The following is a 57671-nucleotide window of genomic DNA, read 5'->3' as shown; positions in this document are numbered from 1 at the left end:
TGACGGGTAGTTAAGCGAATACTGCCATACATGGTGTGGTCTGCGGCGAACTTATCAATGGCTAACCATTGTTTTGGCTGAATAATGCCACCCGGCATACGAGCCCGTAACATGACATTATGCAGCGGCTCCAATTTTTGTTTAGTACGCTCTGCTCGAATATCGCGGTCATCTTGTTGATACATGCCGTGAAAACGAATTAACTGGAAGTTATCAGCGGTGAATCCACCGGTAATGCGATCACCAAGATCTGCTTCAATAGTGCCACGCAAAAGGTTACTTTCTCGCTTTAGGCGCTCATTATCCGACAACTTGCCTTCAACAATTAGATCCGAACTCATTAGTAAACATCCTTTTGGTAACGCTTAGCACTGCGTAACTGTTTTAAATACTCTTCTGCTTGCTCTGGGCTTTTAGCGCCCTGCTCTGCAATAATCTCTAAGAGGGCTTGGTGAACATCTTTCGCCATGCGATTTGCATCACCACAAATGTAGAGGTGCGCCCCCTCTTCTAGCCATTGATAAACCTCAGCGGCGTTTTCTTTCAAGCGGTCTTGAACGTAGATTTTCTCAGCTTGGTCACGCGAGAACGCCACATCTAACTTGGTTAACAAGCCAGACTTTAAGTAACCCTGCCATTCTGTTTGATACAAGAAGTCTTGAGTAAAGGTTTGGTCACCAAACAACAACCAGTTTTTGCCTTCAGCATCGCTGGCGTCACGTTGTTGTAAAAATGCGCGGAACGGCGCAATACCGGTACCAGGCCCCACCATAATCACTGGGGTATCTGAGTTGCTCGGCAGGCGGAAGTTGTCATTGTGTTCAACAAACACTTTTACCTGTGCGCCTTCTTCCGCACGCGCACCTAAAAAGCCTGATGCTCCGCCTAAGCGCTGCTCATCACCTTTTTGGTAGCTGACAACACCCACCGTTAAATGTACTTCTTCTTCCACTTCGGCTTGGGCAGATGCAATAGAATACAAACGTGGCGTTAGCTTGCGTAGCGCGTCTACAAAATCTTGAGCACTTACCTTGGCTTTTTTCTCAAGCAATACATCAATTACTTGATGACTAGCCGCATACTCACGTAGCTTATCTTTATCAGCAATCACTGTTTGCAATTTCTTGCTAGCAGACCAATTGGCCCATGCTTCTACAAAAGCACCGCTAGTTTGGGTAATTTCTAGTTTCTCGGCTAAGGCCTCAGCCAGTTTGAGTTGCTGGTCATCAAGGCTAACCGTTTCATCCGCCGCTAAGCCAAGGCGAGCAATAATTTGTTCAACTAACAACTTATCATTTTCAAACCATACACCGAGTGCATCACCCGCTTGATATTGGATTCCTGACTCGCCCAAATCAATTTCTACATGGCGAACATCTTTAGCTGAATCTCTGCCAGTAATTTTTTGGCTTAAGCTTAACTCTGCGGCATAAGGATTCTTTTTATTGAACTGGCTGGCTGCAGGTGCATTCACTGGCAAACTAACTACCGAACCACTTGGCTCTGCACTTAAGGTTTGCTTAATTTCATCTAATGCTTTTAAGGTCCAAGCGTCGGCATCTTTGTCGTAATCAACGTCACAATCAACACGCTCAGCGACACGCTCGGCACCTAAGGCGGCTAAACGTTCGTCAAAATCTTTACCGGTTTGGCAGAAAAACTCGTAACTAGAGTCACCTAACGCTAAAACGCTGTATTTTAGGTTATCTAGTTTTGGCGCTTTTTTAGAAGCTAAGAACTCATGAAACTCAATCGCGTCATCAGGTGGCTCGCCTTCGCCGTTGGTGCTGGCAACAATCAATAAGTGAGTTTCATTTTTCAAGCTTTTCGCTTTGTAGTCAGCCACGTTAACTAGCTCAGCATTAATGTCTTTTGCTAGCGCAGCCGCCTTTAACTCTTCAGCAACACCTTTGGCATTACCCGTTTGCGAAGCATACAAAATAGTGAGTTTGCCAGCAGGTTGTGCTGAGGCCAACGGCGCAATTTGCCCGGCTGTTTGTCCAACACCGGCAAGGTAACCACTTACCCATGCCAGCTGAGTTACCGATAGCTCTGCCGTAGCCTGTTGCAGCAGGCTAACCTGTTGCTCAGACAGTGGGCTAGCCAATGACGAAAGTTCCTTTAACAACATTTTTTATCGCACCCTAGAATCACAATTGCAGCTAGTCTACCCAAGCTTGAGTCACCACAATAAAGAATAAAACGGGATTTTTTATAACCGTAGGTAATATACGGCCTTATTCAGCTGCCATTTTCGCTCACAATTTACACTATGTGACTGAACAATCAGCATTATGCTGAAATCTTTTATAAGCTAATGTTATTGAATGAGTGGATTGGCTTGCTATGGAACAGCGTCTGAAAAACGAACTCTCCTTAGGACAAAAGCTAGTATTGTTACTAGGCTGGCTAACCCTTATGCTGCTTGCTGGTGTTGCCGCTCAGTATCAAGCGAAACAGCAACAGCAACGCCAATTACTCGAAGAAAGCCAGCGTTTACAACGCAGTATTCAACACGAACTGGACCGTTTTAGAAACTTCCCTAAAGTACTTGCCATACAACAGCAGCTTATTGAGCCGCTGAGCCTTAATTTGAGTAGCCAACGCCGCCACGCTCTTAACCTTTATTTACAGCAGGTTAATCAGCTGCAAGGCAGTGATGTCACCTACTTATTAGACACCTCCGGTACCACGTTAGCCTCTAGCAACTGGCAAAGTGCCCGTTCTTTTGTGGGCAGTAGTTATAGCTACCGACCCTATTTTCAAACCGCTATTTTAGGCAAGTACGGTCAGTATTTTGCGCTTGGTTCTCGCTCTGGCGTACGTGGGTACTACTTCTCTGCACCGGTCATGCTTAAGCAGCGGGTCATTGGCGTATTGGTTGTGAAGGTCGCCCTCAATATCATTGATAAGAGTTGGCGAGACCCTAATTTCGAATACTTGCTTACCGACAAACACGGCGTGGTGTTTTATGCCTCCCAAACTCATTGGCTATACAACAGCATAAAACCGTTGCCGGAATCACTGCGCCAACAGCTTATTAACTCACGCCAGTACGGTGATAATAAACTGCCAAACATGGCCGAAAGCTTACATGAAAACAGTATTAACTTGCCGGACTACAGCGGCCAACGGATAGACTACAACAGTATAACTCGAGTATTACCCACGGCTGGCTGGCGCTTATATGCCTTGTCGGAAGATAGAGGTTATAGCAGCGACATTGGCGAAGCACTGTTCTTAAGTTCGCTATTCTATTTGGGTTTGGTATTGCTTTATTTATACTGGCGTCAGCTGCAAGCTAGGCGCCAATTACAAACTGAAATAAATCAAGAATTAGAAACCCGCGTTCAGCTGCGTACTGCAGAACTCACCAGCAGTAACCGCCAATTACAACAGGCCATTGACGATTATCAACGCACCGCAAGCACGCTAAAGAAAACCGAAGATGAACTGGTGCAAGCGGCTAAGTTAGCTACCTTGGGAGAGCTTTCGGCGGGTATTAATCATGAATTAAACCAGCCACTCACCGCTATGCAAAGTTACGCCGAAAATGCTTTGCGCTTTCAAGAAAAACAGCAGCATCAGCAAGTCACCCACAATCTACAAGATATTCTTAAGCTCACCTTAATGATGAGCAAAATGATTGCTAAATTTAAGATTTTCTCCCGTAAATCCCAAGGCCAAACCAGCGCAGTGTCTAGTGCAGTATCCATTAATGCGGCCTTATCCATTTTGGCCAATCGAATTGTTTCCAATCAAATAAAAATTGAATTTAGCGGCCAAGACCAACAGTGGGTTAAAGCCGATGCCATTCAATTAGAGCAGGTGCTTATCAACCTCATCAACAATGCCATCGACGCCTTAGAAAATATTCAGCAGGCGCGCTTGGGGATCCGCCAATATCAAGAAGGTGACTGGCAATGCATTGCTATTTGGGACAATGGTCCAATGCTAAGTCATGAGCAACTCAAACGAATTTTTGAGCCTTTTTTCACCACCAAAAAACAAGGCCTGGGTTTAGGCATGGCTATATCAAAACGATTAATTGAATCTTTTGATGGTGAACTTAGCGTACGTAACTTGCCCGGTATAGGTCCCGAATTTGTCATCCGTTTGCGCGTTCAAACGCCACCAGCTACTAATCAATAATAAGAGGTGAGAGTGTATACCCCAGTCATAATTATCGATGATGACCCTGATATTTTGCGCTCGTTAAAGCAAACCTTAGAGCTGGAAGACTACGAATGCTTAAGCTTTGAAAGTGCCGAACAAGCACTAAGGCAAATAAAGCGTACTTGGCCAGGGGTTATTATCTCCGACATAAATATGCCTGGTTTGAGTGGACTAGAGATGATGCAACGGGCTCATCAAATAGATGCCGATTTACCGATCATTTTGCTCACCGGTCATGGCGATATATCAATGGCTATCAAAGCCATTCGTGATGGTGCTTACGACTTTTTAGAAAAACCCTTCTCCACTAGCCACCTATTAGAGGTGCTGCAACGGGCCCTAGAAAAACGCCGACTGACCCTAGAGAACCGCGAACTAAAAGCGGAGCTAGATGCGCAAAGTGGTCCAGGTCCGCGCATTTTAGGATCTACTCCGTCGATAGTTCGGCTGCGTAAAATACTCAGTCATATTAAAGATACGCCCGCAGACGTATTAATTAATGGCGAAACAGGTACTGGCAAAGAGCTAATCGCGCGTTTTTTACATGACCACAGCGTTAGAGCCAAACACCCTTTTGTGGCCATTAACTGTGGGGCGATTCCCGAAACCATGATCGAAAGTGAGCTGTTTGGCCACGAAGCGGGGGCATTTACGGGCGCCCAAAAGAAACGGATAGGTAAGATTGCCTTTGCCAATAACGGCACACTATTTCTCGACGAAATAGAAAGCATGCCAATGGCTTTGCAGATAAAGCTATTGCGGGTGCTAGAAGAACGTAGTGTAGAGCCACTGGGCAGTAATCAAGCCACGCAGCTTAACTTGCGAGTCATTGCCGCCACCAAAAGTGATTTAAAAACCTTAGGTGAGCAAGGTGAATTTCGCAGCGATCTTTACTATCGACTCAATGTAGTAGAAGTGCAGATCCCACCGCTTAGGGAGCGTGGTGAAGATATTCCCTTATTACTAGAGAATTTTCTACGGGTTGCCGCCGCACGCTACCAACTGAATAGCCCTGAAATAAGCCCACAACGGTTGTCTGAGCTAATTCACCATGATTGGCTAGGCAATGTGCGGGAATTAAGAAACCTCGCCGAGAGGTGGGTGCTTATGGGCGAAGATGCAGCATTTAACGAAGCTAATAATGATCAACAAAGTTTAAATCTTGCCGAACAGCTATTCCGTTTTGAACGCACCTTATTGCAAGACGCTTTGCAGCGCCATAAAGGCCAATTAAAAGTGGTTCAAGAAGAGCTACAAATAGGCCGTAAAACCCTGTATGAAAAGATGAAAAAATACCAACTTGAGAAAGGCGATTATAAAGAAGATTAATGGGTCACTTTCCCCCCATTAGCTAAAATGCCTTGGGGGGATATCCCCCCACATTTTTAGCCACAAATACTCAGCCACCCGCTTACCCGCCAGTTAATCATTATATATCAAACACTTAATTACACTCATCATTCTTGGCTTAAGCTTTGCTATGAGCTGTAGCGTTGTAAGCAATTTACCCTACACAAGGATGATAAAAATGAAATTATTGGCAAGCACGCTCACAGCATTAAGTTTAGCTTTGGCTAGCGTAGTAAATGCAGCGCCTATTGAGCTTAAATTTTCACACGTAGTGGCAGAAAACACCCCCAAAGGCCAAATGGCCTTAAAGTTTAAAGAGTTAGTCGACCAACGTTTACCCGGTAAAGTAGAGGTGAAGGTTTACCCTAACTCGCAACTCTACGGTGATGGTAAAGAGCTAGAAGCCTTGTTACTGGGCGATGTTGAACTCATCTCTCCTTCCTTATCAAAATTTAAAAAATACACCAAGAAGCTACAAGTATTTGACCTCCCATTCTTGTTCCAAGACATGGCTGCCGTTGAACGCTTTCAAGCCAGTGCAGAAGGCCAAGAGTTATTGTCATCTTTGGAAAGCAAAGGCCTTGTAGGTTTAGGTTACTTGCACAATGGCATGAAGCAGTTATCGGCTAATGAACCGCTTTACACACCGGCAGATGCTAAGGGCAAAAAATTTAGAATTATGTCCTCAGATGTATTGGCAGCCCAATTTGAAGCAGTAGATGCTGTACCTCTGAAAAAGCCTTTCTCAGAAGTATTTACCCTATTACAAACCCGTGCCATTGATGGTCAAGAGAACACTTGGTCGAATATCTATTCGAAAAAATTCTTTGAAGTGCAAGCCAGCATTACTGAATCTAACCATGGGGTATTGGATTACCTGATCGTTACATCAGCCGAGTTTTGGCTTGAGTTACCTGACGATATTCGCACTGAACTAAAAGCGGCGCTAGACGAAGCGGTGGCTCACGGTAACCAAATTGCGGCGCAAAAAGCGGATAAAGATAAGGCTAACATTATGGCCTCTAAACGCTCTGAAGTTATTTCTTTAAGCCCTGAACAACGCATGCAATGGGTAGAAGCTATGAAACCCGTTTGGCAGCAGTTTGAAGGTGAAATTGGCAAAAACATTATCGATGCTGCAGTAGCGGCTAACCAATAAAACAGCTTGCGCAGAGACCCCTCGCTCTGCGCCCTTCACCGTGTCCCCAAAAGTATTCGGTGTGCTGATAAGGATATCCCATGAAGTTTGTGATTTGGTTTCGACGCTTTGAAGAAAACTTCATTGCTTTTTTGTTAGTGACTATGACCCTGCTGGTATTTGTTGAAGTGATTATGCGCTTTGTTTTCAACGCTGGCATTCACTGGGTACAAGAGGTCACTCTCTATTGCTCGGCTTGGTTAGTGCTGCTTGGGGCTAGCTGGGGTGTGCGTGAAGGCGCCCACATTGGCGTAGACGCCTTTGTAAAGGTATTGCCACCTACCCAACGAAAATGGCTCACCTTAGTCGCCCTAACCCTATGTTTATTTTACTGCTGCTTATTTATGTATGGCTCTTGGGTTTACCTCAGCAAGTTGCAGCGCATAGCCATTGAAATGGAAGATTTGCCCATAGAGAAATGGAAGACCATGAGTGTGTTGTTTATCGGCTTTGTGTTGCTACTGATCCGCTTTTTAGAAGTGGGATGGAAAGTTGTGACGAATCAGCAAGATGGTTTCCACCTCGCCGATGAGGCCAAAGAAAGTATGCAATTGGCCGACGAACTAAAAAAACAATAAGCGCTTGCGGCAAAGGAACTGACCATGACTACCTTCACCTTATTTATCTTACTGTTTGTATGCATGATTATTGGCATGCCCATCGCTATTGCGCTTGGTTTCGCCAGCATGACCACCATACTATTATTTTCTAACGATTCGTTAGCCTCGGTGGCGTTAAAACTATTTGAAGCGACTTCAGAGCACTACACCTTACTTGCTATCCCTTTCTTCATTTTATCTTCAGCATTTTTATCTACAGGCGGGGTAGCTCGTAGGCTGATTAATTTCGCCATGGACAGTGTTGGCCACATTCGCGGCGGCTTAGCCATGGCTTCAGTGCTGGCCTGTATGTTGTTTGCTGCGGTATCTGGCTCAAGCCCAGCAACAGTGGCAGCGATTGGCTCTATTGTTATCGCGGGCATGGTGCGCTCAGGCTACCCTGAATCACTAGCAGCAGGTGTTATCGCCAACGCTGGCACTTTGGGCATTCTAATTCCGCCCTCTATTGTAATGCTGGTTTACGCAGCGGCTACCGAAGTATCGGCCTCGCGCATGTTTATGGCGGGTTTTATACCGGGCCTGATGATGGGCAGCATTTTAATGATAGCCATATACATTGTGGCCAGAATTAAAAACTTACCTGCTCAGGCTTACCCTGGTATTCGCCAATGGGGCATTTCTGCACTTAAAGCGACCGGCGGCTTAATGCTGATTGTTATTGTACTAGGTTCAATTTATGGCGGTGTTGCTAGCCCCACCGAAGCAGCCTCGGTAGCCGCTATTTATGCTTTTTTAGTATCGGTATTTGGCTATAGAGACATTGGGCCAATCAAAGACCAAGCATGGCGAAATCAAGGCGAAAGCATGACGGCAGCCACAAGCCGTAATTTGATGTTGTTTCCTATCAGCATAATCAAGTCTGTGACCGACCCAGAAGTGCGCCAAGTGATCAAAGATGCGGCCAAAGTCAGCATTATGCTGCTATTCATTATTGCCAATGCGATGTTGTTTGCTCACGTGCTTACTACCGAGCGCATCCCGCATATGATTGCCGAATCGATTGTGGCTCATGGCCTACAGCCTTGGGCATTCTTGATAGTAGTGAATATTTTACTGCTGATTGCCGGTAACTTTATGGAGCCGTCGGCGATATTGCTGATTATGGCGCCAATACTGTTTCCCATTGCCACTCAGTTGGGCATCGATCCCATTCACTTAGGGATTATTATGGTGGTGAATATGGAGATTGGAATGTTGACCCCCCCTGTTGGGCTCAATTTATTTGTGACCGCGGGAATTACTGGCAAGAGTATGGGTTGGGTGATTAAGGCTTGTTTACCTTGGCTTAGTTTACTGCTGTTCTTCCTGATATTGATTACCTATATTCCGCAAATTTCCTTGTTCTTGCCTGAATATTTCGACCGAATAAATGGATATTAATTAACATACCAAGCTAAACAAAAAGGCCTGCTAATGCAGGCCTTTTCTTTCTCACTAGTAAAATTAATTACACCTTTTCCATTCGGCGCTGACGCCTGCGCAAGGCATCACTAAAGCGGCGTTTGGCGACTTCGGTTGCGGGCTTTAATGGTGGAACCTCCGCAGAGTTACCTTGGTCGTCTACAGCTACCATGGTAAAGAAACACGAATGTGTATGGCGAACGGTTTGTTCTTTTAGGTTTTTAGCTATGACCTTAATGCCAATTTCCATTGAGGTTCGGCCGGTATAATTCACCGACGCAAGAAACGTTACAAACTCGCCAATTTCAACTGGGTTCTTAAATAGCACTTGGTCTACCGACAGCGTTACAGCGTAATTACCGCAATACTGAATGGCAGTGGTATAGGCCACTTCATCAAGCTTTTTCAACATGGCGCCACCATGCATTTTACCCGAGAAATTGGCCATTTCTGGAGTCACTAATATATTCATTTCTGTTTGCGAATTGTCCATCAGGGGCCCAATTGTTTGTTGCGATAAGGCTGCTTAGCAGCCTTGAGTGTTGATGTTACTTTATGAATTAGTCGGTTTTTAATCCGTACTTTTCTAATAAAGAATACAAGGTAGGTCGAGTTACGCCTAACAAGCCAGAGGTATTAGAAATGTTCCCATTACTTAAGGCTAATGCTTTATTGATAGCTTGTTTCTCGGCAGCCTCACGCACATGACGTAAGTTTAAGGCGAGCTTGATTTGCTCTTCATCACCAATAGGCAAGGCTAAATCTTCTGCGGTGATTTGCTTGTTGTCTGCCATAATCACTGCTGATTTAATTTTGTTTTGCAGCTCTCGAATATTGCCTGGCCAGCGGTGGCTGGTTAAAGCCGTAATGGCATCATCGCTAAAATTATTAATATTACGCTGCATTTGTTTATTGTAGCTCTGCAAAAAAGCCCGCGCCAATAACACCACATCTTCTCCACGTTCTCGCAATGGCGGAATATTGATGGTGATTTCACTGATTCGGTAAAACAAATCTTCGCGGAACTCTTTTTGCTCAACCATGTTCTGCAAGTTTTGGTGGGTTGCACAAACAATTTTCACATCCACCGGGATCTCTTTACGCCCTCCAACTCGCTCTACAATTTTTTCTTGTAGGAAACGTAGAATTTTAGCTTGTAAGGGGTATGGCATATCACCAATTTCATCGAGAAATAAGGTGCCGCCGTTGGCACACTCAATCTTTCCTTCAGTGGTTTTATGTGCCCCAGTAAAGGCCCCTTTCTCAAAACCAAACAATTCACTCTCCAGCAGATTCTCTGGAATAGATGCACAGTTAATGGCAATAAATGGTTGGTCTTTACGAGGGCTTTGCTGATGAATAGCTCTCGCAAGAACTTCTTTACCGGTACCACTTTCGCCTAGCAACAAGGTAGTGACCTCGGTAGGAGCAATACGCTCTACCATACGGCACACTTTTTGAACCTCTGGCGAGTTACCCAAAAAGCCATTGTTATCTAAAGAAGCCCCTTTTAGCGCTTCATTCTCTAGCTCAATATTGGCGACCCAAAAGGCGCGAGCGATAATAACCGAGAGAGTATCGTCATCAATTGGCTTTTGATAAAAGTCATGCGCCCCCATAGCAATAGCGCTAAGCGCATTGTCTTTCTCTTCGTTGCCGGTAATCACAATGACTTTAAGCTTAGGGTTTAGCTCAAGCATTTCTTTGAGAGTTGCTAAACCCTCACTGGCGTTGGCTTCATCGGGCGGTAAACCAAGATCTAAGGTCACCACTTTAGGTTCGTAACGTCTTAATGCGGTGATCGCTTCTTTACGATCACCAGCAATAATTACTTGGTAGTCGCTAAAGCTCCATTTCAACTGTTTTTGAATACCTGGGTCGTCTTCAACAACCAGTAACGTTTCCATGTTTATTTCATCCGTTTACGCAAGCTCGCAGCAACTGCCAGCTAAATTTTATGAATTGGTAGAAACAAGCGGAATAAACTTCCCTCGCCTACATGACTCTTAACTTGTATATGCCCACCCAGCTCTTCAACAAAGCGCTTTGCATCATAGGCGCCTACACCCATGCCAGCATTACCCTTGGTGGTATCAAATGGCTTGAATAAGCGCGTATCAATAAACTCTACGCTCATCCCTTCGCCGTTATCTTCAACCTCTACGATGCAATCTTTGTCCTGAGAGCTCGCTTTAATCATAATCTCGCCAGAGGCTTGAGTAGCGTCTTGAGCATTTTGTACTAAATGAGAAAGCACATTAATAAAACGCTCTTGGTCGCCAACTAACTCAAAGTCGTCTTCTAAAGAAAAACGTAACTGCGGCTTAGGTTGGCCCATTGAACGCGACTCTACGACCTGCTGCAGTGCCTTTTTTAATAAAAAGGGAGCGACCACAGTATCTACCCGTTGCTTTTTACTTAAATGCGCCACTACTTTAGCTAAACGATTTGCCGCCGAATCTACGGTTTCGAATGCATCATCAATAAACTCTGGATTGTGTTTATGTTTAATAGCGTTTTTAGACATTAACTGCAACTGCGCCAACACGTTCTTTAGATCGTGAACCAAATAAGCCGACATGCGATTAAAGGTATCAAACTGCTGACTTTCGGCTAGCGCTAAGTTAGAGCGATGCAAATTTAGGAATACTGCTAACTGGCGGCTAATCGCGCGCATTAAATCTCGGTCTTCCCAGTTAACGCTGTGGATAGCGGTAGGTGATGATAATAGAATTACCCCTTTAAACCCTTCACCAGTGCTAGTGGGAACCAAATAACTAAACTTACTGACTTGTTGCAGCATCTCAGAGGAAACCGTAAACGGTACAACGCTAGAGTCTTCTTTCAATTCGTCTATATCAATGATCCATTGATGTTCAATCGCTTGGAAGGCCAAGTGCTCTAAACACAGTAAAACTTGTGGGTCATCATCTGCGACGTTATAACAAGATTTCACCGTAAAACGACCGTTCTCAATAATTGCCAAGCTAGCAAATTGGCAGTCAAATGGTTGGTTAATGGCTTTTAGTGCAATGTTATAAGGAGATACACCGTCTTCTTCCAGAACGGCGGCAAACTTCATCCACTCTTCGCGGTACTCATATTTATTAGCAAAGAAATGTTTAGTAATTTGCACCTTAAGCTGCTTACGCAAACGCTCAGATAAAAACAAACTCACCAGTATCAGGGCACTTAAAGCAAAGAAACCATTTTGTGCCATGCTTCCCCAATCACCACCCGCATAGCGAATGTAATAGCCCACAAGCGCCATCATGAGTAAGTAACCACCAGCCACTAGCAGTAAGGTACTGTGGTAGATAACATCACGAGAAACGTAAATCTTGGTAGACCAACGCTTAATTCTACGCGCGCTTAATAGCACTAATGGGGCTGCGAGAACGGCAACAAAACCGCGCAAACTCCAAAAATCAAAAGAAATCCCCGATGTGATCAGTGCATTCGCATATAAGGCAAAATCAAAAGCAAACATGCCACCAAGGCCTAAACACATTGGTTTAATGGTTGGGCGCGCGTTGACTTCAATTCTGCGGTAAAGCTGCTCTATTAGCCATAAACCAATAACGGTTTGCGCTAACTGAGTTACCAGCCAAAGCTGATTTAACGGTAGGTTGCTAATCGCCACGAAGAGTTGCAAGCAAGCGGTAATGAGTAGCCCGAGAAGAACACCTTTTCTGCGCCATGGGCCGTTAAGCATATTAGTTAGCTCAAAGCGAGGAGCTATGGTGGCGTAAAGCAGTAGAAACCATAAACCATTACGGATAGTTTCAACCGCATAAAAGTAGCCTAAGGGGAAGGCGAACCGAATTTGACAGGCCCCAACGGCGGCCCAAAGCAGAGTAAAAAATACCACCCAGCTGAGAGCTTTACGTTGAAAACCGCTTTGTACGGTCGTTAACAGCAGCAAACTAAACAGCAAATACACCACTGCAGCTATGCTGTATCCCAATAATCCAACAATAATACTCAAATGAGATCTTCCATGTATTAACTAGGGAGTATTTATAAAAGCGTGCGGCTTTGCCTAATTGTTTTCGCTTAACTCAACGATTTCTTTGCGCTTCTTTTCGATCATTTTATCTAAGTAGCGAATGATTTTTATCTTTCGCAGCACCACTTCTTCAAGGTAACTAGACACGTCCAATAGGTTGGCTTTAATTTGATTGTCACTAAGTACTGCACCGCGAGCCAGATTTTGCCCATCCATGGCGCTTTCATATTGGCGCCCGAGCACTTCGTCAATATCTGAAACACCTTGTTGTTCTGGCGTACCTTGTAGCGATCCAGAAAGCTCGCCCCCCATTTCTTCAATCACTGAAGCAACATCAGCATGTGAAATAGTATGGAGGTCTTCAAGAAAAGCATACAAAAACAAGCGATCAGCAAAAATGTTAATTTTCCGCGGAATCCCTTTGGTAAAGTCTGCAATTTGTTGAAAAATATCGTCATCCAATTTTGGATTTTCGTTCCAGCCGACTTGTTTTAAACGATGCAGAATATAACCTTGAGTTTGCTCCGCATCTAATGGCTGAAGGTGGCAAGAAGCAATAATTCGCTGCCTAAACTGCTCCATTTCAGGTAATTCAATAATCGGCTTAAGCTCTTCTTGCCCTAATAGAAAGCTTTGGAACAAGGGCTTATCATTGAGCTGAAAATTAGACAGCATTCGCAGCTCTTCTACTGTTTCAGCAGGCAGATTTTGAGCTTCATCCACCACCAATAGAGCACGTTTGCCTTGTTTGTTTAGGGTTAATAAATATTGCTCAAAACGTTTAAGAATATCGGCCTTATTGAGCCCTTCTACGTCAATATTAAACTGTGCGGCAACTAAGCGTACTAACTCGTCTGGGTTAAGCTTGGTCGTGGCAATTTGCGCGGCAACAATCGAGTCATCAATTGAGGCCAATAAACTACGGGCGATGGTGGTTTTACCGGTACCAATTGGCCCAGTGACAACAATAAAGCCCTCTCCTTGCGAAAGGCCATAACGTAGATAAGACACTGCGCGGTCATGGTGCGGACTAGCAAAGAAAAATTTAGGGTCTGGGCTAAGCTTAAATGGTTTATCACTTAAGCCAAAAAAAGATTCATACATGCTTAAAACTGCTTAGTCGCGTTAATCGATACTCGGTTTTCGTCATAGTTTCTACCTGCAGTATTTGAGCTACGATGGGTATATTGGTAGCGGTACGTGAGAAAGAAACCCTCGATAAGGTCTTGATTTAAAGATAAATCATAGCGGCTATATTTATCAATTTGGTCAGTGCCGTTAAGGCGGTCAAATGTGTAGTGATCGTAATCAAACCCAAAGGCTATGGTCAAATTACGACTAAGCTTGTGGTCAAGGCCAATACCGCCACCGTAGGTAATGTCTTTAATAAAGTCACTATCACTGCGCAAGCCTTCGCGAGTTTGATGACGCAATTCAACATCGATGCCTGACCGACGTAAATTTAAATCAGTGTTCCAGCGAAATGTTTTATCTAACTTTTGCTCTTCTACGCTATCACCTTCTACAAAGAAACGGCGGTCAAAACTGGTTGGCTCTTCAATGTAGCTAATGTCTGTTGTTACGCGGCGCTTTTTGTGGTTAAAAGTGAACTCATAAGCGTTGCCGTAAAAGCGTTTGCTGTACTCGAAAAACAGCTTAGTTCGACGGTTAGGTTCCAAGTTTAGCGCGGTACCTACATAATCATCGTTTTTATCTTTATCTAAGGAAAAGTTATAGCTGAGTTCTAAGTAACTTAAGCGTGAGCGAAAATAGCGAATAGCTGGGCCCCAGCTTTCAGATTCACCGACTTTTTCAGAAGAACTCACGCCTTCTAGGTAGCTTTCTGCGTAATAACGGATAAATGGGCTGAAGCCAGAACGCTGTTGCAGACCAAACTCACCTTTATACTTTACGTTTTCGGTTTCTTTAGAGTTACCGCGTGCCTCGCGTTTGATATAACTCGAATCCACTAACCAGAAAACAGTATTAACCTTTTGGCCATTCTTAAACAGCAAAGAGCCGTCAAAATCATTATTGTTACCACGGTCATCTTCGTAACGATATAAACTTGCACCCGCTCGAGCGCTTAGATCTATCCATTTACGGCGATTGGACTGGTAACTCAACCCTAAACCTAGCTCACTACCTTGAATTAAATCCCCAGAGATAATATCTGTAATGGCATTACTGCTTACTTCTGCTGGCAAAATATCAATCGATGCAATCGCATCAACACTAAAACCTGATTTACCTAATTTTTTGTCAGCAGCAAAATCCAACTCATGGTAGAGCTGGTTTTTGTTTGAGTCATAGGAATGGTAGGTTTGACGAGCTTGGTAGTCTAAGGATATTTCTCCGTCTTTACCGATAACTTCAGATACGATGCCTGCAGACAAAATACCGATTTCGCCAGCCTCAGGAGACTCCTCACTTAAACCCGCATTGTCGGTATAAACTAACTCGGCACCAATCTCAGGGCGAAACTGCACTTCAGCAGCATAAGCTGAAGTAGACAGTCCTAAAGCGATAGCAAGCGCAAGAACAACACTAGGCGCTGCGTTCTTCCTCATATCCATAGCCGTATCCGTAGCCATAACCGTAAGTCCCTGTTTTTCCGTGCACTGCTTTATTCAATACGTAACCAATCGCCAGCTCTTCACTAAACTGCGATACCGCTGATTTAATTGCCGCCATCTTAGTACTATCTTGCTCTACCACTACCACTGCCTGACCAATAAAGTTAGACAACACAACGGTTTCATTCACGCCTAATATTGGTGGGCTATCAAACAATACAACGCGATCCGAATAACGGCTATTCAGCTCTTGAGTCAGAGAGCGCATTTTTTCACTCGCTAACAATTCGTTGCTCAAGTGATGCGGCATGCCGGCAGGCATAATTCTTAGATTAGGAATATTGGTGTGATAAATCACATCAGCAACATCATTGGTTTGCCCTAGCAAATACTCCATTAAGCCCATGTGCTGGCCAATGCCTAAGGTTTTACTCACCGTCGGTTTAAGCACATCGGAGTCAATTAACAACACCGTTTTATCTTTTTCTAAGGCTAAGCTAAGCGCTAGGTTAATTGAGGTGAAAGTTTTACCTTCACCTGGGTTAGCGCTAGTCACCATTATCAGGTTACTTTTGTTTTGTGGGATTAACCCCGGCTCAAAAGCATTTTTAAGCAGCTTACGTTTAATACCGCGATACTCGTCGCTAAGCATTCTGGTTTCGCGAGAGCGAATGTCAGACAACATACCCAAACGTTTCAGTACTGCTGAATCAATTTGTAGAACCGGTTTATCGACTCTTTTGCTTGTCGTTGTCGCAGCCTCAGTTTCAGGAACTGCAGCTTGCTCTGCTGCAGGGATATCTATTGGTGCTTGATTGGCTTGGGCTTGCTTTGCTAGCTTACCCATTGCTTTTTCTATCGTGCTCATAGCAAACCTACTCCACCTAACCCTGCAATAATCTTATTGTGTAATCCGGGTAGCAAATTAATCACCATAAACCCTACAAAGCCACATAACAAAACGGTATTTGATAAGACAAATAGCCGCATTTTGCGCTTTTCTATTTTCATCAACCCAGAACTTTCAGTCGCCGAAACCACACCCAGCACCGGATAGCCAGTTTGCTGATATAACTGTTGTAGGCTTGATACCACAGGATTTATTTGACTAAACGCAAACGACATACCGCCGCCAACCGCGAGAGCAAAGATTAATACTCCAGCAATTAATAATGGTCGCTTCGGCCCAGAAGGAACAAGAGGTACGCGAGGTGCATCAATCACTCTAAACTTAATGTCATCGGTTGTTTTACCGGCGCTTTGTGAAATTTGCGCGCTCTCTCTACGAGACAAGAGATCTTCATATTTCGATTTAGTGATTTCGTAATTACGGTTTAGGCCAGTTAACTTCGCTTCAACATCAGGCACCTGACGCAGCTGTTCTTGCAAAGTATCTACTTTCTCAGCGTGACGCTCTTCACGCACTTTTAGCGAAGCCACTTCATTCTCTAGCTGGCTCACCGTAATTTTTAAGTCTTGGTAAATGACCGACTCAGACGCGATAGCAGCAGGTGTTTTAGCTGTAGTAATCGCATTGTCTTTTTGCTTCTGCAAAGATTCAATCTGGCGCTGAACCTCTACCACATCAGGGTGGCGCTCTGTATAGCGCAGCAGCAAATCATCTAAGCGCGTTTGCATTGAGATAATACGGTCATCAAACTCAGTACGAACTCTGGCTGTTTGCTGTGACGCTAACAACTCTTCGCTAGCCAATTGAGAACGTGCAGACACCAATTTGGTTTCAGCTTCACTTAGCTCCAAACGGGTTTCTTCAAGCAGCTTTTTAACCCCTTCCAAGTTACTATAATAAGTTGACTCTTTACCAGGTAAGAAAGCAGTGTATTCTTGTTTGAATGACGCCAAGCGCTTTTCAGCTTCAATTAGGCGTGTTTCATATTCTTCAATTTGCTGGTTAATAAACGAATTAGCGGTATCAGTATCTTGTCGCTTTTCTCCAAGAGTATTTTCAACAAATACATCTAGCGCTGCTTGCACAACATCGCGTACATATTGGGGAGAATCGGCCACGAAAGTAATAGTATAAAGATTCTCTCGGCGGGTTTTATCGATGTCGATCTTTTCTTTCAAATTATCTAATAGCTCATCGTACTCAGCGCTATTGTTAACCCGAACGTCAGCATCACTCGCCCGAGCAATCTTCTCTAGGTTGTTACGACTCAGTAAAGTTTTAACAATCATCGCCAGTTCCTGACTAGGATCGGTCTGAATGGCTAAACCTTTCAACAGAGGTTGCAACAACGAACGAGTGTCTGCGTAGACCCTAGCCTCAGCAGTATATTGATTTGGCATCAATGTTACCGCTATCCAACCAATTGGGCAGATGATCCACAAAGCGATTAAAATATAACGGCGTTTTAACCATACCCCTCGCAGGTATTGCAAAAAATCCTCAATTAACTCTTGCATTTAAACGACTACTCCGACTAAAACCAAGCTTCTGGGATAATAATAATATCGCCAGGAAGAACATCTACATTGGCTTCAATCTCACCATCTTGTATTAGTTTGCCTACACGCACGTTATAAGAGCGCTGCTCTCCACTTACTACTCGAACCAAACGAGCATTATCACCGTCGGCGTACTCGGTTAAACCGCCCACCTGAATCATTACATCAAGCAGTGTCATGTCTTCGCGGTAGTTAATGGCTTGCGGTTCAAAGGCTTCACCAATAACCCGAACTTGCTCGCTAAACGGCCCAATAAAACCTTCTACCGTTACCGTTACAATCGGGTCACGAATAAATTCGGCCAATTCAGATTCGATAAGACGGGCTAGTTCAGTCGGCGTTTTACCCGACACTTCTAGGTCTTCCACTAAAGAGGTTGAAACCATACCGTCTGGGCGAACAATAAAAGTGCCTGAAATTTCAGGGTTTCGCCATACAAAGATATTTAGTTCATCACCCGGTCCAATCAAGTATTTATAATCGGCGGGGTTTTCGGTGAGCGAAGGGTTAACCGACGCACTAGGTAAGGTGGGTAAATTGTGTGAACATGCGCTAAGGAAAAGCCCTAACGCCATTACCGAGAGTAGTTTAACTACCGCTTGATTTAGTTTTTTCATAGCACTATCCATTACGCTGAGTGTCCATCAAATAACATTGATTGAGAAAGTCCTTTTTCCCATGATAGTGTGCGGGGACGCATGTTGTAAATCTCTTGAGCTAAATAGTTTTAATATATCGATATTTATCTTCAGGCCGTTGTAAATGTAAAGCTAAGGTAACAATTCTGCTGTTAACTAAAGGCGCACAAGTAGAACCGATTTTTTGTGGCTCTGTGTTTAAATCTCGGTATACTGGTCAATCTTAAAATTTAAATTTAAATTGTTTCAAGGAAGAAGCGTGGCTGGTTCGAAATTTCACAATCTAGATCCTGGTAGTAGAGCAATTATTCTCGCCGAATTTTTATTGCTCATTGGGGTTTTTGTCATCGGCGTTGAGCTTCTTCGCTTCAGCGGTTTTGAAGGTATTCCTGCCTACGGTGAGGGTATCTTATTGATGCACTGCCTAGCATTTACCTTTCCTATTCAACTCTCCATCCTTTCTGTTGGCTTATACAACCAAAAAATACGTGAAACCTTTCGAGGAGTCATTCGTCGACTGTTAGTGAGTATTGCTTTAGGTTACTTTATCTCTTCGGTTGTATATGTATTAACGCCGCTTGATGTATTGCCGGGTAATTTCCGTGAATTACTTTACGCAGCCGTAATGATGGGCCTGACTACAATTCGTTATTTCGCCTTGAAAATGCAATACGAGCATATGGGCAGAAAACGCATTCTAGTTTTAGGTGCAGGTGAGCGCGCGAGCATTATTGAAAAGAGAATGCGCCGCAAGTCTGACCGAGTTAGCTTTGAGATGGCAGGTTTCATTAGTATGCCTGGTGACTCTGAAGACGGCATTAAACGTGAAACCATCCTTGAACTCGACCAACCGCTTGAATCTTATGTTCTCGCAAATGGCATTGAAGAGATAGTGATTGCCGCAGATGAGCGACGCGCTAACTTGCCAGTGGACAGCTTATTTCTATGTAAGCTTCGCGGCGTAGAAATTACCGATATCATTGACTTTATCGAGCGTGAATCAGGGCAAATTGCAGTAAACCTTATTTACCCATCTTGGGTTATTTATAGTAACGGTTTCCACTCTACCAACTACTTACGTAGTTCTTTAGACTGGGTGTGTAATACCTTTTTAGGCTTAATCGTATTGTCTCTAACTTGGCCGCTGATGCTAATTACTGTCATTATGATCAAGCTAGAAGAAGGTATTAAAGCCCCGGTCCTGTATTCGCAAGAGCGAATTGGCCTAAACGGTCAGCCATTTAATATTTTTAAGTTCCGCAGTATGCGTACCGACGCAGAAAAAGACGGCGCTAAATGGGCTCAGAAAGAAGACCCTCGCGTAACAAAAGTAGGCAACTTCATTCGCAAATACCGCATTGATGAATTACCACAAATTTACAATGTATTGATCGGAGACATGGGCTTTGTAGGTCCTCGTCCGGAACGCCCAGCGTTTGTAAAAGAATTAGTGTTATCGATTCCTTATTACAATCAACGTCACAATGTAAAACCTGGTTTAACCGGTTGGGCGCAGCTTAAGTATCCATATGGAAGCACTGAAGCCGATGCCTTAGAAAAGTTAAAGTTTGACCTGTATTACATTAAGCACCGCAGCTTCTTACTGGATTTATTGATTCTAGTAAGAACCGCAGAGATCATCTTGTTTGGTAAAGGGCGCTAATTTTTGGAGCCAGATAATGTAGGGCAAGAGCACGCTAATAGCGGTAATCTTCAAGCTATAATGGTCTTAGTGGTTACCGCATCAGTTGCTTTGCTATTTTGGCCAGTGCTATTGGATGTTTGGCGCTACAGTTTTGATGACGGCACCTACTCACATGCCTTTCTCATTCCTTTAGTAGCACTTTATGTGCTTTATGATTGTCGACAAGAACTACAGTTTCGCCAAGCTCCTAGTCTTTGGCTAATCCCTCTGATTCTTTGCCTAGCTTTAGAGCTGCTGCTGTATTTGAGCCAAATTAGTCTACCGGTGCGCGCCCTACTCCCTTTCGTATTACTGTTTAGCTTATTGAGCGTATTTAAACATCACAAAAGTTTATATGTGTACGCTCTAGTCATGTTATTTGCTACACCAATTTGGGGGATTCTATCCCCACCACTGCAGACACTGTCTACCAATGTTGTAGAAATGGTGATGGCCTATACCCACGTACCGAGCTTTTTTGAAGGCAATGTGGTGTCTATTCCTTCAGGTCGTTTTGAGATAGCGAATGGCTGTAGTGGCTTGCGCTACTTTATTACTTCGTTGTTTTTATGTTTGTTGTATATCTATTTTAATATTCGAGGCGCACGTAAAGCTGCTACCTTTTTTGTTGTGTGTATGGTCGGCGCGTTATTGGTTAACTGGGTACGTATCATCATTATTATTCTGGTTGGTCACGAAACCCAAATGCAAAGTGACTTAATTCACGACCATAATAATCTAGGCTGGTATTTATACATTCCTTACTTGCTGTTTGCTTTTTATGTCGGCGGTAAACTCGCTGAAGATCCTTTACCACGAGCGAAACCTGTTGAAGTAAGCCAGCCTTCACCAAAAGTATTTGCGTACTTCATTCTTGCTCTATTGGTTTTCTCTCCAAGCCTATTGGATTGGCCAGTGGTTGATGCGAATCAGCTAAACAGCCAGCAGACACCATCAGAAGTCCTCTACCATCGCTCTCTCCAAGTGAGCCAATACCAATCGGTAGAGCATCAAACGCTTTCTGTAGATGATATAGAGCTACAGCAATGGGTGTATTTATTTAGTGGCCTTGGCTTAGACAACAAAGCATCATTTTATTTAAATGAAGTGGTGCCTGAGAATATGCGAGTGAAAAAAACTGAGAATACCCTTCGCACTAACTTTGTATACTTTCGCTCAAGAGCTAATCAACCAGCCCTGTTAGCCTATAGTTATGCGGGCGCTAACGGCTTGGTGGCCAATAGAGGCGCACTTAGATCTCAGCGCTTTTCAGAGGTACTAGCAGGCAAGCGTAAGAGTGCTATTGTAGCCGCTTCAGTCTTGTGTGCTGACGCTAGCTGTACTCGCGAAAGAGCGGCGCTAGAACAGCAATTAGGTTTGTTTGAAAACACCGAGTTATTGTTTCAAGATCCAAGTTAACGAACCGTTACTGGCAAACCACCAATTAAATTTTCTTAGTGGTTTTAAGGCCCAAGCCGGTTGGCCAGCAGCGGTTTTACCTTTTTTATTCATCGTTCCATCGCACGTTTTTAGCAGTTCCTGCCCAAGTAAGTCTAATAAAAACTCGTCTTCGCCACGTTCACGCTTCAAATATACAGCCTTATAAACCATGCCCACTACGTCACAAGCATGTTGCCGCTCGGTCCAAGAATTACGGTCTTGAAAAATAGATTTTTTAAAGAACACTAAATAATCTGGGATATAAAGAGTCTTACCTTTGTATTCCACAGTATATAGCCCTTGTTGAAGCAGCATTTCTGCAAAATCTACAATCAATTGAGCCGCTTGCTGATCGTTAGTTAACCAAAAATAACGCCACAACTGTTCTACTACCAAAGCACTCATCCATGGGGAACACACCATCTCTTGACTGTTTTTATTAGAGTGTGCCTTCAAGCTATGCTTTAAACAGCCGCCCTGTCCGGGAGCGGGCACCCATAGATTTTGTTTAATTCCACTCAGTAGTTGCTCAATCCGGCTTAACGATTGCGCAGTGCTATCGAGCTCCCATTGATTTAGTGCCAAACCGAGCGCTACCGACAAGTGCCGCTCGGTCCAAAACCCTAGTTTGGTGCTGTAAGTTGCTGGCCACTTAAGCCCTTTCGGCGTCATATTCTCAATCGCTAGCTTGGTAGACAGCTTAGGGTAAAACAAATAATCAATTAGCAGCCCAGCACTTAGCATGTACTTAAGATCTGCTGAGCCCTTCAAGGAAAAGTCTCCATTAGAATCTAACTGACTGATAAAAAACTGTGCTTTTTGGTGAGCCGTTTTTTTCCAACGAGAGTCGACGGTTTTAAAATACAGTTGATAGAAAGTATACGGCCTATCATATAGCCATGGCGCTGCGCTATTACTGGGGAGCGTCGTTTTCTTCGCTGGGTCTTTGGGTTTACTAAGCTCAGCGATAAGAGCCTCATCACCGCTATAAGCAGCATAACGCCAATACGCGTTATCAAACCAACCCCAATCGATATTGTTTGCGTTGTAGATAAGTGGTGAGTAAAGCGCTGAGTTTAACCATTTTTCAGTAAAATTAGCCTCAACCAATAGGGCTTCTTCTAGTTTTACTCCATCATTTGGTTTTGTGAGATTTTTTGCCCAGCGAATTTCAAGTTCACCAGTATCCAAACCTTCGACCTTAAATAGTACGCCTCTATAAAACTTAGCGCCTCCTACTTGCGGCCAACTAAGATGAGCCGAAGCGCTAAAGTCGAGTGTTTTCCCTGATTGGCTGAGTTCAAAGCCCAGCTGATTTGAAATAGTGAAGTTGGGAATCGGTAACACAAAGTAATGGTAAGGTTTGCTGCTTGGTATCGATGAGATGCTTGCTTGAACTAAACCCTCTTCTGCTGCCGAGACTTTTAGCGTTAACAATAAAAACAGCATCAAGGCTGGAAAGTAGCTTGTCGATTTATTAAGGGATTTGCACATTTCTACCATTCCTGATTATGACTAAACGAGGCCAAGAAAAACGGTCTCTCATCAAGTAAAGTGCAAATCAAGAAAGTCGGCAAGTTAGCCCGCTAACGCGCTAACTTGTCATGCAACGCCATCACTTGAACTTTAAGCGACTCTACGGATTTATTGCCATCAACTGAAATACGTTTTAGTGAGTACGCACTTTGCTCTGTCAGCTTAGTGTTAATCCCGTTCATAAAAGAAAATGCGAGACGATAGCCGCATTGCTTAGCCATCTCTTGGGTCTGCTCAGTAAAGCTATCCGTTCTGCCAACGGGATACGCTAACATACTCACTGAGTTGCTCAACTGGTCTTGAATAAAGATACGTGACTCATGCAATTCTATACGTTGTTGCTGCGGCGTTAAGTGAGCCAAAATGGGATGACTTTGAGTATGCGATCCTATCGTCATCCCAGCATCAGCCATCTCTTTAAGCTGTTGCCAATTAGCAAACAAACTGTTGGAGCCGGGCAAAACGGGCGCTTTGCATAGCACTCTAAGTTGAGCTAACTTTTCATCCATCGAAAACTGCTGATCAGCTTTAAAAGCATACAGCACTTTACGAATATTTTGAGTTTCATTTTTGCCCGTTAAATCAACCGCATCAGGCCAATGTTCTAGTTTTAACTGACTAAGCTGGCAATGCTTAACCAGCCAGGCAACTTCATCCCACCAGGCAAAACTTCCGCCATCGGTATATTCGGTCACCACAAAAAACACAGCGCTTAAATCATGCTTTTTAAGCAAAGGGAAAGCATGCTGGTAACTGTCGATATAGCCATCATCAAAAGTAATCAATGCATAAGGCTTGCTAATCGGTTTATTCGAATCTAATAGGCTGAGTAACTCAGATTCATTTACTACCGTGAACTCTTGTTTGTAGAAACGTAAATGCTGCTCAAACTGTTCTGATGTGCAGCTAAAAACATTGGGATCAAACTCGCTAAAGCGAGCATCGCCAATCCGGTGATAATTAAATACATACACCCCTGGTGAACGCTGCTGCCAGCGCTTATCAGAAACGGTACGTGCACCAAATAAGAACTTCCTTATTTTGGCTTTACTCAGCATCGGCATGCTCTTCTAAGGTTTTATAGTGTGGCGCTTTAACCACATAATCCCTATAAAGGTGCGGGTTGCCTGTTTCACCAGCTTCTGCCGCTTTGGCCATGTTGTACATCTCTCTCGCCGACACATAATGCAATACATAGTTGCTACCGTCATTATACTTGCTCTCTAGGTAGCTACACATGTCATCGAAAGGTTTACCTAATAAGGTTGGCATGTCTGCTTCTTGAGTACCATGAGTATGGATCTTGATGAAACGCCATTCTGGCCGGCCCTCAACATGAATATTGGCATTGACCCATAAATCTACACGGTCTTTGGTCGGCATCATGCTGGTACGGATATCGGAATTTTCAATTTGTGGGAAAATCCCCTTTTTGCGGGCTTTCCAGTTCAAATCTAAGGGGCCGTTAATCAACATCAAATCCCCCCAAGTTTCACCACCTACTTTCACCATTTTGCCGGTATTGTGAGATTTAGGCGCATGTGGGTCATCTTTAGCGTAGTAAATAGCATTAACCGTTGCAGGTTGCGTAACACTCGGTGCAGATGGGAAAGTGTAGTCGACAAAACAACCGGTTTCTCTTAGTACAATTAGCTCATCATTTACCCCACAAAGCTTCCCATCGGGGTGAGAGTTATCCAAGGTCCAGTTTCCATGAATAAAGGCGTACTGTAGCTTCCCAGAGGTTTCACAACGGACAAAAGCCCCATGTTTCTCATGTAACAACTCAGTGAAAACTTCTAGGGTTTTACGCAGATTATCACTGGTATCATCGTCATGATGTAAGTGAATTTCAATCTCACCAAAGCCTCGTGCACATAAATCGGCTACTTTGGCTAAATGTTCAAATCGGTACTCTTCTTCTGGGTAGAAAAAGGAATGCTTAGGAAAGTAACCGTCTGCATCTTTGTGTTTGCCCGCAACTTCTGGGTACTCGTTAAACCACCGGTCAACCCTAGCTCGTTCTTGTTCCAAGCTAATATTCTTGCCCCACTGCGGCTCGTAGTGGTCAACAAAACAGAACAAAACATGCGTAGGCCCTTCAAAATGAGCTTTCGGCCTAAACTTTTGCTTTAAGTAATGAGACAGCCACAAATGCATGTGTTTTTTGCGAATAATAAAGCTTACCAATGCAGCCCCAAGCAGCGCCAGCAAGAAGAAAATAGAAAAGATGATCACCGTGAAGTCCTTTGCCATGTGCCTTGCACATTTTTAAACAAGAATGAGTAAAAGCCTTTTAATAAAGCCATGTTCATTGATACAAAAAAAGTTAAAAAAGCGATGCTACCAGGTAGGCTTTTTCCCTGCTTACTCCGGCTATTTCCCCACGCAGCGACTAAGTAGCCGGCGATTTGAATGGCCAATAGGCCGGTGTACCATGCTTCTGTGACTAAAAGTACATTAGAGACAAGCGCCACTAGCATTAAATGCGGAGTAAACCAGCGCAACACCTTATGGCTAAGGTAAGAAAAGAAACGCGCACCTTGTAAAGGGTTTAGCGCCCACAAACAGCGTGTGAAAGCTTGATAGTTACCAGTACCAATTCGAATACGACGCTTTTCTTCGTCATGAAGTGAAGGAGCCACTTCTTCGTAAGCCACTGCGTTTGGCTCATATAAGACCTTTTTGCCTACTTTAGATACGTTCATAACAATCATAAAGTCATCAACAATCGTGTTGGCTGGCAGGGCTTGATAGAGCGGTTTAGCAATCGCATAAATAGCGCCATTCGCTCCAAGTAACGCGCCAAGACGGGACTCATGAAACTTAAGCATTTGCTCATAACGCCAGTATATACCGTCTTTGTTATCTTTTGATTCAGAGTCGACTAAATGCAACTCACCGCATACCGCTCCAATATCGTCGCTATCGAAATGACGGACCAAATTCTCAATGGCATCGGCTTCAAAATGTGTGTTTGCATCAGACATCACCAAAATCGAATCTTCGGCCAGTTCAACGAGATCATTAAGCACATTTATTTTGCCGCGGTTTTGCTCAAAAATATGGGCCTTAAAGTGGCTAGCGTCCACTGCCGTTAAAATATCGGCGCTAGAATCAGTACTGCCATCAGAACCAATATGAATGGTTAGTTTATCTTTAGGGTAATTAAGCTGCAGTAAGTTATCGATGCGCTGCTGCAGGCATTGCTCTTCGTTGTAGGCGGCAATAATAATTGATACTGAAGGCCAGTTTTCGGGCTCATCAGAACGACGTTCATAACGACGCCACAAATAGCGAGTATCCCGAATAGCTTGTTTAATACCGCTCACAACCAGCAATACTAAGGGGTAAATAACATAACTATAAGCGATGAGCGCAACCGCAATCCAAAAAATTAGCTCCATCACTATTGCTCCGCTTGTTCGGTTGTTCGCTGATACGGACGAGCAGGAATCCCTAGCATGGTCACGCCCTCTTCAGCTGATTTGGTGAGTACTGCATTGGCACCAATTTTCACCTTATCAGCAACGTGTAAATCACCAATTATTTTAGCGCCAGCGCCGACAAAAATATTCGAGCCTAAGCGCGGAGATTTGCCTTTTTCATCACCAATGACCACCCCACTTTCTAAAGTGATGTTCGCTTCACCTTGTACCTTGGAGTTAATCACAATGCCTACCGGATGCATGATCACAAAACCTGGGCCAAACTCAGCTCCACTGCCAATAACACAGCCATTGATATACTTATTCAAGCATTGAAAAAAGTACGCTACTAAACCTAAACGATGAGTGGCAAACCAGCGCATACAGCGGTAAAGGATATTGGCACTTGAACCGTCAGCCATCACTATTCGCAACATGCTCACATCAGCACCGTCTTCCTTAAAGATTTCTTGTTTTCGGCGGAAATCAGCTTTCAATCGTTCCATCATTTCACCAATGTTAATAGTTGTTCAGCGTTGTGGCGCCATTGCCTTTCGCGCTCTATATAAGCGCGCGCTTGTTCGCCCACTAACCGTTGTTGATCTGGCTGCGCAGATAAGGCTAAAACTTTCTCAACACAAGCTTCACGGTCATTGGCTTTAAATAGCCAACTGGTTTCGCCGTCTGCCACTACTTCATCAATAGGGGTAAAGTCTGGTGCTACCATACCTTTACCCATAGCCATAAATTCAAACAACTTCATCGGCGAGCCATAATCATTTGAGTCGGGTAAAATACCAAAATCCATCGCCGACAAATACGTGGGTACTTGGTCATGAGCGACTCGCCCTGGCATAATAATTTGCGATTCGGCCCCAGCACTAGCAATGCGTTGCTTAATACTGTCGTAACAGGCCCCATCACCCACCAGCAACAGCACTATATTGGGATAATCTTTAAGGCGCTCTGCTATCAGGTCAACAAACCAATCAATACCGTGCCAATGCACAAATGCCCCCACATACCCCACAACGACCTTGTCTTCTACCTTAAGCTTTTCACGTAGTTGTTGGGCGGCGGGTTTATCTATTACAAACTGGTCTAAGTCAGCGGCATTCGGCGAAATAACCGAGGGTGCTATATCTGGGTAGGCATCTTGCGCGACTTGCTGGAAACGGCTAGAAATAAATACTAACCCAGTCGCATTGCTAAATATCCAACGTTCTACCGAGCGGGCAAAGCGTTGAAAAAACAGCTCTCGCACACGATGTACCAAACAAGAGTCATTAATCTCCAACACGATAGGAATATTGTGTCTTTTAGCCCACCACACACTAGCAAACATAAACAACGAATAGCGTTCATAAATAAGCTCGATATTTTGCTGCTTAACCGTTTTACGTAAACGCCACCATGCGAGCAAATTAAAAGCCAACTCAAATAATTCGAACACAAACTCGGGGGTATATTTGGTTAACTCTGTTAAACGAGAAAACAAGCCTTTCTTTAAAGGAGGCTTCGCCGCGCTGCTGGGCTGCTGGGCTGCTTCTTTTGGCCCTGGAGTGGTAGGTAGCTCTTCTTCTGGGTCGGCACCGGGTAACGACAGAATACTCACTTTATGGCCTAATTCTCTCAGCCCTTTTACCACCCCGCGAATATGTACGCCTTCGGCACCTCTGCCACGTGTACGATGGTGGAATAAAATATTCATTTTAACTTAGCTCTCCAGTGCTTTAAGTTCAAAACCTTGCGCTTGCCATTGCGGAATAAGCACCGCTAATGCGTCTATGCACAAGTTATTGTCATCATGAAATAAAATTATATCGCCAGCAGTAACCGGCTGGTCGTTAAAACGTTTAATCAATTGCTCGGTAGGTTCTTTTTTATAATCAAGAGAGTCACGGCTCCAATGCACAGCGGTAATACCACGGCGAATCAAATAACGAAGTAAAGAAGAATCCCAACGGCCTTGCGGCGAACGAAATAAGCGACAATCAGTATGAGTTAGCTGCTTAATCGCGCTGTTAGTTTTTTCAATTTGCTGATTACGTTCAGTAATAGAGATATGGTCAAAACGTGGATGATTGTAGGAGTGATTCGCGAGGGCGTGACCCTCTTGAACTATTTGACTAGTTAACGCTGTAAACTTTTCAGCTCTAGCACCCAACACAAAGAACGTCGCTTTTGCTTGATGTTTAGCCAGTAAATCAAGTAACAAGGCCGTAAATTCGGGATATGGGCCGTCATCGAAGGTGAGATATAAAGCCGGCTGTTGCGCGCTTTTTTTTATCAAAAACCATCGGTCTGGTAAAACTTTATCTCGTATAAGATATTTGATCTTACTTAACATCAACTACAAATCCGTTTGAGCCAATCACATCGCGTTAAAACAAGCTGTTCAGTGTAACAAAATACCAGCTTAGCCCCAGCAATTCATTAACTTATCTTTTTAAGCTTCGCCATTTTTCAACATGCTTAAAAACTGCTGCTGATTAACCTGCCAAGAAAAACGACTTGCATGCTGCTTTATGGCTTGTCTGTCCCAGTCACTAGTGAGTATTTTGGTTAATCCCACCGCTACCGCTGCGCTATCTTTAGGAGGGATCAACACCCCGCATTGAGATGCATCCATCACCTCAGGGATCCCACCTACAGTAGTTGCTAAAACTGGGGTACCGCAAGCCATTGCTTCTAATACTACGTTAGGTACTCCCTCAGCATAACTAGGCAGCGCTAACAATTGGGCATGGCTAATCCACGCAGGTAAAAGCGCATGTTGCACGGACCCCAAAAAGTGAACACGTTCTGCCAAACCATCGGCCTTGGCCTGTTGCTCAATAGTGGCTTTCATTGCCCCCGTGCCCGCATAGACTAATTGTAACTCAAGATGTTGAACAGCCACTTCAGCAAAACCCTGATACAGCTCCATCACCCCTTTATCGACTTTTAAGTTACCCACATAAAGTAAGTAATTTTGAGCAAAAGGTCTTTTGGTATCCACACCAAATTTTTGATGGTCAACACCGTTGTAAATCACCGATACCTTGTCTTGGTTAATACCCAAGTTTGCCATTTCTTTGGCTAGCGCTTGAGAGACAGACAATATACCCAAAGCATTTTTACTAGCATGTTTAATCTGTTTGGCTCGAGCGGGGTCTTTGGCCAATTGGTTTATATCACTACCATGAACCTTAAAGAAAAAACGCGCGCCAAACAGCTTAGCCAACCAACTGCTTGCCACCGCCTCAGGAAATGCCCAGCTAGCCATAATAATCTTAGCTTGCTTGCGCTTTAACCAAAAACCACTATGAATTAACAGCGACAAAAACATCATAACGCTATAAAAACGGCGGCCTATTTTAGGTGTATAAAAGTACGGTAGGTAACGTACTGCGTCACTTTGAGTAATCTGCTTGCGGTGTTTAAACCATTCGGGAAACGCTACCGGCACCAAAATGCTTAATGCGTATTCGGATTTAAGCAGTTCAAACTGTTGATGATTAAACTTAGCTCGATTGGGTTCCCATGGCAGTGGGTACAAGTTGGTAATGATCACCATTGCAGGATTAGACTTCACAGATGGTAACCCTATGTTTGCCGCTGGCAGTAAGCGGAATATCGTCCACTAGTTCGAAGTGTAAAGTAAGCTCACCGCGGCTATATTTATTGATCTCTTCAGTAATCATTGCTTTGTCGCTATCACCAAATTGTTCGTTAGCCACAATTTTCATGGTCACTTGATCAATCTGCTGCTGAATGATTTGGAAGCGCGAAATACCCACAAACTCTTTAAACAAATGCGGAAACAATTCCCCGGGAATACTTCCACCCGATGGGGTCTTAATAATATCGAGCTTGCGGCCATCAATACTTGCCATAATAGGTAAAGGGTTGCCACAACCACATGCGTCCTCCACCAGCGTAGCTCTGTCACCGTTGACATAGCGAATCAAAGGCATCCCATAATTGTATAAATCGGTCACCAGTAAATCACCGCTACTACCGGTAATCGCCTGCCCTTCGCTATCAATGGTCTCCACTACCAAGTGGTCCACATTAATATGCAAGTTACGCTGCTCTTGGCAATCGGCCGCCATTAGCATGAACTCGCGACAACCAAAGGTGTTATAAACCGGGGTGTGAAATGCCCGTTCTATTTCTTCGCGCTGAAAATCATGCAATGGTTCTGCGCCGGTTAAAATAGTACTCGGCTTCCACACTTTAATATTGTTGTCGTTAATGTAACGCGCCAACTCAAACAAGGGGTTTACATAAGACACCATCGCAGTAGGTTTGTAGGCGTTAATGTCATCTACATATTGCTGCTTGTTATTGTTATTCATAGCAAATGAATTAAGCATTTTACGGTTATAAAAACCGTGGTATAGCGCATTTTTGATTAACTTAAAGCGTGAAGGTTGACCTAAATCAGCCCCCCAAAGATAGAGCGTTTTTTGGCCCAAACCCGCACCTAACCAACCATAACCACGCCACATCACCGCTTCTCGGCGTGTATTGCTATTCAGGTCTAATTCAAAATGAAACGGTTGACCAGTAGAGCCCCCGGTAGATTTGCGGATGTTGTTAGGATGCTGATCAGATACAAATTCAGCATAATGCTGTTTAATATCATTTTTAGTCACTATAGGCAGCTGCTGAAAATCGCTTAGGCTGGCAATATCCCTGAGATCGTTAATGCCCGCTTCAGCCCACACTTTTGGGTAGTATTGAGTATGCTGATAAGCATGAGCCAACAGCTTTTGTAGCTCTTGCCATTGATGCGCTAACAACTGTTCTTTAGACCATGTTAGCCGTTGTTCATAGCCGTTTAGGTGATTGAGTAATTGTTTACCTTTAATTGCCTCATAGCTGGGCATTAAAATTTTACGTAAAAAAGATGGGTAAATGGCCATCAGTGACTTCCATATCCGTATGTTGAACAATCGCTAAGGTTTAGCACGCGAAAACAAAAAAGGCGCGTATTGTGTCAATAATCAATCGCTTGCTGTTTGGCCACTAGCCTAACATTTAAGCGAAGTACAAGCACCCTATATACAGTGCAGTACTGATGTTCTAACTCTGCACATCGGCGACATTTTGGCGCTAAAGCGCAAAAATTTAAACGCTTCGCTTACTACTAATTTAAACATAGATACGTTAGCCTAAGTCTCAAATAAGGGATTCTCTCGTGTTAAGGAAAACGCTGTATGGACATTAGTCCAGTTTCAATTGCCTCAAAAGAGGGTGCAATTGTTTATCAGGTTAATTTTGACCTACGCGGTCAGGCTCAGCAACTATGGTTCGAAGTTAGTCATTTTGGCAATCTTAGCCTCTCAACTAACGCCGATACAGCCTTAGTCTCATTATTGCTACCTGCAATGTTAGCTAACGAGAATATTCATATTGCAGGCTCTATTTCAGAACAGTTGCTGTTTAATCTGAACGGCGCTTATCAAACTCTAGTGATCCAACAAATCCCCCAATTAAATAGAATTAAAATTAGCGCCGAGAAAACCTCTAGTCAATCAAGCCGAGCCAAGGGTGTGATTACAGGGTTTTCTGCGGGCGTAGATTCATTTTGCACTCTTACCGACTACTTTACTGAATCAACACCCTCCGCTCGTAAAGTGACACATTTGTTGTATAACAATGTTGGTTCTCACGGGAAAGGTAAGGAGCGTTTGTTTAAAGAGCGTTACGCGCAACTAAAGCAATCGGCTGATAATTGGCAACTGCCTTTTATCATGGTGAATTCAAACATGAATGATTTTTATGGTAGGGCACTAGACTTTCAACTTACCCATACCATTCGTAACGCAGCTATTCCAATGTTGTTACAGGAACACATCGGTCATTTTCTCTATTCATCTGCTTATAGTTATAAAGATCTGTTCGTCGGCTCAAGTTACGACATGGCCTACAGTGATGTGTTTAGTCTACCGCTTTTATCTACAGAGTCTTTGCAAAGCCACTCTGTAGGTAGCGAATACACCAGAGTTGAAAAAACTGCAGTGGTGGCTAAAAATCCAGAGTCATACAAAGTGTTAGATGTTTGTGTGAAGGGAGACCAAGCTGAAAACTGCTCCTACTGTGATAAATGCTTACGCACTATGCTGACGTTGGATATGACCAATCAGCTTTCTCTATATAAAGATTGTTTTGACCTAGCGGTATATCAACAGCATAAAGATGCTTTTATCGGTGGCATGCTGGTAAGTGATGACCCATTGTTAAAAGAAATTGTGGTTTGGGCAAAACAGATAAACTACCCGTTCTCTTTTAAACACTATGTATATGTAGCTATATTCACATTAAAGCACTTAAGCAAATTAAGCATTAAAAACGCTAAGAAACCAGTGAAGTATCTGCTGGCTAAGCTAGGTTTATACCAGCCTAAGCAATATCACTAAACCCTGCCAAGCGAGCAATATAAGTAACACGATGACCGACAACTCCAAGCTAAAAAGCCAAGTTTTATCATCCCTAAAGTGGGTTGCTATGGGAAAAATAGTTACCCAGCTATTGCGATGGGCAATGACCTTTTGGGTGATTCGATTACTTAGCCCTGATGACTACGGCCTAGTGGCAATGTCAGATGTGTTATTTGGCTTTTTAAATTTGCTACTTGCATCTTTATTTACCTCTTCAATAATCCAAGAGAAACACTTAAGCAAACAAAGTCTAAAACAACTATTTGGCGCAATAATCCTTAGCCATGTGGGCTTTTTTGTACTGCAGTATTCTTTAGCCGATGTCGCAGGTAGCTATTATCAATCGGAAGTAGTCAGTAAAATTCTCAAAGTGAATGCTTGGTGTTTCATTATTTTAGCCTTAGAGGTAATTCCCGCAGCCTTACTAGCAAAAAATATGGAATTTAAGAAGGTGTCGATTATTGCGGCCATATCCAACATTGCGGCAGCTATTTCCACCTTGGTAATGGCATTTATGGGCTATGGTTTCTGGGCTTTAGTGATAGGAGAGGTAATATTTATTAGCCTGCGAGCGTTATTAACTTTTGCGGCCAAGCCTATCAACTTTCTCCCTAGCTTCAGAATTAGTGATATTACCGCGATGTTGAAATTCGGCGGTATGCTATCAATACAGTCAGTACTATTTTACGTATTTATGCACATGGATGTTGCCATTGCAGGCAGAATTATGAGCCCAACCGAGGTAGGCCTTTATGCAATCGGTTTACAGGTCGCCTTAATGCCGCAAAAGAAGATTATGCCCTTGTTACGCCAGGTAGCCTTCCCTGCCTTTTCTAAAATTCAGGACCAACCTGAGCTAATTTCAAAGTACGTGTTAAAAGCACAGCGCTTATGTATAAGTTTAACCTTACCCATATTTTGGGGTTTGGCTTCAGTCACTGATTTAGTCATTCCATTGCTACTTGGTGAAAAATGGCTTGGTGCGATAGTCCCCACTACCATCATGCTGATGATCATGCCACTGCGCTTTAGTGAAGAACTGTTTAATCCTGCGTTAAAGAGCCTAAAACTGGTGAACCACATGCTAATAAATCTTAGTATTATGGCGACGATAATGTTTATTAGCATTATTGTAGCGGCTAACTATGGCGCGATAGGGCTTGCTCTTGCTTGGTTATGTGGATTTCCATTTGCTTACTTAAGTGTGGCCTGGAGAAATAGCAGAGCGCTAGGTACCCAGCTTAGTCATTTTGTGAAATTACTCGTTGCCCCTATGCTCTCTGGCGCCGGAATGCTAGCAGCCGTTTACGCATTAAAGCAACTCCCAATGTTTACACCAATTTTCCAACTTGCGATCCAAATTACCGTTGGTGGATTATGTTATATTGGGCTAATTTGGCTACTAGATAAAATGTCTTTAAAAGAAGTCATCAACTTGCTCAGGAAGAGCTAAACCCAACACCGATTAAAGTAAAACTAAAAGGACTACATTTTGCTTTCTATTGTTGCCTGCCTAAGGCACCCTGCAACCGCCAATGATTTTGGCCGTGTCAATCAACTCCTACAAAAGACTATCGATTCACTCAAGAATCAATCTAATCAAAATTTTCAACTGATTATTGTATGTAATGAAGGAACCAAACTCTCAATTAATACGGGAGACATTGATACTCAGCTCATCTTCGTAGATTTCCCACCCACCGAGAAAGTAGAAGTCATTGATGATGAAACTCAGCAGCAACAATGGAATAACGTTCGCAAAGACAAAGGGACTAAATACCTAACAGGAATAAATACGGCTTTAAGTAATGACGCTGAGTTCATTGCATTTATTGACGCCGACGATTACCTACACAAAGATTTAGTTACCTATATTTACGACAACAAAGACAAGAATGATGGCTTCATTATTAACAAAGGCTTTGGCTATAAGCTAGACAGTAACATCGTTCATGAAATACACCCTTTCCATCACTCTTGCGGAACCTGTAACGTCTATAGAGCTAATCTATTTAAACCTTACTTAAATAATGCTTCTTTTGCTAACCAAAATTCTTTGTTGAGCAGTGTCGACGACTTTATAACTTACGACGTCTTAGGTAGCCACAAACACGCTAATGAGTTATTCGAAAAAGCGGGGGCTACCTATAATTACATTCCTTTTGAAGCCGCAATGTACATTGTAGATAACGGTGAGAACGACAGTGGTATTAGCCAAGTCACCTATAAAGCACAGCCATTGACCAAAGCGATTATTGACAACTTTTCCTTACAAACACAGTTGAGCAATCCACTTGCAATCAAACTAGAGTTACTCAAACACTATTGCCGAACCTCTATCAAAAAGAACAACCAATCTAAATTGATTCGAGCAGCAGTACGCCTAAAGCAAAAGCTAAATTAACCGCGCTTTGATTTGATAAGGGCCTTCACCATTGCCTTGGCAATAAGCCACAGAGTAAAAACTCGAAAGCGTTGTTTTAAAGATGAAAACAATACCTTCATTGCAGAAAAGGCTTGCTGATTCCACAGTAAGTCTTTTCCCCAATCCAAATAGATTTTTGCCTTTACCTGTTTCGCTAAATCCCGCCACAGCTCTTGCCGATTCGTTTGACGCACAAGAAACGAGTCGACTACAGTGAGGTTATCTTGATAAGAAGAGAGCAAACTTCCCAAGCTCCCTTCTATATCGGCTTTCCACACTAAGCTTTTTTGCACTTGGCCAATAATGCCATGCTCTGCAACTCGCAAATATAAGTCGATGTCTTCCGCCGTCTCTAAACGCTCATCAAACAAACCCACTTGACTTAATGTTTCTCGCTTAACCATAAACGACGACGTTACTAAATACGGATGTAAAAAAACTTGCTCAAGATTTTTAGCCACTAACGTAGCATTTTGCTTATCTTTAGTTAGACCTTGTTCTTCATCGGCTTTATATGAGGTTTCGCTGTAACACGCTACCCAATCGTTGTTTTCTCGCATCGCTTTCACTTGCAGTTCCAACTTTTGGCTTCGCCATAAATCGTCAGAATCGAGGAAAGCAACAAACTCCCCCGTGGCAGCTTGTATACCGGTATTTCTAGCCCTAGAAGCTCCACCATTGGCTTGTGAGATTATGGTAATCGTCTCTCCATAAGCTTGTAAGACCTCAACGGTATTATCTTTAGAACCATCATCTACCACGATAATTTGATAATCGCTAAAGCTTTGGCCAAGGATCGAGTCGATGGCTTTACCGATAAACGCGGCGGAGTTATAAGCGGGAATAATTATGCTAACAGCTGCTGTCATGAGTTATGCCTTGTCAATTATTACTGAGACTGCAGCGCTTCTAAGCACTGATTAAGGCGAGCAATGAGTTGGTTTTGAACAAGCTCACCACTTAGCTCGCCCTGAGCATTATTGGCAATTGCCGTTAACCCCTTGCATACCTCAGAACGCGTTTTATCGCTAGAGTTGCGCGGTTTAGGTTTATACCAGTTTTTACCCAAACCAAGCCCTTGCAATTGCCGCTTAAGTTCATCTTTAATAGCGCTAACAGGGCTATTAGCAGGGCTATAAAAGTAATTGGGAACAGACTCCGGCTGATACTGCATTTCTACGGTAGATAACCAATCCTGCCATTTCACTTGGTTTACGTGGTCACCTAATATCACCGCTTTCCAGGGTAAACGCAGTGCATCAGCAACAATCGCCCCATGCATTGCTTCAGTAAGCATTAACTTACACTGCGCCATTTCGGCGAATACTTTATCTACTGACCACTCAGGTGAAATAAACCTAAACCCGCAGGCTTCGGCAATGCTTTCCCAATTAGCGCTGCGACAGCTAAGGTAATGCGGCATAAAGCCAATATCACCATTTTCTTTATGAGTAGGTTCCATTACATTTCGAAGTAATAAGGCTGAATCTGTTACCACTGTACTTGGATCTAAGTTCAGCGTTTTGGCGCTGTAAGGCCCTCTTACCGCGTGCACTTTCCAATTATCTGTCACTTCAGGTAATTGACCATACCCCACGCCAGACCCCACTATGTGCAAAGTATTATCGTTAGGTAAACGATGGTTAAGCAAAGTGCCTATTCCAACCAATAATTCTGATTCATCGTCATTAAAAAAATCAGGCAGTAACTGTGGCCATAACCAAGGATTTAAGTCATCCCCAAAATTGCCCACTTCATCCTTGTAGTAAAATAATTGCATTTTTAACCTAGTTAATCCTTTGCTTTAAACCTTGCTGTGCAAGGCTACGTTCTAATCTAATTTTATAAACCCACTTTTAGGGTCAAATAAACAGCCACAATTACCGCCCAACTATATCCCATGCATCGCCATACCATTTTGGATGAGAACATCTCGGTTAAATCTGGCCGTAGTTTCATTAAACGTAGGTGACTGGCTGTTTGCATTCCCATAAAAATAAACATTAATAGCGTAAATTGACGACTCAAAAAGAATGCAGTAACCATAAAGCCAATCATTGAGTAAAACAGCGTTTTATTTAAACTCGCCTCTTCTTTATATTCCTTCGATTTCTCTTCACTTACGTCTAAGTCATCGGGATCTTCTTCATTTGGGTAGCAATTAAAACGTTTTAAAATAGCGTAACCCACCAGCATGTTTAGTACTAAAGCGCCCCCCCAGAGGCTATAACCTGGTACGCCTAACTCTCCGGCCACATGCACATAAGAGTTATGGGCTACCTTACCGTGTTCATCCATAAAGTTACCCATGCCCACACCAAATACGGGGTTGTGAATGAGCATTTGTATTCCATCATACCAAGCGTCTAAACGCCCAGCCGCAGAAGACTCCGAAGAAGACAAACCACCAAACGAAGCTAACAGTGTTGCAGCAATCGGTGCGCTTAAACACACAAACAACACCAAACGAGCGCCCGCGTTACTAATAAGGAAATACAAGCTAACAACCGCAACGGTACCCAGTAAGGTACCTCTAGAACCGGTCATAAATACGCCGTACCCCAAGGCCACAAATATCGCTAGCATCAGAATTTTGACGACACCACCACCGCGCCCGTAAAAATACGCGACAAATGGCATATTCATCACCAGAAACATACCTAAATCATTAGGATCACTAAAAAAGCCAAGGTAACTGATACGCATTTCTTCTCGGCCAACGGTAATACTGTCGCCTATGCCGATACCATATTTACCGTTAAATGACGCTTGTTGAATGTGGCCGTTATACACCATGACAAGTGCCGCGGTAATGCATATCAACATTAAGATCCGTTGCCGACCAGGAGTTGCCACTAAAGCACTGTAGAGAAAAAACGGAATGATAGAGCTAACAAATAGTCGCTGCGCCTGAAAGATCCCGCCGGTGCCCCAACCATTTAAAAAAGCTGACACCATGATAAACGGCACTAAACCCAATAATAAGTAGTGCTGAGGATATAGCTTTAAAGGTCGGAACGTGAGTAAAGTAAAGCCGAATGACAAAATCGCGAATACTTTAATAATGATGTAGTTAGCGGTAGATAATGAGAACTCGTGGGGTCTAACTAAGACCGATACCGTATATAAACACAAAAAGAAAAACGCCAAAGGCGCAATTTTTTCTTTTACCGGAAATTGCTTTCTTCCTAGCGGAGCACTTCTTGCCCCTAAAGGATTTTGTTGACGAGCTTGAATAGTCTTATCCTCCAAGGAGAGTTAATAAAATAAAGATTAGCCATACTAGTTTCTTCAGATGAAAATTTGGCTTTATAGCTTTCGCTTTGTGCACCCATCATAAAATCATAGCGCGTAACCGGGTTGTTAATAATGCTCCAAACATGCAAAGCAAAGCCAGGCGAATAACGAGAGTAAGTTTGCTCATCCCAACCAGATTGATAAAAGTACAAATTATTTTGGTCGAGTAAGTAGTAATTTAAGGCTATTGCTTTACCTGCAATGAAGACCCCGCTCATTGCTACATTTTCCGGGCAACCTTTAGCAAACTGTTCATGGAAAGCAATAAAACGAGAGTCGGCGAAGGCTCCTGCTTTACCTTTCTGTTTCCATCTAGCTTGGTGAAAAGCAATTAATGCTGGCCACTGCAGGTTAACCTCATCGCTGTTAAGCCATGTAAACTCGGCTTTCTGCTGCTTTAAGGCCTTATCCGCCCGTCGCCATTGCGAGCGCCCGTTGCGGCTAAGTTGATTGATTGACCAACCCTCAGAGTTCAACGAATAGCCTCTAGCGCTATTCACAATCAGCTTTGGCTGATTTGCTAAAAGCTCATACAACACACTACTTTGTTTCAAGGCTCGGCAATAAAACACATCTACCTTAAGCTGTGTGAACCATTCTAATATTGCCGGCTGAGCTATGCCCTTATATACAGGGTTAACCAAAACATCTGGATACTCAGAGGCCAGTTCAGCACGCTCTTCTTCCCCTTGAGCCATTACTGATAGCCGCTGCAATTTTAGCCAGCGGCCTTCAACTTGAGAGTAAAATGGGGCCAGAGCAACTAAGGTCTCACCATCAAATCCAGCTAAACAGCTCAAACAACATCCTGAATGCCAGAACTGCTCAGCCCATTGTTTCACCCAACTGCATTGGCTAAACAAACTCGCGCTGCACGTTAATGCTAATTGATTCCATTGTTGCTCTAAAGAAAACAACTCATCCAAGGTTTGCACGGTTTGCCAACGTAGCTTTGCAGCGCTCATTATTGGCTAACTCGCAGAGCAATCTCTGAGCCTTTGATAATGCACCATGCGTTAAACAATAAAGACAAAAACCAGCGATTATTTTGCCGCTGGTTTATTGCTTGGGTCGCTCTTTCATTCCTTGAAAGGGTCATAGTACTGCTTCAACTCTTTACGCTTTCATAGGCTGTAAGCCAACAGCACCAATCTAATCAAATTTTAGAGAGTAGACTGATTAATGTACCAAGGCATCGCAAGTGCTAAACCTTGTCCAATAGTAAAAGCAGGATCATATCCAAGCAGTTGATTAGCTTTACTGATATCTGCCCTCGAATGCCTAACATCTCCGGCTCTAAAATCACGATACTCAGGTTTAGCTTCACGCTGTACACCGTGCTGAGCGAGGTTCTCTTTCAGCAAGTCGTATAACTGGATCAAACTAGTTTGATCATTTAAAGCAACATTAAAGACTTCACTGCTAGATAAACCTGCCGTTGCAGCCAAAATATTCATTTGCACAACATTGTCGATGAAACAAAAATCTCGACTAGTTTCGCCATCACCATTAATAAACACTTGCTCTTGATCGATCAACGCCGCTGTCCACTTAGGAATAACTGCGGCATAAGCGCCGTTAGGATCTTGGCGAGGGCCAAACACATTAAAGTAACGCAAACCAATAGATGGAAAAGCATAAGTACGCTCAAACACCGAGCTGTATAGCTCATTCACGTACTTGGTCACAGCGTAAGGAGATAAAGGATTACCGATTTTATCTTCAACTTTAGGCAAATCAGGGTGGTCACCATAAGTTGAGCTAGACGCCGCATAAACAAAGGCTGACACCTGTTGCTCTTTGGCGGCCACCAACATGTTTAAGTAACCAGAGATATTCACTTCATTAGTGGTAATGGGATCGTTGATTGAACGAGGAACTGACCCTAATGCAGCTTGATGCAACACGTAATCGGCACCACTAACAAATTGCTTGCAGGTCTCAGGGCTTCGAATATCGCCTTCAATAAATTGAAACTGTTGCCATTGCTGCTCGCTAACTAAACCTTTCACTTCATCAAGGTTATGTTGGTGCCCCGTAGCAAAATTATCTAAGCCAATAACTTTTTGGTTTAGCTTGAGCAAGGCCTCTAGCAAGTTAGAGCCTATAAAACCCGCTACACCAGAAATGGCCCATACTTTAGGTTGCGCCCGTAATTGCTCACAAACTTGTTGAAAACGTGTCACTGTTTAGCTCCAATTACAAACGTAAATCGCTAGCATCTGCTGGCAATAGATATTTAAGATCGTAAAGCACGTGCTCTGACTTACCAAAGGCTCGAATGTCTTCAACTGTCATATCTTTAAACTGCTGATGAGCAACCGCAAGAATAATCGAGTCGTAGCTTCCCGCTACTGGAGACTCAACTAAATCAATACCGTATTCGTCATGGCATTCTTGTTTGTCGGCCCATGGGTCATAGGTGTCTACCTGCACACCATAATCTGCAAACTCATGCACAATATCGATAACTTTGGTGTTACGAATATCAGGACAGTTTTCTTTAAACGTTAAGCCCAAAATAAGAATTTTGCTGTTTACTACCGAAATATTGCGTTTAACCATCGCTTTTATACATTGCGATACCACATAACGGCCCATGTTATCGTTGATACGACGTCCCGCTAAAATAACTTCAGGGCGATACCCAATTGATTCAGCTTTATGGGTTAAGTAATACGGATCTACGCCAATACAGTGACCGCCAACTAAACCTGGGCGGAATGGTAAAAAGTTCCATTTGGTGCCGGCGGCTTCCAATACAGCTTCAGTATCAATATCTAAACGATTAAAGATAAGTGCTAATTCATTGATTAAGGCAATGTTTACATCACGCTGAGTGTTTTCAATCACCTTTGCGGCTTCAGCGACTTTAATGCTACTCGCTTTGTGGGTGCCCACAACAACAATCTCGCCATACAAGTTATCTACGATAGTGGCTATTTCTGGAGTAGAACCTGAAGTGATTTTTTTGATGGTAGATACACGGTGGGTTTTATCGCCTGGGTTAATTCGCTCAGGGCTGTAGCCTACATAAAAATCTTTGTTAAATACCAAGCCTGAATTTTTCTCAAGTACCGGTACACACTGCTCTTCAGTTGCGCCTGGGTAAACAGTAGATTCGTAAATAACAATATCGTTAGGCTTTAGTACTTTGGCCACGGTTTCGCTGGCACGTACTAAGGGCGTAAGATCAGGCTGTTTATGCTCGGTGATTGGCGTCGGTACCGTAACAATGAAAACATTACATGCTGCCAAATCTTCAATTTGACAGCTGTACGACATATTGCCTGCAACTTCTTGCAATTCGTCATTGCTAACTTCTTGTGTTAGGTCAACACCTTGTTGTAACTCAGATACTCGCCCTTGGTTAATATCAAAGCCAACTACGCTGCGTTTTTTGGCAAACTCAATCGCTAAAGGCAAGCCAACATAACCTAGACCAATTACGGCAATACTTACGTCCATGTATACATCCATTTAATTTGAAAAACAGTTTTCTAATGCTAATTAAACCGCATATTGAAACAGAAAGTAAGAGCCTTCCTTCAGATAGCAACAAATCACCCCACAAAGTAGGACATAAGCTTAATTAAGCTGTATGATTTTAACGTAATTTATCAATCCAACAAACAGGGAATAATATGAGCAATCATAGGTTTGGAATGAAGAAAATTCTGGCTGCCACAGCCTTAACCATGGCATTAACTGCGTGCGGTGGGGATTCTGCAGAACAGCATTTATCTAAGGCGTCTGGCTATCTAGCAGAGAACAATCAAAACGCCGCTATCATCGAATTAAAAAATGCCATTAAAAAAGATGCGGCCTTGGCTCAAGCTCGTTTAACGCTTGGCGAAATATATTTAGAACGCGGCAACTATTTAGCTGCCGAAAAAGAACTAAATCGCGCTTTAGAACTCAATGCAGAAAAAGAGCAAGTCATTCCGCTTTTGGCCAGAACTTACCTAAATCAAGGTCAACCCGATGAAATAGGTAGCCTGCTGTCAGATAACCGTCCTTTCAAACTAGAAACAGAAACTGAATTACTGGCTATTCATGCTTTAGCACTATTTAGAAACGGACAAATTGATCAAGCGAGAACCACCTTAAGCCAAGCGCAAGAGTTAGGCATTGAAGGCACTTACTCCAAAATGGTGAAAGCCAGTATTTCCGCAGCAGACCAACAACTGGCGAGCGCTAACGAAACCATTAATCAGTTAAGTGAAGAAGCACCCAATAATACCGATGTGTGGTTACTTAAAGGTCATTTAGCTTCTCTAGCCGATGATAACGCAACCGCAGTACTGGCTTACCAAAAAGCCGTCGAACTGGCACCAGAAGCGGTTCAATTTACTTTGTACTTAGCCCAAGCAATGGTTAAAAACAAACAATTTGATGAAGCTGAACCTTATTTGAATAATATTCTTAAGGTTGCGCCTAACCATATGTTAAGTAACCAGTTAAAAGCTTACATTCGTTTTCAAGCAGAAGACTTCGATGCTGCTTTTGAGCTATCAACCAAAGCGCTACAAAATGGTTCACACAACACCGCTACCCAAATTGTGGCCGGCATTTCAGCTTATAAGTTGCAAAAGTATGAACAAGCCCTCACTCAGTTAGAAAGAGTGATCAACAAAGATCCCAACAACGCGTTAGCGCAACGACTATACGTAACAACTCAGTTTCGAATAGGCCAGCTAGATAGCGCGTTTAACCAACTCAACCAACCTTCTATTGCAGCGGCGCAAGATAGCGACTTTTTAAGTACGGTAAGTTTACAGTTAAACCGCTTAGGCAGAACCGAGGAAGCCATTCAGATTGCTGAGAAAGCGGCTCAATCTGGTGGTTTAGCAGAAAAAGCTAAACTTGGTTTACTTAAGTTAAAGCAAAATGATCTCGATGGTATAGAAATTCTCAATGAAGTACTCGCTGAGCAACCTAACCACGCTCAAGCATTTTTAGGATTGCAAACCTATAGCTACCAACAAGGCAATACGGAAGAAGTGCTTAAAGCCTTGAACCAATGGATAGCAGAGCATCCCGCAGATCAAAGCGTTAAGTTATTTAAAGGCGCGATTTTAGAGCAACAAGAGCGTTACGACGAAGCACTTAGCGCCTATCAAGCAATCCTCAAAGATCAGCCTAACGATGTAGCGGCTAAACTATTTAGTTCATCGGTATATGTACAAAAAGGTGAAATTGATAAAGCTTATCAATTAGTTTACGAGGTAAAAATTGAGCAGCCTGAAAACTTAAGAGCCTTTGAGTTCTTAATGAGCCACGCTTCGCAGATTGATAAGATTGAAGAAGTAAAAAGCTTAATTGATGAACAGCTAGCCACTGCTCCCGAGTCGACCTTGCTGACTGAGCAACTAGGGCGCTACTACTTATTTAAAAAAGATTTTCCCCAGGCAATTACCACCTTTGAGAAAATCGACCCAATGCTAAGAGACGATAGAGTTTGGCAATTAATTGGTGATTTATACCTTCAAGCTGAACAACAAGATAAAGCTGTAGCCACTTTTAAAGAATGGTTAGAGAACTCACCATTGTCATTAGTGGCCTACGTTAAAAATATTAATATTTTAGAAGCAGCGGGAAAACTGAAAGAAGCGGTAAGCCTTAGTACCCAAGCAATGAAGCTGTTTAAAACCAATCAAAAGATTATTTTTGTAAATTCAGTCCTGCAACTAAAAGCTGGAGACGCTGTCGCCAGTCAAGATGCGCTCGATCAACTTGAACCTTTTCAGCTTGAAACGCCAGCAGCCTTGCAACAACAAGGTTACATCTACTTAGTACAAAAAAACTGGCCAGCAGCAATCGAAACATTCGATGCACTTTATAAAAAATACCCTAGCACTCAAACCGCTAACCTATTGATTAAATCCTATAAAAATGCAGGAAACATCGATCAGGCAATTAGCTTTATAAAGTCTGCTATGGAGCAACATAAAGAAGCAGCTCAACCGCTACAACTTCAGCTAGCGGAGCTACAAATGCAAGCTGAGCCAAACGAAGCGTTAGCTCAATATCACGTCATTATTGAAAAAGAACCTGAGAACGTTATTGCATTAAATAACTTGGCTTGGGTTTATCATGAAATGGGCAAACCTGTTGAAGCTTTACTGTATGCTGAAAAAGCCCACATTCTAAAGCCCGACATTCCACAAGTTACCGATACCTACGGTTACATGTTGCTAAAAGCGGGCAAAGTTCAACAAGCCACTGTTGCACTTGAACAAAGCTATCAACAGCAAGCCAGTAACGAGATAGCGCTTCACTACGTAGAAGCACTGATTGCGGACCAACAGACAAAGAAAGCGAAAGGTGTACTGGACAACCTCAGGAACCTAGAACCTGAACTTACAGATAAAAAAGCTGAACTAGAAGCTCAGCTAAAATAAAGTAGGAATAAGTAGCTGCAAAGTGCGGCTAGCGCGGAAGATAAAGGCCGCTAGACTCAGACCAATTAAAATTCTCCCGCATGGAAATGTTGGGAGATTTTTTTTGTTCAAAAAAAGACGATGAATACATTCTCTTGATGTACTCGTCATTGTCATCATTGTTTCGAGCAGCCAAACACCCCTTCTCTACTTCTTTATCAATGTTATTCATTAATACCTGAAAACCAACCGGTAAGCTGCGAGTTAACATACCAGTGCTAATATAGTAAGGCGCGCGTAGGCCATGGTAATCAACAGCTGGGCCTAATTGCTCAAACTTAATACCCAAGAAGCTCATACTGCGAGCTAATCGAGGCTCCATCATAACAAAGGCATGGTGAGTGCCTGCTCGCACAGCTAGAGCTGCAATGGATAAATACAAACCAATAGCTAAAAAAGGAAAGCAACGTAACTCTTCCTCAGAATAGGTTTGCTCGTTAATAGCACCAGAAGCGGCACCCTCAAAGTTATCAGCCTTACGACGGCGAAATTGAGGACGAACAGCCAAACGAGAAATTTCACAAATCTCGCTTCGGTCAAACTGGGAGGGATGAACCTTAGCGTTTTTAATAGCTTCAGAACAAAATTTTTCAATCGGTAACAATTCACTTTTACTCGTTGGAGAAACTATTCGCACACAACCGGCGAAGTTAGAACTAGGTTTGTGTTCAATGAGGCAAAAGCGGGAGTAATCGTCAAATTCATCTTGTTCCATACCGTCATCACGAACGGGCTCAAAATTGAGTTCTTCGCAATATACGTCGTGACGAATTTTAAAAGCTTCGTTAACTATATCTGGTTTAAAGGCAACAACGGGGCGGAGGAACTCAGCAAAATGTTCGGCGATAAGTTTAGCTTCACGCTTCACCAACATCGAAATCCCACCTCTTACAGCTGCCCCCAAAATCGGCATAGTGGATAGTTTTTTCACATATTTGTTACGGATCATATCGGGCTCTCTAAGCTGTTTAATTATCTATTTACAACACTTAAGCCTTAGAAAAATTATGAATTGAATTAAAGCAGGCTTGAAAAAAACAAAGCGCAGAACTAGGCTGCGCTTTGGGTATTCAATGCTAATAGTTAGCGACTTTTAAATAAGCATTATGCACGGCGACGAACTGACGCCAAACCTAACAAGCCTAGACCAAAGATAGCTAAAGTGCCTGGCTCTGTTACTTGAGCAGCAGAGATAGCGAAACCAGCTTTTAATTCATTGGTTTTATCTTCTTCTGTTAGGAAGCCGATACAAGTAGCATTTGGACCACAATCAATATCACCTAATACTTCTAAACCTTGAAGGCGAGTAGTAAGCGTGTATACGTAGTCATCGTAACCAGGAATTGGCAATACAAAGCTGTTTTGAAGGTAGATATCATCACCAACTTCAGTGTATGTAACATCTGGGCCTAGCACTAAAGTGAATAAGTCTGAACAACCTTCTTGGTTAATACCTGCGGCACCAACTAGCTGAGTAGGTTCGTACTTACAGATGTCGTTAGTAGGAGTGTTATAGGTTTCTTCGAAGATAACACCAAATTGTAGTACTGGAGCAGGCGCTAGTGGGAAAGCTACTGGCGCTGTAGGTGCTAGGAACAAACCGTCAAATAAGGTTGCCGCAACTAAAGTATCACCGGTAACGCCCCAGTTTTCATGTACAAGACCAGTACCTTCAGAGAATACCAATGCACCAACACCGTCGACGACACTAGTAGTAACAGTACCTTCTTTAGCTTCTTCAATCGCTAAAGCACTTTTCTTCAAAGCTGGGTTTTCAGCACCGTAAGGTACACCCCATTCAAGCGTTTTAGGTAATTCACCACCAAACAAACCAACTGGATCAAATTCGTCGCGAGTAGCACCAGAAGCATCAATTCCGGTAGGGTCAATAGAACCGGCATCTGAAGTCCACTGGTCAAAACCAGCATCATTTAAATAGTCCCAATCAGTAATAAGAGCAGAATTTGCAGCAACGCTTGCAAAACTTAAGCTAGCTGCCAAGCATGTTAGTTTTAATTTGTTCATGTCACCCATCCATTTGGTTAGTACGATTCAAGATACAACCTGTACATAGCAATCTAAGTGCCAGTTTTAAAAACCCTTTTAAAACAAACCATTAACAAAAACAAAACCCATTGATAAAACGTTGATGTAAAGATTACTGACATAAAAAACTAAAGCATTTATTGAATAAAATACTCATGAGTTCCCTAATTCCACTGCCACTTTTACGAGCTAACGTCGTTTTCGCCAAAGGCTTTTAAGTGCTTACTTACAGGCATGCCAATTAAACCATGAGCAATTCATTAACGTTTAGTTAACCGTTAACAATGTACGATAAGCCTTGAGGATAAAAGGTGATTTGTAGTAAAGGGGAACCAAATAGCTTGGTACAGGTTCTTATTGCAGGAGCGGTATTGGAAGGAAAACAAGCAACTACTGCTACTAGCGGTAGTTGCTTTAAACACTAGCAGCGATTAAGCGCGGCGACGAACAGATGCCAAACCTAATAAGCCCAAACCAAAGATGGCTAAAGTGCCTGGCTCTGTTACTTTTGCAGCAGAGATAGCAAAAGCAGCTTCCAGTTGGTTGGTTTGGTTTTCTTCAGTCAAGAAACCAATACAAGTAGCATCAGGCCCACAATCTAAACCATCTAGTACTTCTAAGCCCTGTAAGCGAGTCGTTAACGTATAAACATAATCATCAAAACCAGGGATTGGTAATATGAAACTGTTTTGAAGGTAGATATCTCCACCAACTTCAGAAAAAGTGACGCCGTCATCCAACACTAAAGTGAATAGGTCTGAACAACCGGCTTCATTAACACCAGCCTCACCTACTTTAGTATCACCGTATTTACACACGTTATTTGTTGGTGTGTTGTAGGTTTCTTCAAATAGTACATCAAATTCAAGTACTGGTGCAGGAAGGGCAGGACCTACAAAAGGTGCTAGAGGCTGCAAGAACAAACCATCAAACAAAACCGCTGACGATAAAGTATTACCTGTAACGCCCCAGTTTTCGTGAGTAAGGCCGGTGCCTGTTACAAAATCTAAAGATGCTACATCACCTGGCGCGCTGGTGTTTACTTGGCCGGACTGAGCATCATCGATCACAAGAGAACTCTTTTGCAATAAAGGATTCACTGCACCATATGGGTCACCCCACGCTAAGCTCTTAGGAAGCTCACCACCAAAAAGAACATCAAAATCATCTAGTGTTGCACCGTCGGTGTCTATACCAACTTGGCCAGCACGAGAACTCCACTCTTTAAAACCCGCATCATTTGCGTAGTTCCATTCAGTAATCAGTTCCGCACTAGCAGAAATACTTGCTAATCCTAAGCTAACTGCTAAGCAAGCATGTTTCAGTTTGTTCATGTAACCCATCCGTTTGGTAAAATCGTTTATAAATAACGGTGGGCTTAAAGCAATAAGTAAGCCAAGATTAAAAATCAAATATTTACAACAACTTAAACTATATTAATACAAATATAAATAACATTTTGTAAAACTTACTGACACCAAGTCACAGTTAAGCACCGCCACTCAATACTATTTTTTTCGCCACACCAAATACAATACGCTGCAGTGGGTTGCGGTTACCCATTGGCCGCCAAGTTTTTTTGAAACGATTTCGGTAGGCATCAAAGTGCAAACCGTAAGGAGCAGTAATTAACTCACCTCTATTCAATAATATTTTGAGCACATAAGTGCCGGCAATTCCCCCACACATTTTCACAGCCATAGGCATCGACGGGCCTTTTTTAGCGTGGAAGTCCGCTTTACTAGGGTCAACTAAGTATGGTCGCTGTAACATAGCGGGTGAAAGTCCAATCAAGAATTTAATGTATTGCTCATTTTCACTGCTTGCATCCTCAAAGCGAAAATACTCTTCATAGGTCATTCCTCCCGGCATAAAGCAAAGAAATGCGCAGCCCATACCCAAAGGAGCAGCGGTTACTAGCGGTATATTTTTTTCCAAACACTTTTGAAAAACCAACTTACGCGCCGATAGCGCAAAAAAATCTAAGCTATCTACATATACATCAACGCCATCTAAAAATTCATCAACATTATGTTCGAAAATCCCTTCAGGGAAAGACTTCACTTCCGCTTCTGGATTAATATCCAAGCAAACTTGTTCCATCACTTTAACTTTATCTTGGCCCACCGTAGACATAAACGCCCCAGCCTGGCGGTTAAAGTTATGGACTTCATATTCATCAAAATCAGAGATATGAAACTTGCCAACCCCTAACCTTGCTAACGTCACTATGTGTTCACTACCCACGCCTCCGGCCCCAGCCATAGCCACACGCTTACCACGCAGTATCTGTTGCTCTGCATCTGTAACCCAGCCAATATTTCTGGAGAACGCATCTTCGTAATTAAAACTCATCATCATTTGGCCTTTTTCGCTTCACAGTATTACGCACTACACAAACCTAGTCGCTTTTATACTAACTTGCTCTAGTACCGAGTAAAAATTAAGATGAAATAGTCTCTCAAGGAAGAATATAGTATGAAACTCGCCTTCATTATTGCCATCGCTTCATTTTTATCGATGTTTAGCGCTGGCGCGTTAAGCGATCTTGCTGACACTATAGAAAGAATTAAACCTTCTGTAGTTGGCGTTGGCACCTACAACAAGCTTAACTCACCGCGTGCAAACCTTAGAGGAACAGGGTTTGTGGTTGGACCTCATTTAATTGCTACTAATGCTCATGTCATTCCCAAAAGCCTAAATCAACAGCAGAATGAAAAACTCGTAGTATTTGTTGGGCAAGGTCGTTCGCCTGAAATACGAATAGCCAGTTTGGTGGCAAGCAATCGGAAACATGATTTAGCGCTGCTAAAAATTGAAGGTAAAGCCCTAAAAGCGATGGGCCTGTCTAATAAAAAGGTGCGCGAAGGAGAACTATATGCCTTCACTGGGTTTCCTATTGGTGCGGTATTGGGACTTTACCCCGTTACTCACCGCGGTATTATTTCGAGTATAACGCCAGTGGTGATACCCGCCCGAAATGCCAGCGAGCTAAACTTAGCACAACTTAAAAGACTTAAGTCACCGTATAACATCTATCAATTAGACGCTACCGCCTACCCGGGTAACAGCGGCAGCCCTTTATATCACCCTGAAACGGGTGCAGTAATCGCAATCATTAACAAGGTGTTTGTGAAAACGACTAAAGAGGCAGTGCTGGCTGACCCTAGTGCTATTAGTTATGCCATTCCAGTCACTCACCTAAAGCAGTTAATCAATTCACTTAAATAGCGAGTACAGCTAAATAAGCTATAGATACTAAAAAGCCTCAATTTCTTGAGGCTTTTTATTTTTAGCTCTTAGCAGCCTAAAACGGGATATCGTCGTCAAAATCCATTGGCGGCTCGTTAAACTGTGGTGCAGCTTGTTGAGGCGCTTGCTGCGGAGCAGCAGGCTTAGCTTGTTGCTGATAGCCACCTTGCTGAGGCGCAGCCTGTTGTTGCTGCGCTTGCTGCTGGAAACCACCTTGTTGTGCGGTAGGAGCAGCCTGTGGAGCTGCTTGCTGTTGGCCACCCCAGTTATTTTGCTGCTGTGGCGCTCCACCCATGCTTTGACCTTGACCACCGCCTTGGCGACCACCTAACATTTGCATTACACCATTAAAGCCTTGAACAACTACTTCTGTTGAGTAGCGGTCTTGACCATTTTGGTCTTGCCACTTACGCGTTTGTAATTGGCCTTCAATATAAACCTGTGAACCTTTTTTAAGATATTCACCAGCCACTTCGGCCAGTTTGCCAAACAACACTACGCGGTGCCATTCTGTGCGTTCTTTCTGTTCACCACTTTGCTTGTCTCTCCAGCTTTCTGAAGTAGCAATAGTAATATTGGCGACGGCCCCGCCGTTTGGCATAAAACGTACTTCAGGATCTTGTCCTAAGTTACCAACCAAAATTACTTTATTAATGCCCCGAGTGGCCATGTATATCGCTCCTATATTCTATCTGTTGTGGCGAGGAAGACCCGCTATCATACTAGGCTGCTCGCACCAAATCCAATGCTCTAGCCAATTCAAATTCTTTTGTTTTCACTTTGAGGTAGACAGTACGGTCACTGGAAATCACTACCGCTTCTACAACCCCAGGTAATACCTGCAGTTTTGCCAATAAACTCGCTGGTTGGTCGGCAGATGATATCGCCAACGAATAACTTTTTATGCCACTTTGCGCACGCATTCCTAAACTAACAACTAACCAAATAAGCAGCAAAGCAATAGCAAACAGGCTTACTCCATAAGCGCCTGCTGCCATATACAAGGCTCCAGCGCTAGAACCGCCAATAAACGCCCCTAGAAATTGACTGGTAGAAAACACCCCTAAAGCAGCGCCTTTATTACCTGGAGGCGCTAGATTAGAAATAAGCGCAGGTAAGCTCGCTTCTAAATAATTAAAGCCAATAAAAAATATCGCTAAAATTGCGCCTAACAACCAAATAGACGATACATCAACTAACAGTAGGGCATTAGCCAATAGCAATAAGCTAATTGCAAACAAAAAGTAACCACGTTGCTGATTACGTTTAGCGGCAATAATAAGTAACGGCACCATTAATACGAACGACACTAATACTGCAGGTAAGTACACTTGCCAATGACTGGCGGCTTCTAGTCCTGCATCCACCAAACGTAGTGGCATCACCACAAATAGTGCGGTCAATACTAGGTGTAGCGTAAATACCCCCCAATCTAAACGCAGTAATTGAGGGTGTTTGAGTAGTTTGAACATTTGAGCAGAGTTAGCACTCACTTCACCACTAGGGGCTTTAGAGTGAGCATTTGGCACAGCAAATTGCACCACCAACATAGCCGCTAACGATAAGCCAGCAATTAACCAAAACAACCCCGATAAACCTAGCTGTGCAGACACTATAGGCCCAAGCACTAAAGACGCAGCAAAAGATAAACCAATGCTTACCCCAATAAACGCCATCACCTTGGCACGCTGGGTCTCTCGACTTAAGTCTGCAGCAAGTGCCATAACTGTACTCGCAATTGCCCCCATGCCTTGAAAAGCTCGCCCAATAGCAACGCCATGAATCGATTCCGCCATCGCGGCCACCACTGAGCCTAATGCAAAAATGCTCAAACCTAAAAAGATAACCGGTTTTCTACCAATGCGGTCCGATAGCCACCCCATGGGGATTTGAAACATAGCTTGGGTTAAGCCATATGCACCAATAGCTAAGCCAACCCAAAGAGGCGAAAAACCTTTTAACTCTTGACCATACACAGCCAAAACCGGCATTAACATAAACAAGCCAGCCATGCGCAAAGCAAACAACAGCGCAAGCGAATAAGCACCGCGTTTTTCAGTAGGATTTAAACCTTCTTCCACAGCTATAACCATAAAAAATTCGTCAATTGAGAACCGGCAATGCTAACACAGGCACTTGGCTGCAAACCAGCTTAAGATTGCGGCCTTACTATTACTTCATCCACACCAGCAGAACGGCGCATTTCAATAAATAATGTGTAATACTGGGCGATTTACTGCAGCAATGATCAGGTAACAATGGACAGTATCGATATTAGAGGTGCACGCACCCACAACCTCAAGAACATTTCGCTTACCCTCCCGCGCGACAAGCTTATTGTTATTACTGGGCTCTCTGGTTCGGGGAAGTCATCGCTAGCATTTGATACCCTCTACGCTGAAGGTCAGCGCCGTTATGTAGAATCTCTTTCAGCTTATGCGCGTCAATTTTTGTCATTGATGGAAAAGCCCGATGTTGATCATATTGAAGGTTTATCTCCGGCAATCTCCATTGAACAAAAATCTACCTCGCATAATCCGCGTTCTACTGTTGGTACGATTACTGAAATTTATGATTACTTAAGATTATTGTATGCGCGAGTGGGCGAGCCACGCTGCCCGCATCACCATCAACCATTGGCTGCACAAACCATTAGTCAAATGGTAGATAAAGTGTTTGAAGAGCCAGAGAACAGCAAACTGATGCTGCTGGCGCCCATTGTTCGAGACCGTAAAGGCGAACATGTAAAAACCTTAGAAAACCTCGCTGCTCAAGGCTTTATTCGGGCACGAATAGATGGCGAAGTCTGTGACTTAAGCGATCCTCCAGAGCTAGAGCTGCATAAAAAACACAATATTGAAGTGGTTATCGACCGTTTTAAAGTACGCGCTAGCGATGACTTATCTCAACGCTTAGCCGAGTCATTCGAAACGGCGCTAGAACTTGCTGAAGGCACAGCCATTTTGGTAGATATGGATAGTGGTGAAACCCGCCAGCTATTTTCCGCCAACTTTGCCTGTCCAGTATGTGGTTACAGCATGACAGAGCTAGAGCCTCGGATCTTTTCGTTTAATAACCCTGCTGGCGCTTGTCAAACCTGTGATGGCTTAGGTGTAGATCAGTTTTTTGATGATAACAAAGTCATATTAAATGCGAGCTTGAGCCTGTCGGGCGGTGCCATACGCGGCTGGGACAAACGCAACTTTTACTATTATCAAATGCTTAAATCTTTGGCGGCTCACTTTGAGTTCGACTTAGAAACTGCCTTTGAAGAACTCAGTGAAAAACACCAAAAAGTCGTTTTGCATGGTTCAGGCCGTACTAGCATTGAATTTAAGTACATGAATGATCGCGGCGACGTAACCGTGCGCAAACATCCCTTTGAAGGGATAATCCCCAACATGCGTCGCCGTTACAAAGAAACAGAGTCTAATGCCGTACGGGAAGAACTAGCGAAGTTCATTAGTAATCAAAATTGTCCAAGCTGTAACGGTAGTCGTCTACGCGAAGAAGCCAGAAATGTGTTTATTGGCACTACCAACTTGCCAGAAGTCAGCTGTAAATCCATTGGCGAGGCCATGGAGTTTTTTGACTCACTCAGTCTGACCGGACAACGCGCCCAAATTGCCGACAAAATTCTCAAGGAAATCTGTGAACGCTTAAACTTCTTAATTAACGTTGGCCTAGATTACCTTTCACTAGATCGCAGCGCTGATACTTTATCAGGCGGTGAAGCCCAGCGCATTCGACTTGCCAGCCAAATTGGAGCGGGGCTTGTTGGCGTAATGTACGTGCTTGATGAACCTTCGATTGGTTTACACCAGCGTGATAACGAAAGATTGCTCGCTACCCTCAATCATCTGCGGGATTTGGGCAATACCGTAATAGTGGTTGAACACGATGAAGATGCCATTCGCGCCGCCGATTATATTGTTGATATTGGTCCTGGAGCAGGTGTGCATGGTGGCGAAATTGTTGCTCAAGGTACTTATCAACAAGTCATAGACACCCCCGATTCACTCACCGGACAATATTTGTCGGGCGTTAAAGCAATAGATGTTCCCGCAAAACGGCATCCTGTAGGTAAAGACTGGTTAAAGGTGCTTGGCGCAAGTGGCAATAACCTCAAAGACGTTGATCTAGCGATTCCACTAGGCTTGTTAACCTGTGTTACAGGCGTATCAGGCAGCGGAAAATCCACTTTAATTAATGACACCTTATATAAAATTGCCCAGAAAGAGCTAAACGGTGCCGCCGGTGAAGACATCGCCCCACACAAAGCCTTAGAGGGCCTAGATAAGCTCGACAAAGTTGTCGATATTGACCAGAGTCCGATTGGCCGAACACCTCGTTCTAACCCAGCAACTTACACTGGTATTTTCACACCTATTCGCGAGTTATTTGCTGCGACTCAAGAATCACGTTCTCGCGGCTACAAACCTGGCCGATTTAGCTTTAACGTAAAAGGCGGTCGCTGTGAAGCGTGTCAAGGTGACGGCGTTATAAAAGTTGAAATGCACTTTTTACCCGACGTTTATGTGCCCTGTGATGTATGTAAAAGCAAACGCTACAACCGAGAAACACTAGAGATAAAATACAAAGGTAAAAGTATTCACCAGATCTTGGATATGACTGTTGAAGAAGCTCGCCCATTCTTTGATGCGGTACCAGCCATAGCAAGGAAATTACAAACGCTAATTGATGTTGGTTTAACGTACATAAAGCTAGGCCAATCAGCGACCACCTTATCCGGCGGTGAGGCTCAACGTGTAAAACTGGCACGAGAGCTCAGCAAGCGAGACACCGGCCAAACCTTGTATATATTAGATGAGCCAACCACTGGCTTGCACTTCCACGATATTGAATTACTACTAGAAGTCATTCACCGCTTACGTGATCACGGAAACACCATTGTAGTAATTGAACACAACTTGGATGTGGTGAAAACCGCAGACTGGGTGGTAGATCTTGGCCCTGAAGGTGGTAAAGGCGGAGGTGAAATCCTGATAGCTGGAACACCAGAAGATATAGTAAAAGAACAGCGCTCTCATACCGCGCGCTTCTTAAAGCCAATGTTAAACAAATAGTGATTGAAAGGGCACTTGATGCCCGAATTTTTCAAAGGAAATGATATGTCAGCTAAGTTGACACTAGAACGTTGTTTTATTTATGTATTTGCCGCAATGATGCTTGTTGGTATGCATTACTTCCAACATAACCAAGGTGGTACCGGCCTCGCGCTTCCATTTAACTTAGTAGTATGGATGTTCGCCTCAGTGCTTATTGGCATTGGTCTTATTAAAATTAGTGCTGCAGAGCAACTACGATACAACCAACCTCTAATTGTTCTTCTCGCTGGTGTTGGCCTTCTCTGGATTCCGTTGTTTTATCCAAATGCCGAGTTCGGCGAGTTCGCCTTAGATAGACTAATCGGATTATCCGCGGGCCTTTTGCTTATTTTTGCGTTTATGCAGTTAGAACTAACACGTAAAGACTGGCACCTAATGCTGTTTCTAATTGTCGCGGGAGCCTTAATAGAAAGTGCTTACGCCTTAACTCAGATGTATCTGCTCACTGAAGGCAATTGGGTTGGCTTTAATGTCAATTCCACCCGTGCGGCCGGAATTTTTCAGCAACCCAACGTACTAGGTACCTTTGTCTTATTTGGACCTTTAGCGTCTGCATGGTTAATTTCTGAAAAAGCTATAACAACCAAAGCCCAGCTTACTCTAGTGGCTGTAACCAGCTTTCTAGCAGCCTGGGTATGTTTCCTATCAGGATCAAGAACCACTACCCTCTCTTTGTTTTTAATCTTGCCGCTACTAGCTCCTTATCTATATAAAACCTCAAAAAAGAAAGAATTGAGAGTATGGTTATGCAGCATTGCTCTGGGTGTAGTAGCTTCAAGTATTCCGGAAATGCTAAGTGAATCAGTTGCACGTGACGCCATAGGTGGTGTTACCACTGCCTACCGAATCACCATGTTGGAAGTAAGCTGGGAATTATTTAAACAACAACCTTTACTTGGTTGGGGTTACGGCGGATATGATGGGGTATATCATGAAGCGCAGGCACTGTTAAACCAGCAAAACATTATAGATGGCTATCATTTCAATGTTGCTCACCCTCATAACGAGCTAGCTTATTGGGCCGTCGAAGGCGGAATACTTCCTATTCTAGTATTGCTGACATTAGCCGGATATTGCTTAAACCTTTGGTTTGCCAAAGGTTGGCAGAAAGGTCTCTTCTACTTTGCTATTCTATTGCCTAGCTTATTGCATAGTATGACTGAGCTTCCGTTTTATCACTCAACAATCCTATGGGTTTTGTTTTGCATAGTGCTAGCTAAAACATTTATAGAAATTGGCAAAATCACCGTCAAAGGTTTCCCTGCTAAATTTGCTCCAAAAATATTCGGCGTGTTGATACCATTATTCACGGTTATGTTCATGGTCTCCGGATTACAAAGTATTAAGCTCATCAAGGACTATGAACGTACTGGCAGTGTAGATGTAACTTACTTAGAAAAAGTAAGCAATCCCTTACCAATTCAAACACGTTACGAGTTTAACGCTATGGTATTTAGACTAAAAGCAGCGATTGGTTTAGGCTTGCCAGAAGAGCTACATGGCTATCTAGCATGGTCGGAAAAATTGATGCGCCGCCAAACACGTACTGAGCAATTCTATAATCATCACCTAGCCCTAACAGCTCTTAATAGGAATGATGAAGCCAACGTACTGTATCAACACGCCTTAGAGGTTTACCCTGATAATCAACGAGTTTCATACCGCTATATCCATGCCTATAACTATGGTGAAGAAGCTTTAGAGGAGTATGTTAAATGGAACAGCTCACTTAGCGCTGACGAATTATCACCTGAATTATTCGTACACAGAATAAATGCACTAGTACAATTAGATAAAATCAAGCTGGCTGTTGATGCTCTTATTGCTGGGCAGACACAGTTTCCTCAAGAGTTAAATCTTAATAGTGTCCCTAGACTTAAACCTTATGTGCGTATTGAAGGTTAGCGTTAACTACTAGAGGGAGTTTATCTCCCTCTAAAAACCGCTTTATACAGCTCAGCACTAAGTCACCACAGATACCTTCCTTTAAACTAAATAAAATTACACTTATGCCGGCATGCACATTTTATTGGGCACCTCGGTGGCGATGACTTTATAGTGATTTTTACCCGACAAGGCTGGCAACCGTCGGTACTGCAATTGCTCAATCAGTTTGATTCTCG

At 43.2% G+C, this 57671-nt stretch carries 45 protein-coding genes (1 of these 45 running past the window's edge); 14 read left to right on the top strand and 31 right to left on the bottom strand.

Features of this window, described 5'->3' with window-relative positions; all coding sequences use genetic code 11:
• On the bottom strand, window positions 1-341 hold the 5' portion of the coding sequence (cysI, locus tag Q4549_RS19395) for an assimilatory sulfite reductase (NADPH) hemoprotein subunit (RefSeq protein WP_303553999.1). 1363 nt of this gene lie to the left of the window's left edge; 341 of the gene's 1704 nt are visible here — the first part of the coding sequence; its start codon is at window positions 339-341; its stop codon lies beyond the left edge, outside the window.
• Window positions 341-2131: an assimilatory sulfite reductase (NADPH) flavoprotein subunit gene (locus tag Q4549_RS19390; protein WP_303554001.1), complete on the bottom strand. Its 1791-nt coding sequence runs from the start codon at window positions 2129-2131 to the stop codon at window positions 341-343. Before Q4549_RS19390 ends, cysI begins: the two co-directional genes overlap by 1 nt.
• A gap of 215 nt (window positions 2132-2346) precedes the next feature.
• On the opposite strand from Q4549_RS19390, the gene Q4549_RS19385 reads away from it, so the two are divergent.
• The 5 genes from Q4549_RS19385 (at window position 2347) to Q4549_RS19365 (ending at window position 8724) form a co-directional block, all read left to right on the top strand.
• On the top strand, window positions 2347-4152 hold the full coding sequence (locus Q4549_RS19385; protein ID WP_303554003.1) for an ATP-binding protein: 1806 nt from the start codon (window positions 2347-2349) through the stop codon (window positions 4150-4152).
• A 12-nt stretch (window positions 4153-4164) separates the two neighbouring features.
• Window positions 4165-5505 carry a sigma-54 dependent transcriptional regulator gene (locus Q4549_RS19380; protein WP_303554005.1) on the top strand — a complete coding sequence of 447 codons (1341 nt, stop codon included), beginning with the start codon at window positions 4165-4167 and terminating at the stop codon, window positions 5503-5505.
• Between the two features lie 199 nt (window positions 5506-5704).
• Window positions 5705-6685: a TRAP transporter substrate-binding protein gene (locus Q4549_RS19375; RefSeq protein ID WP_303554007.1), complete on the top strand. Its 981-nt coding sequence runs from the start codon at window positions 5705-5707 to the stop codon at window positions 6683-6685.
• A gap of 80 nt (window positions 6686-6765) precedes the next feature.
• Window positions 6766-7302 carry a TRAP transporter small permease gene (locus tag Q4549_RS19370; RefSeq protein WP_303511934.1) on the top strand — a complete coding sequence of 179 codons (537 nt, stop codon included), beginning with the start codon at window positions 6766-6768 and terminating at the stop codon, window positions 7300-7302.
• 24 nt (window positions 7303-7326) lie between these two features.
• Window positions 7327-8724 carry a TRAP transporter large permease gene (locus Q4549_RS19365; RefSeq protein WP_303554008.1) on the top strand — a complete coding sequence of 466 codons (1398 nt, stop codon included), beginning with the start codon at window positions 7327-7329 and terminating at the stop codon, window positions 8722-8724.
• Window positions 8725-8791: 67 nt separating this feature from the next.
• Here Q4549_RS19365 and Q4549_RS19360 read toward each other — a convergent pair whose 3' ends face one another.
• The 8 genes from Q4549_RS19360 to Q4549_RS19325 all read right to left on the bottom strand — a co-directional run bounded on the left by Q4549_RS19360 (window position 8792) and on the right by Q4549_RS19325 (window position 18416).
• On the bottom strand, window positions 8792-9238 hold the full coding sequence (locus Q4549_RS19360; protein WP_137673939.1) for an acyl-CoA thioesterase: 447 nt from the start codon (window positions 9236-9238) through the stop codon (window positions 8792-8794).
• Window positions 9239-9305: 67 nt separating this feature from the next.
• Window positions 9306-10652 carry a PEP-CTERM-box response regulator transcription factor gene (prsR, locus tag Q4549_RS19355; protein ID WP_137673938.1) on the bottom strand — a complete coding sequence of 449 codons (1347 nt, stop codon included), beginning with the start codon at window positions 10650-10652 and terminating at the stop codon, window positions 9306-9308.
• Window positions 10653-10693: 41 nt separating this feature from the next.
• A complete protein-coding gene (prsK, locus tag Q4549_RS19350; RefSeq protein ID WP_303554013.1) occupies window positions 10694-12733 on the bottom strand; it encodes an XrtA/PEP-CTERM system histidine kinase PrsK in 2040 nt (679 codons plus the stop codon).
• A gap of 54 nt (window positions 12734-12787) precedes the next feature.
• Window positions 12788-13858 carry an XrtA/PEP-CTERM system-associated ATPase gene (locus Q4549_RS19345; protein ID WP_303554015.1) on the bottom strand — a complete coding sequence of 357 codons (1071 nt, stop codon included), beginning with the start codon at window positions 13856-13858 and terminating at the stop codon, window positions 12788-12790.
• 2 nt (window positions 13859-13860) lie between these two features.
• Window positions 13861-15348, bottom strand: coding sequence for a TIGR03016 family PEP-CTERM system-associated outer membrane protein (locus Q4549_RS19340; protein WP_303554017.1), 1488 nt, complete (start codon window positions 15346-15348; stop codon window positions 13861-13863).
• Entirely contained in the window at window positions 15302-16198 is an 897-nt protein-coding gene (locus Q4549_RS19335) for an XrtA-associated tyrosine autokinase (RefSeq protein WP_303554018.1), read from the bottom strand. Before Q4549_RS19335 ends, Q4549_RS19340 begins: the two co-directional genes overlap by 47 nt.
• Window positions 16195-17757: an XrtA system polysaccharide chain length determinant gene (locus Q4549_RS19330; protein WP_303554020.1), complete on the bottom strand. Its 1563-nt coding sequence runs from the start codon at window positions 17755-17757 to the stop codon at window positions 16195-16197. Before Q4549_RS19330 ends, Q4549_RS19335 begins: the two co-directional genes overlap by 4 nt.
• Before the next feature lie 17 nt (window positions 17758-17774).
• Complete coding sequence (locus Q4549_RS19325) at window positions 17775-18416, bottom strand: XrtA/PEP-CTERM system exopolysaccharide export protein (RefSeq protein ID WP_303554022.1); 642 nt, start codon at window positions 18414-18416, stop codon at window positions 17775-17777.
• Between the two features lie 280 nt (window positions 18417-18696).
• On the opposite strand from Q4549_RS19325, the gene Q4549_RS19320 reads away from it, so the two are divergent.
• Together Q4549_RS19320 and xrt are read left to right on the top strand one after the other, a co-directional pair.
• Window positions 18697-20100 (top strand): TIGR03013 family XrtA/PEP-CTERM system glycosyltransferase, encoded by a 1404-nt coding sequence (locus Q4549_RS19320; RefSeq protein WP_137673931.1) that lies wholly within the window; start codon window positions 18697-18699, stop codon window positions 20098-20100.
• A 3-nt stretch (window positions 20101-20103) separates the two neighbouring features.
• On the top strand, window positions 20104-21540 hold the full coding sequence (gene xrt / locus Q4549_RS19315) for an exosortase (RefSeq protein ID WP_303554024.1): 1437 nt from the start codon (window positions 20104-20106) through the stop codon (window positions 21538-21540).
• Here the strand turns inward: xrt and Q4549_RS19310 are convergent.
• From Q4549_RS19310 to Q4549_RS19270, 9 genes are all read right to left on the bottom strand, one after another.
• Window positions 21517-23055 carry a hypothetical protein gene (locus Q4549_RS19310; protein ID WP_303554026.1) on the bottom strand — a complete coding sequence of 513 codons (1539 nt, stop codon included), beginning with the start codon at window positions 23053-23055 and terminating at the stop codon, window positions 21517-21519. The genes xrt and Q4549_RS19310 overlap by 24 nt on opposite strands.
• A gap of 92 nt (window positions 23056-23147) precedes the next feature.
• The gene (locus Q4549_RS19305) at window positions 23148-24155 is read right to left on the bottom strand and encodes a polysaccharide deacetylase family protein (protein WP_303554028.1); all 1008 of its coding nucleotides are present in this window, start codon (window positions 24153-24155) and stop codon (window positions 23148-23150) included.
• The gene (locus Q4549_RS19300) at window positions 24145-25353 is read right to left on the bottom strand and encodes a hypothetical protein (protein ID WP_303554030.1); all 1209 of its coding nucleotides are present in this window, start codon (window positions 25351-25353) and stop codon (window positions 24145-24147) included. The genes Q4549_RS19305 and Q4549_RS19300 overlap by 11 nt, the downstream gene beginning before the upstream one ends.
• Window positions 25332-26504 carry a glycosyltransferase family 2 protein gene (locus Q4549_RS19295; RefSeq protein ID WP_303554077.1) on the bottom strand — a complete coding sequence of 391 codons (1173 nt, stop codon included), beginning with the start codon at window positions 26502-26504 and terminating at the stop codon, window positions 25332-25334. Before Q4549_RS19295 ends, Q4549_RS19300 begins: the two co-directional genes overlap by 22 nt.
• Window positions 26505-26506: 2 nt before the next feature.
• Window positions 26507-27034 carry a serine O-acetyltransferase gene (locus tag Q4549_RS19290; protein WP_303554032.1) on the bottom strand — a complete coding sequence of 176 codons (528 nt, stop codon included), beginning with the start codon at window positions 27032-27034 and terminating at the stop codon, window positions 26507-26509.
• Entirely contained in the window at window positions 27031-28236 is a 1206-nt protein-coding gene (locus Q4549_RS19285; RefSeq protein ID WP_303554034.1) for a glycosyltransferase family 4 protein, read from the bottom strand. Before Q4549_RS19285 ends, Q4549_RS19290 begins: the two co-directional genes overlap by 4 nt.
• A gap of 6 nt (window positions 28237-28242) precedes the next feature.
• Window positions 28243-28818, bottom strand: a complete 576-nt coding sequence (locus Q4549_RS19280; protein ID WP_303554036.1) for a polysaccharide deacetylase family protein — start codon at window positions 28816-28818, stop codon at window positions 28243-28245.
• 156 nt (window positions 28819-28974) lie between these two features.
• Window positions 28975-30102 (bottom strand): glycosyltransferase, encoded by a 1128-nt coding sequence (locus Q4549_RS19275; protein WP_303554038.1) that lies wholly within the window; start codon window positions 30100-30102, stop codon window positions 28975-28977.
• Entirely contained in the window at window positions 30092-31438 is a 1347-nt protein-coding gene (locus tag Q4549_RS19270; RefSeq protein ID WP_303554040.1) for a phenylacetate--CoA ligase family protein, read from the bottom strand. The genes Q4549_RS19275 and Q4549_RS19270 overlap by 11 nt, the downstream gene beginning before the upstream one ends.
• Window positions 31439-31732: 294 nt before the next feature.
• Between Q4549_RS19270 and Q4549_RS19265 the strand changes: the two genes are divergently transcribed.
• The 3 genes from Q4549_RS19265 to Q4549_RS19255 all read left to right on the top strand — a co-directional run bounded on the left by Q4549_RS19265 (window position 31733) and on the right by Q4549_RS19255 (window position 35360).
• Window positions 31733-32935, top strand: a complete 1203-nt coding sequence (locus Q4549_RS19265; RefSeq protein WP_303554041.1) for a hypothetical protein — start codon at window positions 31733-31735, stop codon at window positions 32933-32935.
• A gap of 88 nt (window positions 32936-33023) precedes the next feature.
• Window positions 33024-34409 carry an oligosaccharide flippase family protein gene (locus Q4549_RS19260; RefSeq protein WP_303554043.1) on the top strand — a complete coding sequence of 462 codons (1386 nt, stop codon included), beginning with the start codon at window positions 33024-33026 and terminating at the stop codon, window positions 34407-34409.
• Between the two features lie 39 nt (window positions 34410-34448).
• Window positions 34449-35360 carry a glycosyltransferase family A protein gene (locus Q4549_RS19255; protein ID WP_303554045.1) on the top strand — a complete coding sequence of 304 codons (912 nt, stop codon included), beginning with the start codon at window positions 34449-34451 and terminating at the stop codon, window positions 35358-35360.
• On the opposite strand, the gene Q4549_RS19250 is transcribed toward Q4549_RS19255, so the two are convergent.
• From Q4549_RS19250 to tviB, 6 genes are all read right to left on the bottom strand, one after another.
• Entirely contained in the window at window positions 35357-36250 is an 894-nt protein-coding gene (locus tag Q4549_RS19250) for a glycosyltransferase (RefSeq protein WP_303554047.1), read from the bottom strand. The two genes, Q4549_RS19255 and Q4549_RS19250, sit on opposite strands and share 4 nt — an antisense overlap.
• Window positions 36251-36270: 20 nt before the next feature.
• Window positions 36271-37161: a polysaccharide pyruvyl transferase family protein gene (locus Q4549_RS19245; protein WP_303554049.1), complete on the bottom strand. Its 891-nt coding sequence runs from the start codon at window positions 37159-37161 to the stop codon at window positions 36271-36273.
• Window positions 37162-37223: 62 nt separating this feature from the next.
• Window positions 37224-38633, bottom strand: a complete 1410-nt coding sequence (locus tag Q4549_RS19240) for an O-antigen ligase (protein ID WP_303554050.1) — start codon at window positions 38631-38633, stop codon at window positions 37224-37226.
• Window positions 38591-39643: a GNAT family N-acetyltransferase gene (locus Q4549_RS19235; RefSeq protein ID WP_303554052.1), complete on the bottom strand. Its 1053-nt coding sequence runs from the start codon at window positions 39641-39643 to the stop codon at window positions 38591-38593. The genes Q4549_RS19240 and Q4549_RS19235 overlap by 43 nt, the downstream gene beginning before the upstream one ends.
• A gap of 198 nt (window positions 39644-39841) precedes the next feature.
• On the bottom strand, window positions 39842-40864 hold the full coding sequence (locus Q4549_RS19230) for an SDR family oxidoreductase (RefSeq protein WP_303554054.1): 1023 nt from the start codon (window positions 40862-40864) through the stop codon (window positions 39842-39844).
• A gap of 13 nt (window positions 40865-40877) precedes the next feature.
• Window positions 40878-42146 carry a Vi polysaccharide biosynthesis UDP-N-acetylglucosamine C-6 dehydrogenase TviB gene (tviB, locus tag Q4549_RS19225; protein WP_303554056.1) on the bottom strand — a complete coding sequence of 423 codons (1269 nt, stop codon included), beginning with the start codon at window positions 42144-42146 and terminating at the stop codon, window positions 40878-40880.
• 176 nt (window positions 42147-42322) lie between these two features.
• On the opposite strand from tviB, the gene prsT reads away from it, so the two are divergent.
• Entirely contained in the window at window positions 42323-45082 is a 2760-nt protein-coding gene (gene prsT / locus Q4549_RS19220; RefSeq protein ID WP_303554058.1) for an XrtA/PEP-CTERM system TPR-repeat protein PrsT, read from the top strand.
• A 28-nt stretch (window positions 45083-45110) separates the two neighbouring features.
• Here the strand turns inward: prsT and Q4549_RS19215 are convergent, their stop codons facing one another.
• From Q4549_RS19215 to Q4549_RS19200, 4 genes are all read right to left on the bottom strand, one after another.
• On the bottom strand, window positions 45111-46070 hold the full coding sequence (locus Q4549_RS19215) for a PEP-CTERM/exosortase system-associated acyltransferase (protein WP_303554060.1): 960 nt from the start codon (window positions 46068-46070) through the stop codon (window positions 45111-45113).
• Window positions 46071-46225: 155 nt separating this feature from the next.
• Window positions 46226-47146, bottom strand: coding sequence for a THxN family PEP-CTERM protein (locus Q4549_RS19210; protein ID WP_303554062.1), 921 nt, complete (start codon window positions 47144-47146; stop codon window positions 46226-46228).
• Window positions 47147-47598: 452 nt separating this feature from the next.
• Window positions 47599-48501 carry a THxN family PEP-CTERM protein gene (locus tag Q4549_RS19205; RefSeq protein ID WP_137673912.1) on the bottom strand — a complete coding sequence of 301 codons (903 nt, stop codon included), beginning with the start codon at window positions 48499-48501 and terminating at the stop codon, window positions 47599-47601.
• Window positions 48502-48655: 154 nt separating this feature from the next.
• Window positions 48656-49525: a ThiF family adenylyltransferase gene (locus tag Q4549_RS19200; protein WP_137674044.1), complete on the bottom strand. Its 870-nt coding sequence runs from the start codon at window positions 49523-49525 to the stop codon at window positions 48656-48658.
• A gap of 120 nt (window positions 49526-49645) precedes the next feature.
• Here Q4549_RS19200 and Q4549_RS19195 point away from each other — a divergent pair, with 120 nt between their 5' ends.
• Window positions 49646-50398 (top strand): serine protease, encoded by a 753-nt coding sequence (locus Q4549_RS19195; RefSeq protein WP_303554064.1) that lies wholly within the window; start codon window positions 49646-49648, stop codon window positions 50396-50398.
• Window positions 50399-50474: 76 nt separating this feature from the next.
• Here Q4549_RS19195 and Q4549_RS19190 read toward each other — a convergent pair whose 3' ends face one another.
• Window positions 50475-51089, bottom strand: coding sequence for a single-stranded DNA-binding protein (locus tag Q4549_RS19190; RefSeq protein WP_303554066.1), 615 nt, complete (start codon window positions 51087-51089; stop codon window positions 50475-50477).
• Between the two features lie 52 nt (window positions 51090-51141).
• Complete coding sequence (locus Q4549_RS19185) at window positions 51142-52512, bottom strand: MFS transporter (protein ID WP_303554068.1); 1371 nt, start codon at window positions 52510-52512, stop codon at window positions 51142-51144.
• A gap of 165 nt (window positions 52513-52677) precedes the next feature.
• On the opposite strand from Q4549_RS19185, the gene uvrA reads away from it, so the two are divergent.
• A complete protein-coding gene (gene uvrA / locus Q4549_RS19180) occupies window positions 52678-55506 on the top strand; it encodes an excinuclease ABC subunit UvrA (RefSeq protein WP_303554070.1) in 2829 nt (942 codons plus the stop codon).
• Window positions 55507-55551: 45 nt separating this feature from the next.
• Window positions 55552-57453, top strand: coding sequence for a Wzy polymerase domain-containing protein (locus Q4549_RS19175; RefSeq protein WP_303554073.1), 1902 nt, complete (start codon window positions 55552-55554; stop codon window positions 57451-57453).
• Window positions 57454-57671: the final 218 nt, after the last annotated feature.

Origin of the sequence: Agarivorans sp. 2_MG-2023, assembly GCF_030548085.1 — a bacterium.
Taxonomy (GTDB): domain Bacteria; phylum Pseudomonadota; class Gammaproteobacteria; order Enterobacterales; family Celerinatantimonadaceae; genus Agarivorans.
The sequence above is the reverse complement of the archived record's forward strand: the minus strand, read 5'-3'. Positions and strand labels throughout refer to the sequence as shown.

Bases quoted from the DNA above. Each gene is read 5' to 3' on its own strand.
- prsR (WP_137673938.1), bottom strand. From the start codon at position 10,652: ATGGAAACGTTACTGGTTGTTGAAGACGACCCAGGTATTCAAAAACAG.
- prsT (WP_303554058.1), top strand. From the start codon at position 42,323: ATGAGCAATCATAGGTTTGGAATGAAGAAAATTCTGGCTGCCACAGCC.
- Q4549_RS19250 (WP_303554047.1), bottom strand. From the start codon at position 36,250: ATGACAGCAGCTGTTAGCATAATTATTCCCGCTTATAACTCCGCCGCG.
- Q4549_RS19360 (WP_137673939.1), bottom strand. From the start codon at position 9,238: ATGGACAATTCGCAAACAGAAATGAATATATTAGTGACTCCAGAAATG.
- Q4549_RS19215 (WP_303554060.1), bottom strand. From the start codon at position 46,070: ATGATCCGTAACAAATATGTGAAAAAACTATCCACTATGCCGATTTTG.
- Q4549_RS19390 (WP_303554001.1), bottom strand. From the start codon at position 2,131: ATGTTGTTAAAGGAACTTTCGTCATTGGCTAGCCCACTGTCTGAGCAA.
- Q4549_RS19295 (WP_303554077.1), bottom strand. From the start codon at position 26,504: ATGGAGCTAATTTTTTGGATTGCGGTTGCGCTCATCGCTTATAGTTAT.
- Q4549_RS19370 (WP_303511934.1), top strand. From the start codon at position 6,766: ATGAAGTTTGTGATTTGGTTTCGACGCTTTGAAGAAAACTTCATTGCT.
- Q4549_RS19195 (WP_303554064.1), top strand. From the start codon at position 49,646: ATGAAACTCGCCTTCATTATTGCCATCGCTTCATTTTTATCGATGTTT.
- Q4549_RS19235 (WP_303554052.1), bottom strand. From the start codon at position 39,643: ATGAGCGCTGCAAAGCTACGTTGGCAAACCGTGCAAACCTTGGATGAG.
- Q4549_RS19265 (WP_303554041.1), top strand. From the start codon at position 31,733: ATGGACATTAGTCCAGTTTCAATTGCCTCAAAAGAGGGTGCAATTGTT.
- Q4549_RS19260 (WP_303554043.1), top strand. From the start codon at position 33,024: ATGGGAAAAATAGTTACCCAGCTATTGCGATGGGCAATGACCTTTTGG.
- Q4549_RS19285 (WP_303554034.1), bottom strand. From the start codon at position 28,236: ATGAATATTTTATTCCACCATCGTACACGTGGCAGAGGTGCCGAAGGC.
- Q4549_RS19375 (WP_303554007.1), top strand. From the start codon at position 5,705: ATGAAATTATTGGCAAGCACGCTCACAGCATTAAGTTTAGCTTTGGCT.
- Q4549_RS19365 (WP_303554008.1), top strand. From the start codon at position 7,327: ATGACTACCTTCACCTTATTTATCTTACTGTTTGTATGCATGATTATT.
- tviB (WP_303554056.1), bottom strand. From the start codon at position 42,146: ATGGACGTAAGTATTGCCGTAATTGGTCTAGGTTATGTTGGCTTGCCT.
- Q4549_RS19185 (WP_303554068.1), bottom strand. From the start codon at position 52,512: ATGGTTATAGCTGTGGAAGAAGGTTTAAATCCTACTGAAAAACGCGGT.
- Q4549_RS19175 (WP_303554073.1), top strand. From the start codon at position 55,552: ATGTCAGCTAAGTTGACACTAGAACGTTGTTTTATTTATGTATTTGCC.
- Q4549_RS19305 (WP_303554028.1), bottom strand. From the start codon at position 24,155: ATGCTGAGTAAAGCCAAAATAAGGAAGTTCTTATTTGGTGCACGTACC.
- Q4549_RS19335 (WP_303554018.1), bottom strand. From the start codon at position 16,198: ATGAGCACGATAGAAAAAGCAATGGGTAAGCTAGCAAAGCAAGCCCAA.
- Q4549_RS19330 (WP_303554020.1), bottom strand. From the start codon at position 17,757: ATGCAAGAGTTAATTGAGGATTTTTTGCAATACCTGCGAGGGGTATGG.
- Q4549_RS19210 (WP_303554062.1), bottom strand. From the start codon at position 47,146: ATGAACAAATTAAAACTAACATGCTTGGCAGCTAGCTTAAGTTTTGCA.
- Q4549_RS19345 (WP_303554015.1), bottom strand. From the start codon at position 13,858: ATGTATGAATCTTTTTTTGGCTTAAGTGATAAACCATTTAAGCTTAGC.
- Q4549_RS19340 (WP_303554017.1), bottom strand. From the start codon at position 15,348: ATGGCTACGGATACGGCTATGGATATGAGGAAGAACGCAGCGCCTAGT.
- Q4549_RS19200 (WP_137674044.1), bottom strand. From the start codon at position 49,525: ATGATGAGTTTTAATTACGAAGATGCGTTCTCCAGAAATATTGGCTGG.
- Q4549_RS19190 (WP_303554066.1), bottom strand. From the start codon at position 51,089: ATGGCCACTCGGGGCATTAATAAAGTAATTTTGGTTGGTAACTTAGGA.
- Q4549_RS19270 (WP_303554040.1), bottom strand. From the start codon at position 31,438: ATGGCCATTTACCCATCTTTTTTACGTAAAATTTTAATGCCCAGCTAT.
- Q4549_RS19325 (WP_303554022.1), bottom strand. From the start codon at position 18,416: ATGAAAAAACTAAATCAAGCGGTAGTTAAACTACTCTCGGTAATGGCG.
- uvrA (WP_303554070.1), top strand. From the start codon at position 52,678: ATGGACAGTATCGATATTAGAGGTGCACGCACCCACAACCTCAAGAAC.
- Q4549_RS19245 (WP_303554049.1), bottom strand. From the start codon at position 37,161: ATGCAATTATTTTACTACAAGGATGAAGTGGGCAATTTTGGGGATGAC.
- Q4549_RS19290 (WP_303554032.1), bottom strand. From the start codon at position 27,034: ATGATGGAACGATTGAAAGCTGATTTCCGCCGAAAACAAGAAATCTTT.
- Q4549_RS19310 (WP_303554026.1), bottom strand. From the start codon at position 23,055: ATGTGCAAATCCCTTAATAAATCGACAAGCTACTTTCCAGCCTTGATG.
- Q4549_RS19205 (WP_137673912.1), bottom strand. From the start codon at position 48,501: ATGAACAAACTGAAACATGCTTGCTTAGCAGTTAGCTTAGGATTAGCA.
- Q4549_RS19300 (WP_303554030.1), bottom strand. From the start codon at position 25,353: ATGGCAAAGGACTTCACGGTGATCATCTTTTCTATTTTCTTCTTGCTG.
- Q4549_RS19385 (WP_303554003.1), top strand. From the start codon at position 2,347: ATGGAACAGCGTCTGAAAAACGAACTCTCCTTAGGACAAAAGCTAGTA.